The sequence below is a fragment of the Cytobacillus gottheilii genome (assembly GCF_001636345.1).
Taxonomy (GTDB): Bacteria; Bacillota; Bacilli; order Bacillales; family Cytobacillaceae; genus Cytobacillus; species Cytobacillus gottheilii.
This window is the reverse complement of sequence record NZ_KV440945.1, coordinates 2,121,659-2,179,013: the sequence shown is the minus strand read 5'-3', so window position 1 is coordinate 2,179,013 and position 57,355 is coordinate 2,121,659. Positions and strand designations below refer to the sequence as shown.

Here is a 57,355-nt window from a genome sequence, read left to right as displayed (position 1 = left end):
AATTATTCTAAAAAGTTTGACATAAGTTTACAATAGTACAGACTTCCTATTTTGTAAGCGCTTTTCCAATTCATCCTCTATTAAGTGCTATGTGATTCACATTATAGGATCATTTTGATGATGATTATTGGCAGAAAAAAAACAGAACAGCTCCATTTTGCATGGCGCTGTTCTGCTCTGATTAAAAATTGCTATTTTATAAGAGATACTCTCATTATTTATTATATTTAAATCGTTTTATCATGGTGATTATGTCTATTATTTAAGTAATGAACAACAAAGGTACATAAGAAGGCTAATATAATAATTGAGAAAAATACCATATGACCTATTTCAATCCCAAAAACGCTAAGAAGCATTTTTGCTGCAATAATCCCTATTAGGATAAAAGCTGTGTTTTCAAGCTCAGGAACTCTTTCTATTAAGTATAAGAACCCTTTTGCAACTGTTCTCATCATTAAAATACCAAGCATACCGCCAATCAGAAGGATCCAAACCTCTTCAGAAACAGCGAAGGCTGCTAAAATGCTATCAACTGAGAACGCTAAATCTAATAATTCTACTGAGATTACGGTTGCCCAAAAAACACCGAAGGTTCTAGTGAGCCAGCCTTTGTTCTTTTTCTCTGTAACCTCTTCATCATTCTCTCCCAGCCAAAAGTGCTTGACAACTAGCCACGCTAGGTAAGCCGCGCCAAGTACTTTAATCCACCAGAACTTAATAAGCAGCATGCCTAATCCTATAAATAAAAATCGGAAGAAATATGCACCGAAAAGTCCATATGTTAATGCTTTCTTTTGCTGATCTTTAGGCAGCGGACGAACCATTACAGCCAGGACAAGAGCATTATCTGCCGATAGAAGCCCTTCCAGCACAACCAACGTGCCAATGTATCCCCATGACACAGGATCGGTTAAAACTTCACCCCACATGTTCCAGTCAAAAAATGAGGCATATGTGTCCAATAATTGCTGCAATATCTCCATTACAAAGACTCCTTTTTTTAATGAATATGTTTATACTCTAGCTTTTATAGCTATTATTGGGATATTATACTCCTATTTTTTTGAAATTGCATATAAAATTTTTAAGCACACCTCATGAGCATAAACCATTTTGATTCACTCTTAATATAATGTATAAAATCCAAATTTATTATACAAAATAAGGAAAAATGTGAGGTGCATAGCAATGGGATTGTTTGGTTCCTTTCAAAAATGGAAAAATGCAAAGTATGAAGAACATATGTCTAGAATGAAAGAAAATAATAAATGCCCAGATTGCAATGGCAGGGGATTTCTAATTTTTCCGGCAAGTATGTATCTGTATAATAGTGAATCTATAAATTGTCATGGCTGCAATGGAACTGGTTTATATACAGACTGGGGGCAATCTGGCGAATTATAAAATGGGACAAAACTTTCATCACTATTGCAAAGACGAATATAATAGTATTGCTGTAGCTGAGAACAAGTCCTTTCCATTGAGCTGAGGATACTCGCATTCCGAGGAGGGGTAACTGAGCTTTCTCGGAATGCCTGCCAATTTCACATTCTATCACAGCCTTCATTCTAAGCATGACTTTGAATGGCCTTAATTTTAAAACGCTTCTGAATAAGAAGCAATCTCCCCATCAGAGCAATTCCTGCAGCCAGCAGCCCCACTGTTAATCCAATCCAATAGCCTGTTGCCCCCATCTCTGTAAAATGTGAAAGATAATAGCCAAGAGGCAGACAAATCCCCCAATAAGCAATTAAAGTAATGACAAATGCAATATTCACATCTTTGTACCCGCGTAAAGCTGCCAGTGCAGTAACCTGCAGCGCATCTGATACTTGAAAGAATAAAGCGTAGATTAAAAAACTGCCGGTTAATGCTATAACTGCTGGTTCATTTGAGTAAAACCCTGCTACCTGTTCCCGGAATAAAACGACTAATAATCCTGTAAAAAGAGCAACAAGCATGGCCATGCCAATTCCCAGCCAGCTATAAACTCTTGCATCTTTATAACGCTTAGCTCCCACTTCAAAGCCTACTAAGACCGTTAATGCCATTGATACGCTAATCGGAATCATATATAAAAAAGAGACAATATTTAATGCGGTCTGATAAGAAGCTATCGTTGTAATGCTAAACTTGCTGATTAAGATGGTTACAGCAGCAAACATGCTCGTTTCAAAAAAAGTTGATAATCCCATTGGCACACCTATTTTTAAAATCTCAGCACATCCTTTAGGATCGAAGCCGCGCATATTCTTCAAAATCCTAAACTGAGAAAAAGGTTCTTGTTTAATAATGATTAACAAGGTCATGGCAAGGATGAACCAATATGTAATGGCTGTTGCATATCCTCCTCCTGCTCCTCCCAGTTCTGGAAAACCGAATGCTCCAAAAATGAAAACATAGTTCAGAACTAAGTTGATTGGCAACGCCAATAATAAAACCACCATAATAACTCTAGTTTTACCAAGTGCATATATAAACGAACGCAATACATTAAAGAGAAAGAGCGGCAGAATCCCAAAGCTAAGTCCTATTAAATATTGGTAGGCCGTTTTATGAACATGCTGCTCCAGATTCATAAAAAGCAGTAATTCATTTAAGAATAAACTGCCAGCTGCAAGAACAATAAAAGCAATGATTATGGCTAAATACACACCATTTTTAACAATTGAGGCAACATCGTCTTTCTTTTTTTCACCAAATTTTTGTGCAGCAAGCGGTGACACGGCTATTAATATACCGCTTAAGCCTGTGAAGATGGGATTCCAAATAGATGTCCCAATGGCAACTCCAGCAAGATCAGCTGAGTTATACTTTCCAGACATAATGGTATTAAAAAACACCATTGAAAACATCCCAAGCTGAGTGATTAATATAGGAAGTAAAAGAACCGTGATTTGTTTGATTTTTTCCATAGTTGAATTTGTCTGATGCATGGTGTACTCCTTGTTTATAACTTATTTAGGATCTCGAAACAACCTTTATTATCTTATAAGCTATTCTCCTTTGGCAATAGAGAATGAAAAGCTTTTAAATAAACGAAATTCTAGAGTCCCCCCTTTTATCCAAAACGTTCTTATTGCGGGTTGCAATAAACTATCTTATGATAGTAATAATTTATATTTTATCTAGATGCGTTAGGCTGTTTTTACTAATTCTTTATGAGTTTTTAACAATCTCCTCATTTAATAGCGACCTGAATTATTCTGTAATAAATATGATGGTTCTTCATCATATCCCAACATAATTCAACTTCCGTTTTGACCTCATAAATAAAACAGTCTGACATTCAGTAAAGGAGTACATTCTTATGCCATCATATATTGATCAAGAAAATGGCGTCTTTCCATCTGTATGCTCTCTCGATTGTCCAGATCAGTGCGGACTGCTTGTTCATAAGAAAGACGGAAAAATCACGAAAATTGAAGGTGATCCCAATCACCCAGTAACACAGGGAAGTATTTGCAATAAAGTAAGACATATGACAAACCGCTTATATGATGAAAATCGCTTGCAATACCCTTTGAAACGAATTGGAAAAAAGGGGGAAGGCAAATTTGCCCGTATTTCATGGGAGGAAGCAATTTCCGAGATAACCTCCCGCTGGAAAAAGCTCATTAAGGATCATGGCCCTGAAAGTATTTTGCCTTATAGTTTTTATGGCAATATGGGTCTTATTACTTCTGAGGGAATGGACCGCCGATTTTTTAACGCACTAGGTTCTTCGCAGCTTGACCGCAAGATATGCCAATCAGCCGGGACAAAAGGCTATTCGTATACAATGGGAGGAAATATTGGCGTTGACCCAGAGGATACGATTCATGCAAAACTGATCATCTTCTGGGGAATTAATGCAGTGAGCACCAATATGCATCAGGTCATGCTTGCTCAGAAGGCCAGAAAAAACGGTGCAAAAATTGTGGTAATTGATGTGCACAAAAACCAAACCGGCAGGCTTGCTGATTGGTTTATTCCCATCAAACCAGGTACAGATGGAATGCTTGCTTTAGGACTTATGCATATTCTTTTTAAAGAAAATCTAGTTGACGAAGCATTTATGCAGGAGCATACAATTGGCCATGAACAGCTCAGAAAACATGTTAGACAATATACTCCTGAACAAACAGCTGAGATCACTGGTGTATCATTAGAAGACCTCTATGAGCTAGCCGAGTTGTACGCAACATCTGCTTCAGCATTTATTCGTATTGGAAACGGACTTCAGCATCATGATAATGGCGGAATGGCAACAAGGGCTATTTCCTGTCTGCCTGCGGTCACTGGCCAATGGGCTAAAAAAGGCGGAGGAGCCATTAAATCGAATTCAGGTTTTCTTTCCCACAATGAAGATCAGCTGCAGCGTCCGGATTTACTTACAAACAAAAATACACGCGTAATCAATATGAACCAGATTGGTGATGCCTTGCTTCAAACCGATGATCCAGTACGTTCCATGTTTGTTTATAACAGCAATCCGGCTGTTGTTGCTCCAAGTGCAAATAAAGTGCGGGAAGGTCTTCAGCGTGATGATTTATTTTTGGTAGTTCATGATTTGTTCCTGACTGAAACGGCGAAGATGGCAGATATTGTCCTGCCTGCGACTTCATCCTATGAAAATACTGATTTTTTAGCATCCTATTGGCATCATTATGTTCAGCTGCAACAGCCAGTAATTGAACCGTTCGGTGAGGCAAAATCCAATACAGACGTATTCAGGCTGCTGGCCGCAGAAATGGGCATAACTAATGAAGCTTTTTCAGCAACCGATGAAGAACTTATACAGATGTCTTTAAACTATGAGGAAAATCCTTATATCAGTCATATTACATTTGAAGGATTAAAGGAACATCAATTTATGAAAGCTGATCTAAATCTGTCATTATTGGAAAACCTTCCGACTGCGAGCGGCAAAATTGAACTTTACTCCGAAAAAATGATCGAAGATGGATATGATCCATTGCCAGTATACGTACCTATAAAGCCTGATGGTGACTATGAGTTTATGTTTATACCAGGACCAAACCATAACTTTTTAAACAGCACTTTCTCGAATAATGATAAACACCAGAAACTTGAGAAAGAGCCAAAGGTTCATTTAAATAGTGCAGATGCGGGCAGACTGCATATAGAAGACGGAGAAATGGTAAAGGTATGGAATGACAGGGGAATGTGTGAATTAAAAGCTGCCGTAGGAGAAACTGTTTTGCCAGGTGTCGCTGTTACACAAGGACTATGGTCAGATCAGGACGGAAAAATACAGCTCGTTAACGCATTAACACCTGATCGTCTCTCTGATATGGGCGACGGTGCAACTTTCTTCTCTGGACGAGTCAATGTAAGTAAAATTGTTTAAACCTAATGCAAGTTGATTTTCTTTTCTGAGATTTTTATTTCTTTCATTTTTATGGTACTATTTACAACAGAATAGGAAGTGATAATAATGATAAAAATTGAAATCCCAGAACCAAACCTTGTGATTACAAAAAAGCAGCCTGATCAATCTTCTTCAGTCATCAGCAATGACTACGGATTTGTTGATTATCATAAAATCCCAAGAGATAAAGGCGGTCTCATTTTATTTTTAGATGCCGATGAAAATTTAATGTTTGTAGGTAAAGCACGTAAATTAAGACAGCGTGTGAAGAAGCATTTTGAAGATAATGTTTCTCCAATTAAAAAGTACCGTGATGATGTCTATAAAATTGCGATCATCCTTGTAGAAGATGCAATGGAACGTGAAATTTATGAAACTTACATCATCAATACTTTACATGCTGAATACAACATTGATAAAGTTTTTTATAAGTAAAAGAGCGAATCGGTAGAATTTGAGACAAGTTTTAAACTGATTAAGCACAAAAAAAATGCCTTGCATCTATAAATTGCAAGGCATTTTCATTATTCTTCTTTTCTCTCTTTCCCCTTTTTAAACATATAAGCAATATAAGCAATATATAGAGGGGTTGCTATATAAATTAAATATGGATATGAATTGTATGTTCCTTTATATAAAACAAATAACAAGCATCCCAAAAAGATCGTTACAATTGTTCCGTATTTAGGCAGAGGTATTTCTTTAAAGCTTGGGATTCGGATTCTGCTTACCATAAGAAAGCACAGGGCGGTAAATACAACGGTTGTGACAATGTTAGGAAGGTTATGACCAAACAATGTGAGAATGGCCAGAATACCACCAGCAGCTGTTATGGGGACTCCAATAAAGTAATGCATATTGGTTTTACTCGTACTAATATTAAATCGAGCAAGTCTAAATGCCCCAAATAACGGAAATAGTCCTGAAATAGCCATACCCAGCATGCCAAATTGAGAAAAATATGTATAATAAACCAGAAATGAAGGTGCAACCCCAAAAGTCACGATATCTGCAAGAGAATCTAATTCTTTTCCTAATGTACTATCTGCCTTTAGCATTCGGGCAGCACGTCCATCCATACTATCAAGCATCATACCAATAATAATTAAGATTGCGGCATTGTTATATTGTCCATATGCAGCAAATCCTATAGATAAAAAACCGCAATATAAATTCCCGAGTGTCATCATATTCGGGATCATTTTAATAAATCTCACTCTGTATCAACTAACTCCCTTCACGTACTTATAAATGCAATACTCTTTATTCTTAACCAAAATACACTTTCTCACTCAGCAACTTTTTCCTTCAAATATTATACCATTTATATAGTCATTATTTTACTGAGATCATCCTGTTTCATGAAAATATTCAGAAATAGAGCATATGGCAAACGAAACATAGGTCTAATTACCCTTTTCTTTGTGATGAAAGACAGATTAAATGTTTGTATATTATTAATTTTTTGTAAAATATGAAAAAAATGAAACAAAACAAGTGCTTCAATCGTCATACATACAAACACTTCTGCTGCTCAATAAGCCTCAAGTCTTAGACTATATTAAATCTCTGGCTCCTTTTTTACATTAAGGTCTATTGATAGGATGTTATTATAATATGACAGGGTAATTTACCATCTAACTGCTAAGTGCGATTTTAATAGAAATCTTCTTTCCATTAAAGTATTCATTAAACTATCAGTAGTAATCTCAATACATACAGATTAAATTGCCTTATAAGGAGATATGATTATGGAACGCAAAATCTATTTGATTTTAACTGATACAGGAACCATTTTTACTAGATTAATAAAAATGTATACACGAAAGCCTTACAATCACGCTTCCCTATCCTTTGATTCGCATTTTCTGCAAGTTTACAGTTTCGGGCGAAAACGTCAAAGGAATCCATTTATCGGAGGATTTGTTAAGGAAAGTGTTTCCAAGGGTTTATTGCAAAATGCATCATGTGCAATATATTCCTGCCATGTTACGGAAGAACAATATCAGAAAATGCAGGAATTTATCTCTAAGATTGAAATGGAAAAGCACAGATATAGGTATAATCTGCTAGGGGTATTTGCGTTGCCTTTTCAAAAGAAAATTAATCGTTCTCATGCTTTTTTCTGTTCTCAGTTTGTCTCTACCGTTCTTTCTGAGGGAAATGTTGTCAATTTGAATAAACCTGCATGCTTTGTTACGCCGCATGATTTACAGCACAGTAATCCTTTTCAGCTTGTCTTCCAAGGAAGGATGTCTGATTTCATTAATGTGTCAGAACATCATTATCAGGCTGCACTTAGTGATAATCATGATTGGTTCGGTTTATTATGGAGAAAAATTTGGAGCATTTAATTTTTCTCCACTTTATTTGTTTTGCTTTTTTAGTTAACTATATGAGACATTTTTCTACTTAAGCACAACTTTCCATTTTATTTTGTCACTCTAAAAACTCTATAGCCCAGCACCTCGGCAAAATTTAAAGTAAGTTTTTGATGTACAGCCATCATTTCCTCTAGCTCTTTATTTAAGTGAATACTTGGAGGACTGCTGTCTTCCTCTCCGGGAATATACTCTTCAAGCTCCTGCAGTATGGTTTTCCCCTCTATGATTTCGACTGTATTAAATCCAGCCCCCGCTAATTTTTTCTTCCAATCATTTTCTGTGTACAGGTTTTTCATTCCATAAAATTGTGTGAGTTCATCCTTCTCTATATCTAGTAATTCCTCTTCTATTGTCATTTCATTCATCAATAAAATTCCTGTAGGCTTTAAGACTCGTTCATATTCTAATAACGTTTTTTTTACATTTGTAAAAGCTGTGATTGATTCAGCCAAAATATAGTCAAAAGATTTATCTTTAAATGGCATACTTTCTACATTCCCTATATGCAGATCAATTGAAACTGAATTCTCCTGAAAATTTTTCCGCGCTAGATCTGCCATCTGTTTATTTTGCTCAATAGCAGATACATGACAGTGAAAGTTTTCAGCTAAATAAATGGATGTCTCTCCCCTTCCGCAGCCAGGATCAAGTACGGATGAAGTGGATGTAATCGGTAAGCTTTTTATAAGTTCCTGTGTAAGTCTGCGGCCTCCTGGATGTGCATTTCCTATCTCATAAGCAGCTAACATATCATGATAAGTATAAGACACGTGACAACTTCCCTTCTCTGTTTAAGATCTGTAGTATAGTATGAGGTCCAAAATGTTTTTGATTATCGTTTTACGCCTAAAAACTTCCGCATATGCACCACAGCAAAAACCTAACCATTTTTATTTTTTGGACATAATCTAATCTTGTACTGGAAATATGAGCGTGGAGGTGTATTTTATGGGTCATTATGAAACTTGCAGAAGAGGAATTGGAAGGCCTGTGCAAATTAGAATGAGCAATGGAGCTGTTCACCGAGGAGTGATCGACCGCGTATCTCCTGGAAGTGTATTCCTTAGACCTTTAGGCGGCCGTAATTATGACGGTTATGGCTATGGATGGGGCTGGGGTGGATTCGGGACTGGACTTGCTATTGGAGCGATTGCTGCAATCGCCTTTCTTCCGTTTTTCTGGTAAAATTAAATCTCTTTTTTAAGGAATTAATTTTATTTATAGCAAAAAACGCAGGAATCATCTATATATGAGATGATCCTGCGTTTCTAAGTAATTTCTTTACAACTTATGATGCTGTATCCTGTTCGGCAAGCAGCTCTTTTAATTGTTTTCGCATACGATACAGTCTTGTTTTCACCGTATTTGGATTCATTTCTAAGATTTCTGCTATTTCTCTTTCTTTTAGACCATCTTTCATTTTTAAAAGAAACAATTGCTTTTGTTCTGGAGAAAGTGAATTAAGATATTGATATATTTTTGCTTGCAGCTCGTTTGCTTCAGCCTCTTTTTCAACATTCTGCGCCATAACTGCATATACATTTTCCAATTCAGTATATCCGTCTACTTTTTCTCTAGTTTTCTTTTCTTTCCGCAAAAAGTCAATAGCTGTTCGAGTCGTGATCGAAGCAAGCCAAGCACCCAGTTTATCAGGGTCGGCAACAGAATCCAAATGTTTATAGGCTTTAATTAGTGCCTCCTGAACAACATCTTGTGCTAAATAATAGTCTCTTGTAACACCGTAGGCAATTTGAAACAGACGCTTTTGATGCAGATCACAAATTTCTCTCATTTCAAGATGTTTTGACATTTCTGCTGCCTCCCCTCTACCAATCAAATTCAATTATGTTCAAAGTGTCTTACAATGCTTGCTGGTGCATCCTTGCCTGCCAGCTCTTTAACATCATATTTACCCTCAGCATATACATAACAAATGACATATTCATTTTGTGGTGAATATGAAGCGTTATTTAAGAGAAAGTCTATATCCTGTTTATCTGTCAATTTAAGTGCATTTTCATGCTTAGCCATTTCTTTAAAAATATCTGAATAGGTGTAGCCAAGCCATAATTCTTCAGGTATCATTTCTTTCTTTAAAATATAAGCATATTGAATATCTTCAGCTGTAATACGTGATTGTTCCAGTAAATCATGATCTTGAATCCAGTTCTTGAAATGCTGATCATATGTCTTCCATTCCATATAAATAGAATTGTCACTATCTTTTATGCGCAACTCAATGAAAGCAATTGGCTCTTTGCTGGATGTCATATTCTCATAGCTAGCTGATTGAATATCTTCTTTTAAAGCTCGCATCGCTTCCTGAATTTCATTGTTGTCAGTAATGGAAGTTCTTTTAGGAAGTGTTCCATTTGCATCAATTATTAGTTCACTGACGTTCTCTGGATCTGCTTGGAAAATTGAGTTCGTATTCGTTTTATACTCCTGCGATTCTTCAATTTTCTTAATGTAAGTTTCATATTGATTAAGGTCAACTTGATAACTTCGTACAACTTTTTCTCCATTTTTCAGCAGATATGTCATATAGACAGTTGGTTCATGGCCCACTCCTGTGTAATCTCTATTTTTAATAATATTTTCATGCAGTTCACGAACTGCTTCTATATTATCAGCTTCCTTTAAAAAGACGGGCATTTCATTTTCTAGAGAATCCTGGTAATAATAATAACTTTCACTTAAGTGGACACCTTGTATATCATCATAGGCAGGAATTCTTTTTTCAAATTGAGTTAAATCAAGCTTAAATAAAACCGCAGCCCCTACCATTACAATAGCAAATATGAGAAACCCTTTTACCTGAAATGTTATTCGCCAAGATTTCTGAAGCACCATCTCAGCAATTACATATCCGATGATAGCCCCAATTACATATCCTGCTACGATCCAGGAAGTCATTTGCTGTATTTCCCCACAATACAAACCGCCTAATAGCATCATGCAAAAGGTTACTCCATATTTAAACACCGGTTTTAAAAATGGGTAAACAAGTGCATGTGAAACAGCTTCAATTGGCCTTTTAACATAAGAAAAAAGAGCTAATATATATAAGCAAACTGCTGTGCTGCTATATAGGATTAATTCTAATGAATCGACCTCTATATAACTTATCTGAGCAAAAAGCACAAGCGGCGAAAATCTTTCCAGCTTGGTATCCAGTATGTAATCTGCTGAGAAACCAGTAAGAAAATAGGAAAGATTGGTGGTGATTAACATCAGCATGCCTAGAGGCAATAATAATCCGATATATGTGAGTGCCCCTTGAACGGCAGAGATACCGGATATGGTTCCAATAAATACCCCCATTAGAAAGAATAATATATGAAACAGCAGCATGATTAAAATCCAGCTGCCAACATCATTCAACGAGAATAGTTCTTCTAATTGAAAAGGCTCATACATTGCTAAAAGAATCAATGTTATAAAAACTAAGGGCAATATTAAATATAAAATACCTGTTATTGTATATTGGTGGAACAGAGCTTTTCTCGTAATAGGTAAACCGTGCACATAATCACTATATTGCCGGACCTGCAGGAAACGGAATAGAAAGATTGCCATAAGCACAGGAATTCCCATTGTAAAAACGATTTGCACACCCTGCTGAAAAGAAAATAAATTGTCGATAAAAAGATATTGGCGCTCTTCCTCAGTAAACGCCATTAACTGTAATGGCAGTGCAAAGAATAATCCAGCAAACTGCAATATTGAAATCCACCCTACACTTCTAAATATCAATTTCTGCAATTCTTTATTAATCAAGGATGTTTTGTACGGCATAGCCTGCATCCTCCATTTCATAAAGAAAAATCTCTTCCAGTGTTAATGGCAATATATCAAGTATAACTGGATGGTATGCCTGTATTTTCGTCAGCAGTTCTTCCTCTAACCCTTTAACAATACAGATGAAAATGCTGCCGCGCTTTTCTTGATGAACAATGTCTAATGATGAGATTAACTGCTGCGGAATTTCCCCTTTAAAAGCAAGCTGAATTTTGTGAGTATCTGATTTTAAGTCATCTAAATCTCTTTCTAAAATCATTTTCCCTTTATGCAATATACCTACATGATCACAAATATCTTCAACTTCCTTTAGATTATGAGAAGAAATTAATACGCTCATTTCTCTGTCTGCAACATCCTCGAAAATAAGACTTTTTACTTTTTTCCTCATAACTGGGTCTAAACCATCCATAGGCTCATCTAAAATCAGAACACTTGGCTGCGCAGATAATGCTAAAATAAATGCTGCCTGCCGCTGAATTCCTTTTGAAAATTTATGAATTTTCTTCGTGACGTCTAAGTTAAAGTCTGCGGCTAGCTGTTTAAACCTTTCCTCGGACCAGTTTGGATAAAAACTGCGATACACCTTTCCCATTTGTTTCAAGGTATACTGTGGAATAAAAAATGGTGTATCCTGTATGATAATGATTTCCTGTTTTAAAGATGGATTTTCATAAACTACTCTGCCGTCTATGAGAATACTTCCTTCACTTTGTTCATAAATGCCTGCAATCATTTTTAAAAGGGTCGTTTTTCCTGCCCCATTTGAACCGAGAAGCCCGTAGATCGATCCTTTGTTTACATGTATACTTACATTTTCAATTGCTTCAATTTCTTGAAATTCCTTACGCACATTACTGATTTTGATCATCTTCGAGCCCCCCTTTGGACGCGATTTCGATATTATTAACCATATTTATTAAGTCCCCGGCATTCATACCTAAATAAAGAGCCTCAGACATCAGTTTATTTAATTCACTTTTTACCTTTTCAAGTTTCTCTGATTGAATATGTAAACTCGGAGGGCTGACAAAGCTGCCTCTTCCTTTTATGGAATAAATATAGCCTTGTGTTTCCAGCTCTCGGTAAGCTTTTTGGATGGTGTTCGGATTGATGGTTAACTGCTGAGCAAGCGTGCGAACGGAAGGAAGCTGCTCGTCGGTTTTAAGTATCTCTGAAATAATTAGCTCCTTCAGCCGCTCAACTAATTGTTCATATATCGGTTTACGGCTTCTCACATCAAGCTCAAACATAAGCACCCTCCCAACTGTATGTAGTGTACTACGTTACATAATACAGTTAATACAGATTGATTATATTATAATATCCTGCAAATGGAAAGAGATTTTTTAAAAATATCTTAAGGGTTCGTTATTTAGTTATTTAAACACTAAAAAGATCCTTAATTTTTCAGCTAAGGATCTTGTCTCATTTTTTAATATTAAATCGGATTAGATTATTTAGGAGCGGGTATCTATATAATAGAAAAACCCGACTACTTTAAAGAAGTCAGGTTTTAATTCTATTATCGTACGCGCATAACACGTCCATTAAATGTGTCTGCCCAATATCCACTATTCATGTTAGCAATCGCTACACCAGTACTGCTTTGAGAACCAATGAACTTGCCGCCGCCAAGATAAATACCTACATGTCCGTCCGTTTTATAAGTATTAAAGAATACAAGATCGCCAGGCTGCATTTGGCTAGTTGGTACACGAGTACCAGTGTTCTTTAGTGAATCTGTACTTGCTCCTACACTAATTCCTGCTTGAGCAAAAGCCCAGGAAACAAATCCTGAACAGTCAAAACGGCCATTTGCGATGTCATATGCATTTCTGCCGCCTCCAAATACATAAACTGAGTTGCCAATATATTTGTATCCAGCATTAATAACCGTACTAATGTCGCCACTTGGCTTAGCAGTAGAAGTCCCGCCTGAATACGAAACATTGCTGCTCACAGCTGCGTTTGAAGATGAAGAAGAGCGTGTGATGCTTTCTTCAATTTGTCTTTGCATTGCTGCAAGTTTTTGATCTTCTGTATTTAATTCTGCTTTTTTAGCTTCTGCAGATTTTTTCTTCTGATTAAGCTGCTTTTTCAGCTCATCGTTTTGTTTACTCTGCTCCTCTAATTGCGCACGCATACCTTCAAGTTCAGCTTTCATGCCATTTAGATCTGCCAGTTTTTCATCCACAGTTACTTTTTTATCAGCGATTTCCTGTTTATCAGCATCATGCTCAGCAATTATGCTCTGATCTGCTTCTACAATTTTGCTTACAGCGCCAACACGATCAATGAAATCACCGAAACTTGTAGAACCTAATAATACTTCAATGTAACCTACATTGCTTCCGCCGCTTTCTTGAAATGCAAGAGCTCTTTCTTTTAAGATTTCATTACGTTTATCAATTCGTTCTTGTATTACTGCGATTTCAGATTCAAGTTTTTTAACTTGCTCTTGTGCTGTTTTTATGTCCGCTTGTGTCTTTATTATCATTTCATTATTATCGGCTACAGCCTGATCTACTCTTTTAACTTGATCATCTAACTTAGCAAGCTCTGTAAGGACAGCTGCAAGCTCTTTTTCAGCTGCTGAAAGATTGGATTGCAGTGTAGAACGCTGTTTCTGGATGCTATCAACTGTTTCTGCTTGTACTGAAGGTAGTGCTAATGAACCTAATCCGAGCATAATAGTAGTATTTAAGACAACTAGCTTTTTCTTCAACATATTCCCCTGCTTTCACTATGTATATAAGGATTATCTCTATATGTAAATAACTGACACTTTTTTATATTTTATGACAATTTAACTAGTACTAATTTCTATACAAATGGGATTATAACATCATTTTTTGACAACCGTGTAATAATAATATTACAAATATATTACTAAATACGACAGATTACGAGTTATCATCCTATTAATTTCCTATTTTTTCATCTATTACTTGTTTAATCATTAGCTAAAATGGTATTTTATTTGTAATTCATTCAATAAAGGAGCTTTTGTATGCCAAATATATCGCTTGCTGAAGCTGTAAAATTAAAAAGTGTCTTATCTAAAAGAATTCACGAATTAGAAGAAGAAATGGATCGAACTGCTTTTGTTGAAATAGAAAAAGGAACTCAACCGCCTAAGCAATCCCGTACATTAGCCCAAGTAGAAAGCGATCTTGCTGCCATTCGCAAGGATTTCCGCCTGCTTGATGTATTAATGTATAAGGCTAATAGCATAAACGAAATCGAATTCGAAGGCAATCATTATACGATCGTAGAAGCGATTGAACTAGCAGCTCAACTTAGAGCTCAAGCGAGAAAGTATAAAGTATATGGGTCGGTTCATAAAGAAGAATTTCTTTATGCAGTTGGAGATTCTTCAGCCATGCATAGAGTAGCAACTTTTGAACCTGAAGAATACCGACTAAAAGCTTTAGAAACCGAAAGACAGGCTAATCGTCTTTCGAATGCAATTAATGCAAAGAATTACAGCATTCTACTGGATTTTAATGGCGATCAATATTTTTAACCTTGGAGAGGTGAGACTCCTCTTCAAGGCGTAGAAGGAAAACCTAGTGTGCATATAAGTACAATTGAATAAATGCAAATGGCAAACCAATGACCATTTACCATTTACTCTTTTACCATTAACCCATTCCCAACCATGGCAATGGATGGCTGAATGCCAAAATCGTAATTTTATTTCCTTCTATGAATGTCTCGGCGTTTACGTCGAGGCATTTTAATATTCTTTTCCACTTTATACACAGAGGAACTTTAACAATTGAAATTTTTGTAATGTTTTTGTAATAAAAGTGAAACTTTTTTCCAGCTCTATCCGTCTAATAAGTAACTGAACTATTGGAGGGACATTATTAAAATGAAGAAAACGGTATTATCTATTTGCATTCTTTCCGGAAGCCTGTTCTTCTCACCAATACAATTATCTGAGGCACATGTTCAATCAAATAATGTGTATGCAGCAGAAACGAAGGTGTTATCGAAAACATCTTCATCTAACATGTCATTGAGTTTACATCCAGATATTAAGACGTTAAAGGAAATGAGCAACCCGACACATTCAAAAGATGAAATAATCAGCACTTTTGGTGAACCAGCCGATGTTTTAAGAGGCGCTATGGATAACAATCTATTATGGCGCTATGATTATAAAAATAATGAAAACTATGTATTTACACACGATCTTGATGCCATTGACGTTGATGCACTAAAATCAGGGGAACTTGAGTACGTTATCTATATCAGTTTTGAACAGGATGAACAAACAGTTAATAGTATTGCAATTTATTATATTGATCAGGATGGAAAGTTTCATGAGTATCGTGAATATGCTGATGGGTATGTGAAGGATTTGGTGGAATGAAGTTGAACCTAAAAAAGAAGCTGAATGTTCAGCTTCTTTTCTAATTTCTATTTTAATATAATGCAAATGGTGGATCAATTCCTAATACAGGCTCTCCATTTACAGTTAGCCAAATGTAAAAATGATCGATTTCTGTATCTAGTAATTTTTCAATTTTTGCAATAATAGCTTCTTGTACTTCAAATGAGATTCTTGCTGTTTCTTCACCTAGTTCAACATCTTTTAAACCGACTAGATCAGCAATAAATCTGGCTTGTTCAAATGTAACCTCAACATATTGATCATGTTCAGGTAAATAAGCCGCTTCTGCTGAACTTACACTGATTACAGCCGCAAGCAAAAATGCTGTAAACATAACAGTAATTTTTTTCATTAAGTTCTCCCCCTATATTTCTATTATTTTATTTTTTAATGCAAGAAAAACATCTACCACCTTAGGGTGATACATAGTACCCTTACACCTCAAAATCTCATCAAATGCTTCTTCCTTTGAACGTGCTGTTTGATAGACTCTATTAGTTGTCATAGCATCAAAAGAATCCACTACTGAAATAATGGCAGCTTCAATAAGGATTTCCTCACCGGATATACCATTAGGATAGCCTTTTCCATCAAACCTTTCATGGTGCTGCTCAACGATCTTCCCAGCCTCTTTTAAGAAAGTAAGCCCAAGCTCTTCTAGTATTTCTCTGCCATGCTTTGAATGTTGTTTCATTAGTTCCCATTCTTCTTGATTTAACTTTCCAGGCTTCTGCAATACTTCTAATGGAACTCTTAATTTACCTACATCATGAAGAAAAGAAGCAATATTTAAACCCTTTAATTGCTTTGTATTTAAATCCATAGCTTCTCCAACAATCATAGAAAGCTTATTAATCCTTTGACAATGGTCAACTGTATATCCATCTTTTTCTTCAATTGAGATTGAAAGTTCCATTAATTGTTTGGTAGCTTTGCTGTAATAGTGAAAAATAGGCTGAGAACTTACATATAGGAATTCAGTAATACCTATAGCTTGGAAGATATAATGTTGTTCTACAGGAATTTTGAAAAAAGAATCTCCTTCTTTAATAGTTCTTTCTTCATTTGAATATTTTATATTTAGCTGTCCGGAAAGCACATGCAAATATTCCATTGCATCCCAGCCCTCCTGCGGCTCTATACCCCACATTGCTTGATCTTCTAATTTATGATAGATAACCTCTGTCCCATCTCCAGATGCAATTAAAGATATTTGCAGACCTTTCATGTGGACGGTTTCAATGAAGCTATCCTCATTTATTTTGCCCACGCTAAACCCTTCTTTCTCTGTTTCCGCTTTGCGAGACTAAAATGTTACGTGTTTGTCATATAGTAGTTTAGACATAATGCCATTTTATTATATAAAATGTCAAATTTCCACATATTTTTTAATTCTAATAGAATTTGTCAGTACAACTAAATGACAACTATCTCGGAACTATTTCCATAGTAACTAAAGAAAAGCTGCCAACTTTTTATTGACAGCTTTTTTCTTCCTATTTAAATGGGTTTTTCCATTCCATTAGTACACCATAATTTAATGATTCATTATCCTCTAAATAGTTTTCACATACAGCAATCGGTTTTCTGCCGCATCGCAGCAAGAAAGAAATGACGGGATCTTTATAATTTCCCCTGACGACTTCAGCTATATATTCATCAGGTGTTAGTTTCTCGGCTAACAGATGATATCCCGGCATTCTTCCCCCTCCAAGAAGGCGCTTTAGATTTAATTGAATGACGACATGATACATTGCCTCCATTAGCATCTTACCTAATCCTAATTTACGGAACTTCGGCTTCACACTAATGTCAACAATGTAAAGGGTATCTCCATTAGGATCATGGCTCTTGATATAACCATGATCCGTCACTTCCTCCCATGTATGATAAGGATGGTCAGGGTCAAAATTATTCATTAGACCTGTTAAAGAACCAGCAAGCTCACCATCTACTTCAATACATAAGGCACCTTCAGGAAAATGATGAATATGGCTTTTTAGCTGCTCTTCACTCCACCATAAATCCGAAGGAAATGGCGGCGGGAAGCACTCAGCCTGGATTTGAATTAAATCATCAAAATCCTGATCTTTATAATTTCTAATGACAGCGGCTGCGGTTTTTCCGTTGGCATTTATATAAAAGTCGCTGAAATAGTGAATAGTATTATCCATCAATATTCTCTTTTTCCCAGTCTGTATATAAATCAGTCCGCCGATCTCGCCACGTTGTTACCGAACCTCTTTCCCTTACTTCATATAGAAGGTTTAGATCAAGGTCGGCTGTAATGATCATATCATCATTTAATTCGCCTTCTGCCATAATTCCTTTAGGCGGGAATGGTATATCATTCGGAGTGATAATGGCCGCCTGACCAAAGTTCGCTCTCATGAAATCCACGGTTGGCAGCGAGCCAATCGTTCCTGTCACCACAACATATACTTGGTTCTCAATGGCCCTTGCATGGGAAGTATAACGGACCCGATGGAATCCATGACGATCATCTGTGCAAGACGGACAAAAGATGACGTCTGCACCTTTCGCTTTAGCCATACGGACAATTTCAGGAAATTCAATATCATAACAAGTTAAGATCGCAATTCTGCCTTTCTGCGTATCAAATACTTGAAAATGATCTCCTGCCGACATATTCCATTCATCTACTTCAGTTGGAGTAATATGAAGTTTTGCTTGTTCTTCCACTCTTCCATCCGGATAAAATAAATGGGCAACATTATATAACTTCCCATTTCGCGAAATAACATGTGTACCTCCAATAATATGAAGGCTGTTATTGACCGCTAGGCTTATAAACAGATTTTTATATTGTTCTGTAAAGCCTGGAAGTTCATTTATCGTTAAGCTTCCTCCCGCTTCACTTCCTATGGAAAGCAGCTGTGTAGTAAAAAATTCAGGAAATAGGACGAATTCGGCTCCAAACTCCTGAGCTGTTTTCACATAATGTGTACACTGGGCAGCAAATTCCTCAAAAGACCTGATACTATGCAAATGGTATTGCACAGCTGATACTCTCATTTTCATTTATCGTCCTCCTTCTCCACCGTAATGGAACTCATGAATTATCAATGATTTTACAGGATAATAAACACTATGTGTACCCTTTTTCGTAAAAAAAACAATTAGAAGCAGTCCTTATTTCTCCTGAAAGTGCAAGTTATCCCTGAGTCATGAACTCTACTCACATAAAAAGCAGTGAATCGATGTGATTCACTGCTTTATCCTACGCTTTTTGGAATTGAATTTTGTGCAGATTAGCAAATATACCGCCTTTTTCAATTAGCTCATCGTGACTGCCTTCCTCTGCAATCCCATTTTCTGTTACAACGACAATCCGATCTGCATTTCGAATTGTTGCCAGTCTATGGGCAATTACCAATGTTGTTCGATTTTTTGCGAGGTCGGTTAATGCCGCCTGAATAATTCGCTCTGTCTCAGTGTCCAGTGCAGAAGTTGCTTCATCTAAAATTAAAATAGGAGGATTTTTCAAGAACATTCGAGCAATCGCTAAACGCTGCTTTTGCCCTCCGGAAAGTTTTAAGCCACGCTCACCAATTTGAGTCTCATAGCCAAAAGGTAGTGAAGCAATAAAATCCTCCAAATGCGCTTTGCGTGCAGCCTCATAAATTTCTTCATCAGAAGCATCGAGGTTGCCATATCCGATATTTTCCTTTATCGTTCCAGTAAATAAGAAGACATCCTGCTGCACAATTCCAATTTGCGAGCGAAGAGATTGCTTTGTCATGTCCCTCAGATCGATTCCATCAATTTTAATACTGCCGTTTGAAACATCATAAAAGCGTGGAATCAGAGAACAAATCGTTGTTTTCCCTGCACCGGATGGTCCAACAAATGCAACGGTTTCTCCTGCTCTTATTGAGAGGTCAATATCCTTAAGGACAGATTTGTGTTCATCATAGCTAAAGCTGACATCCTCAAAACGGATATCCCCTCTTAAGGTTGATACTTCGACCGCATCCTTTCGATCTTCAACTTCAGGGTCTGTATCAATTAATTCGGTAAATCGTTTAAATCCAGCCATGCCTTTTGGATAAAGTTCCATAAGCGCACTTATTTTATCAATCGGCTTTAACAATACATTTACATAAAGTATAAAGCTGACAAGCTCTCCATGAGTCAGCTCTCCTGTAAAACTTAACCAAGCACCGTATACTAATACAAGCAAGGTAATTAAGCGAGTCATCATATAAATACCAGAAGAACTATAGCTCATAATTTTATAAGCTCCAAGTTTAGCTTTGCGAAATGTCTGGTTATCCTTCATAAACCTAGCAATCTCAAACTTTTCATTAGTAAAAGATTGAACAACACGGACGCCGGAAACACTATCCTCAACACGGGCATTCACATTAGCAATTTCACCATACATTTTTTTCCATGCTTTATTCATGCGTACATTACAAAAAGCAATCAGCCAAACGAGGAATGGCATCACAACAACCGAAACAATGGCAAGCTTAACATTAATGGTCAGCATGATTCCAAAGGCCCCAAAGAAAGTCATGACAGCAATAAATAAATCTTCGGGTCCATGATGGGCAAGTTCACCAATATCCATCAAGTCATTTGTAACCCGGCTCATAATATGTCCGGTCTTCGTATTATCAAAAAAACGAAATGATTGGCGCTGAACGTGATTAAAAAGCTGCTGGCGCATATCTGTTTCTATATTAATGCCAAGCATGTGTCCCCAATAGTTAACGATATATTGGAGAAATGTACTTGTTACGTAAAAGGCAAGCAATCCTGCACTTACAGAAACAATCATAGCCCAATTCTCATCCGGCAGCAGGTCATCGATAAACCATTGCACTGCGAGAGGAAAGCCCAGTTCAAGGAGTGCTACGATAACCGCACTCGAAAAATCAATGATAAATAATTTCTTATGAGGTTTATAATAAGTAAAAAAACGACGGATCATCATGTTCTCCTATTCTTCTGAGATTTTTATGCTACTTGGATTATATGCCCAACAACAGGCTGTTACAAGCCTTTTACTAACTTTTCACCTTTTTAATGGTATTTTCCGAATCAGCTGATTAAGAACCTCTGAAACAACTAGGCCTACTGCAATTGAGCCAGAAATCATAAATGCTTTGGCTGCAAGCTGAATAGCCGTATTATAATCATTTTCAACAAAGTTCCGCATCGCATCATAAGCAAGTCCTCCTGGGACAAGCGGTATGATTCCTGACACACTAAAAATGATAATGGGCGTCCGGTAATACCTCGCAAACATTTGACTCAGCACTGCAATGGAAAAAGCGGCTATTAATGAAGAAACAACTGCATCAAAATAGCGATCGACTAGTATAATGTAAATCATCCAGCCAACCATTCCGACAAAACCGCATTGAAGCAATGATTTCTTTGGTGCATTAAATAAAATCCCAAATGCTGCGGAGGCAATAAAGCTAGTAACTAAATGTGTAAGCATGTATCTCCGCCTCCCTTATGAATAAAATGCAAAAATAACGGCAATTCCCGTTCCAATGGCGAAAGCTGTTAAAAAAGCCTCTGCTCCCTTTGATAGCCCTGAAACAAGATGCCCAGCCATCAAGTCACGGACTGCGTTCGTTATAAGCAGCCCAGGAACCAGAGGCATTACGGAGCCAATAATAATTTTGTCCAGCTGTGCTCCAAATCCGCTTTTTATAAATAAAAACGCAGCCAGCCCAATAATCAATGAAGCAAGAAATTCAGAAAAAAACTTTATTTGAACAACTCGATGCAGGTATATAAATGAAGTAAAGCCAATTCCTCCGCATATCACCGCTGGTATAAAGTCACTCCACTGTCCTAAAAACATCAACATGAAACAGCCGCTCGCAATAGCAGCCGCCACAATTTGCTGATAAATAGGAAAGGTGAAATCAGCCTCTTCTATTTCTTTTAATCGTATGTATGCCTGTTTGCTGGTTAATTCCCCGCTGGCGGCCTTTCGCGATACTCCATTCACTAACGTTACCTTATATAAGTCAGTAGTTCGTTCAGAAATACGAATCAGCTTCGCAGGTTCTGTTCCGTCAACAGAAAAAATAATGCCCGTTGGGGTAACGTAACTATGGGAATCAGGAATTCCAAATGTTGCAGCGATTCTTGACATGGTATCTTCTACCCGATAGGTTTCAGCTCCGCATTGAAGCATAATTTTACCTGCCAGTAAGCATATATCAATTACCTCCAAGCTGGTAGGAAATTTATGTTCCATTCTTCCGCCTCCTTCCGCGTCATGCATAATGCCTCATTCATCTTAATCCAAATATGCCCTTTAATAAAGTCCTTATTACATCATACAATATTTTCATTTTAGAGAACGTTTACACCCGGAGAAAAGTCACCAAAAAATTAAGTCTCCCCTTGAAAGATTGTTGTTCATGGGAATAACTGCAGAACAGATGGGTACTTATCTGACATCTTTTCTTGCCTTTATTGGAAGAAACCGGTGAATTAAGCGGAGATTCTACCCTTATTTTAAGAATTGAGCCATTTTTGGCCAAAATAAGCGGAGATTTTACGGTTATATTGAAAAAAATCGCCTATTTGACCGTTTTTTAGTTCCTTAGCCGGAATTTCTCCGTCTATTTCAGCACAATTTAAGTGATTTTACGATTTAAGCGGAATTCTTCCGCCTATTTATGAAATGTGTAACTCTTGCATTTTGGGGAGTATGGTATTATACCTGTTGGCTGAAGACGAAATAGCAAGAGCCATACGCGGTTAAGCTCAGGCACACCCGCATAGCCTGAATGTGTACTCTGAAGCGAAAACCTTTATACATCTAACTAATAAAGGTAAAAAAAGCATAAAAAAAGAAACTCACGCCATTGGGAGTTTCGCATTTCAAAAATGATCGCCATCACTTTTTGGGATAGCGGTTGGATTTGTTAAAACGGGCATTCAACTGCCCTTGTATCATTTTGTTTCTCGTCGCTGTATCTTCCTTCTTCTTCTTTTTCTTTAATTCCTGAAGTATTTCGTCTGTCCTCACACCTTCTTCTCTTTTATTTGCAATTTCAATGAGTCTTTCCACATCCATAAAAGAATATTTGCGATTTCCCCGATCAGACCTTTCTGGAGAAATTAGCTTTCTTTCTTCATAATACCTAATTTGCCTTTCGGTTAATCCCGTTAACTCGCTTACAGTTCCGATTGAAATGACCTTTCTATTTTTATATGATGCTTCATTTTCCATACCGAGCCCACCCCAAATGAAAAGGTTTTAATACTATTATACACGTTTGTTAGATTTTTTCACTATATATGTTATAAAATATAACATTAACAAAAAACATGTTAGGATATCTTACAATATAAATGAAAGTTCTCTTTTAATCATATAAACTGACAGAAATAATACGAAATGAGGAGATGGAATATGCAATACTTACGAAAAGCGGTTGAAAAGAAGCGCAACTATTTAATCCAGCTACTCGTAAAAGCTGGTGTTTCTAAAGAAATCGAACAATTGCAAAATCTAACATTAACAGAACTTGAACTACTTTCAAAAAAACATATGGTCGTTAAATAATCGTTACAGGGAGGAAATGAAAAGATGGAAAGTCATGATGCACTTGAACTCGCTAAAAAAATCATTGAACTTGACCTTTTACGGGATAGGATTTGGGAGAACTTAGCGGAAATGGCCGGAGACAATGCATATGAATTAATCAGGAGGGTGCAAAACAGCTAAACCTGTTCCTTAAAATAAAGAATAGAAATTTTTCAGAGGTAATTCAATATGAACACATATAAAACACTGAAGTAGATCGGTGTTTTTTTGTTGTTCATTTTTATCTGTCTCTTATCCTTAAATAGAACCTCCAGCAAAATCATTAAATTTATAAACGTTTTATGCCCTTATACGCCATGATTTTGTTTGATTTCAGTAGACGCCCAATATATACTTACATTATCGATTTCCAATATTGCTTTTCGATAACAGAAAGGAAGTGGTCTTATTGGAAGATCGTGTACTTAGAAAACTGTTTTTAGGCTTTATCCAAATTCACATTCTGCATCATGCTGATGAAGAGCCCATTTATGGTCTATGGATGTTAGATGAATTAAAGGAACACGGATATTCAATGAGTGCCGGTACCATTTATCCCATTCTGCATTCCATGACAAATGATGGCCTGCTTCTTCAGGAAAAGCAAAAAGTGGAGGGAAAGATTAGAAAGTATTATCGTACAACCGAAAAAGGAAAAGAGGTTTTACTGGAAGCAAGAAAGAAAGCTTTTGAACTATTTAAAGAAATAAAAGATTCTTAAGGAGTGGAGATGATTGAAAAACAAATTGGCAAGCTTATGGGAAATCCTGCTTGTGTCAACCAAATTAGGGCTAACTTCATTCGGAGGTCCAATTGCGCACCTTGGCTATTTTAGAGATGAATATGTCATTAAACGAAAATGGATGGATGAGGATAGCTATGCTCAGCTTGTGGCATTATGTCAGTTTATACCTGGGCCAGCAAGCAGCCAAGTAGGCATTGGAATCGGGATGGTACGGGCCGGTTGGCTTGGAGGTATTATATCGTTTATTGGGTTTACCTTTCCATCTGTTTTGGCACTTATACTATTTGCGCTAACATTGCAAAGCTTTAATCAGTTTGATTTAGGCTGGATTCAAGGATTGAAAATTGTTGCAGTTGCCGTTGTTGCTCAGGCTGTAATGGGGATGGCTAAAAATCTTGCGCCAGATTTCCCAAGAAAAACGATTACCCTGCTGGCAGTTGTCACAGCGGTTTTATGGCAAACTACAATGACACAAATTTTAATTATCATTATAGCTGGAATCATTGGCTTCTTCGTTTATAAAAACGTGACGGAGCATAAAGAAACAAGTCTTCATGTGCCTGTTTCTAAGAAATTCGCTTTGCTCTCTCTCGTCATGTTCTTTGCTATATTGGTTTTACTGCCAATCATAAATCAAATTTTCACAGCAGAATGGATCACCGTATTTGATCGATTTTATCGTTCTGGCGCCCTTGTTTTTGGGGGTGGACATGTGGTTCTTCCGCTTTTAGAAATGGAATTTGTTCCTAGCGGTTTTCTTTCTGAAGAAGCATTCCTTGCAGGTTATGGTGCCGCACAGGCTGTTCCGGGTCCGCTATTTACGTTCGCAGCTTACCTCGGAACAATCATTAATGGCTGGCAGGGTGGATTATTAGCGACTTTTGCTATCTTTTTGCCTGCTTTTTTGCTCATTGCAGGAACATTGCCTTTTTGGCAGCAGATCAGCAAAAACAAAAATATGAAAGCAGCCTTATATGGGGTGAATGCAGCAGTTGTCGGCATATTAATTGCAGCGTTATATGATCCAATTTGGACGAGCACCATTCATACTGCAGCCGATTTTTCATTAGCTGCCATTTTATTCTTTATGCTCAATTATTGGAAGCTCCCGCCTTGGATTGTCGTTGTTACTGGTGCTGCAGCTGGAGCATTGATGCACATGCTGTAGAACTTTCAGCAGTTCTCTTAATTAACAGATGTTTACTGTTTAATTTAAACACAAAAACTCTTGCCAGCTGTACGGCAGAGTTTTTGTGTTTTTTTATTTTATATGGGCATAACCAATACTACCCTTGTTCCGCGACCTTTTTCAGAAAGGATATCCAAAGAGCCGCCTTCCACTTTTGCTCTCTCCTCCATACTAAAAAGCCCGACACCCTTCTGAATTTCTTCGTAATCAAACCCAGCACCATAATCTTCAATTACTACTCTAATTTCATGATCATGTTCGCGGATGGTAACAAAGGCTTCGTTTGTCCCTGCATATTTACGGATATTCGTTAATGCTTCCTGGATGATTCTATAAATGGTCAATTCTTTATCTGTGCTGAGGCGCTCATTTAAATTACTCGTAAATTGCACATCTATTTGATGGTATTGGGAAAATCGATGCAAATAAGAACGGATGGCAGGCAATAAACCTAAATCATCCAGAACAGACGGCCGCAGCTCTCTTGAAATATCTCTCAGCTCTTCAATTATTTCTGCTGTTTCCGTGTAAAGCTGTTCTAGAAGCGGATGGTTCAATTCAGCTTGCAGGCGATTAATAGTTATCATATGGCTATATAAATTTTGCCCTACCCCATCATGAAGATCGCGTGAAATGATTTTTCGTTCGTCTTCCTGTAAGTTAATCATCCGCGTCATCATATTCTTGATTTCTTCTTCCGCTTTTTTGCGATTGGTGATTTCATGGCGAATGGCTAAAAATTGATATGGCCTTTCATCACCATCAAGGAAAGGAACGATCGTTGTATCCACCCAGTAATTGCTTCCATCTTTGGATTTATTCTTTATTTCGCCTTTCCAAACTTCCCCCTGATTAATCGTTTCCCATAATTGTTTAAAAAATGATTTCGGATGATAACCCGAATTGATAATCCGATGATCAGCACCTATTAATTCGCTTCTGTTATATTTAGAAATTCTGCAAAATTCATCGTTAACATATGTAATTTTCCCTTTCCGATCAGTTATAGCTACGATGGAAGAGGCATCTAGAGCAAATTTCATATCACTTAGCTCTTTATGATAGGAAGCTTCTTCTCTTAGCGGATCAACAGCAGCATTCCGATTACTCTGTAATCCTGCTTTATTATCATTTTTTGACGCATACTGCTGCTGAGGGTTATTTGTATTCTTCATCTGAACCTCTCCTAATCATGGCTGAATACCACCTTTTCGAGCTTGGTTGTGTAATCTCTTACAGCCTTTTGTTCATGAAGCTGGAACGGTTTTTTCACACGGCGTCCGACTAGCAGCACTCCTTTTGCACTGCCGTTTAAAAGAATCGGAACTGCGTAAGCGCTGATTAGCTTCTCAGCAAGCATAATTGGATACTCTAAGTCTCTGCCAATTATATTATCCGGAAAACGATCTAGGTGAATGGGAGTCCCAGTTGAAATGACTCTACCAGCAATCCCTTTTCCATAACGCAGGGTAATTCTTTTATACTTGTCGTTCAAATTTCCGGCAGCATGCTTCCATTTAACATCTGAACCCTTTGGAATCTGAATCGCAATGGCCCCAAATTCACATGGTACATCAACTAGCAGATCGTGTAACATTTGAAGAATCATCTGGTTTTCCATTACTAGGCCATCCTCCTATATACCATAGCCCAGCAGTCCTTTTTTTAATGCAAACTGAACAAGCTCTGGCCGTGTTTTCATCTTCAGCTTTTCCATTACATTACTTTTATGTGTTTCAACCGTTTTAACAGAAATAAAAAGCTGTTCGGCGATTTCTTTATTAGAGAATCCTTTGGCTATTAACGTTAAAACTTCCTTCTCCCGATCTGACAGCAGTTCAAAATGATCAGAATCTCCGCTTCTTACTGTATTTAGGTATTCTTCCATTAATCGTTTTGTTGCAGAAGGATGCAAATAAGCTTCACCCGAAGCAACACTTCTAATGGCTGATATTAGTTCATCATGCGGAGAACTTTTTAACAGACACCCAGATGCACCAGCCTGTATGGCTTTAAACAAGTATTCTTCGTCATCATGCATTGTTAGGATTAAAATTGAAATTTCCGGTTTTTTCTTTTTCAGCTCAATTGTTGCACTTAATCCATCTTTTCCGTGTGGCATACTTAAATCCATAACTACTACATTAGGTTCAAGCTGCAGCGATTTTTCAATCGCTTCATTGCCTTCAGATGCCTCCCCAATTACCTCAAGCTCCGGGTGATTATTTAATAGCATTTTTAACCCCATTCTCACTACTGCATGATCATCGCACAGCAAAATCTTAATCATTTCATTTCCCCCTTTGTCCATTTCCCCATATAAGGCTGCCTCTTTCTAGTATGGTAATGATAGCGTAATAAGTGTTCCATTCCCAATTGCTGAAGTGATTAAGCATGTACCCCCAATTAACTCCATTCTTTCACACATAGCTGCTAACCCTGATCTTTTAGCTAAACCTGTATGAATATCAAAGCCTTTGCCGAAGTCTTTTATTTCGATTATTACCTTCTCAGCTTCCCAATTCAATTTCATATGAACAAGATTTGCATCTGCATATTTAGCTATGTTTCCTAATGCTTCTTGACAAACACGGTATAACATAATGTTTTGTTTTTCAAGTAATCTTCTTTCATTGCCAGCAGATGTTAATTCTGTAATAATTCCATAGGTTGAAGTATATAACTTTAAATAACTTTTAAGAGCGGCTGTAATACCTGAAGAGGCTAATGACGGAGGATGCAGCTCAAGAGATAACAGCCGAATCTCCTGTATCGTTTTACTTAACTGCTCCCGTATTTCTGCAGTATAACTTTTCATTGCCGGTTCCTGCATACTGCCTTCCAGGTACTCCAGTCCCGTAAATACACTATATAGCGTCTGCCCTACTCCTTCGTGTAATTCATTTGAAATCCTTTTAATTTCATCTTCTTGTGAGTCTATAATATAATGGCTGATTACAGTATCCTTTTCCACTTAATACACTCCCTTCAATAAGTATAAAATATTTAACCAGTATGTTTATAGGGTTTTCATTGAAAATAAAATTTGCCGGCTGGCAAACTCCATACTACAAAGATCAAGCATCAGCACTCAGTCAGACCTTTAAGTCCAGCTATAATTGACATAAGGCCTGCCCGCAGAAAGTGCGAGGCAGGCCAAATCAGGTTATAAATCTAGTTAGCTTTCTTTAAAGGATAGGTTGTATTCAACTTAGCTTTACGCTGATAATAGAAGAAATTCAGTATAAATGATATGACATATATCACTATGAAAATATATAATGCATTGACAGGCGTTCCAGTTGACTTAGTAGACCAGCCGAATAATTGCGGGATAAAATATGAGCCGTAAGCCGCAAATGCAGCTGTAATACCTAATACTGGAGCAGCTTCTTTTACAGGGAAGATTCCAGGTATCATCTGGAATGTTGAGCCAGAACCAATTCCTGCAGCAATAAACAAGATTAGAAAAGCGGTTAAAAATCCTGCAAACGAAGCTTGTTTAGTAAAGTAGATCACTCCGCCTGCACCAGCACTCATGACAACGAATACCCAAGCAGTTACGGATGCTCCTCCAAATTTATCTGACAGCCAGCCTCCAACCGGTCGTGCAGCTGCCGCTAAAAATGCACCAAGGAATGCCAGCCCCATGTGTTCAGGGAATTGTGATTTTAATAATAATGGGAATGCAGCAGAATACCCAATAAATGAACCAAATGTTGCAACATAAAGGATTGTCATAATCCAAGTATGCTTTCGTTTCAATACAACAAACTGTGCACCAACTGATTGTTTTGTATTTGGAAGATTATCCATTCCAAAATAAGCAGCAATCGTTAAAACTGCAATTGGGATGACCCAGATAAATGCTGCATTTTGCAGCCATACCTTTTCACCACTGGCTAAAGTTTGGCTGTCTCCAAAGAAGGCAAATGCTCCGCTGGCAATGACAAGCGGTGTCACAAATTGTACGACTGAGACACCCATGTTTCCTAAGCCGCCATTAATTCCTAATGCTGTCCCTTTTTCTTTTTTAGGATAGAAAAAGCTTATATTTGCTGATGAAGAGGAGAAATTTCCTCCGCCAAGACCGCATAGTGCAGCCAGTAATAGCATCACTGAATATGGAGTTTCAGGATTTTGAACCGCCATACCAATACCGATCGCTGGAATAGCTAAGACTGCTGTAGAGATAATAGTCCAGTTTCTTCCTCCAAATGATCCGACAGCAAATGTGTAGAAGAAGCGTAATGTTGCTCCTACAAGTCCGGGTACAGCTGCTAAAGTAAATAATTGCTCATCTGTAAATGAGAAGCCTATTTCATTTAATTGTACAGCGACAACAGACCAAATTTGCCATACAATAAAAGCCATCATTAAAGAAGGAACTGAAATCCATAAGTTTCGTTTAGCATGCTTTTTTCCTTGTGTTTGCCAAAACTGTTCATTTTCAGGCATCCAGTCGTTTATTCTTTTCGTTTTCATTTCTTTTCACCTTCCTGTTACAATACTTTTCATTCGACTCGGCATTGCTGTGTGTTAAAGATTACTGATTCAATTCTTTAAAAACGATCTGTCACAGTTTTAAAATTGCCTTCTATTAAAAAGTCATCATTAAAGCATGTACAGATACCCTTATACGCTTATTGGCTTTACTTACTTCAATCAGCTGCCTGCAGCGGAATTTCCTATCACTCAGTTATTCGTTATTTTTCGAATGCAGTATTGCAGCTGACTGTTTTCATCAGTAGCGACCAGTCGGTCATTCTTCCATTCAAATCGTGCTTCCATGGGAATGGCCAAAAACTGAAGGTGGTTTACATACATTCTGAAATGAGTGTGATCAGGACAATTTTCTATCCGTTCAATTCTTTTTGTTAAGAGGGGTGCCTGATCCTCTCCATCTGTATCGATAATGGCTATTTCTACATCTTCATGTATGAACATGCTTAAGCTATTCTTTTTATCGGACTCCACAGCTTTTCCCTCCCTTACTTTGAGGATAGATAAAAGCTTTATATCCTTGCAGATACGTCCAGAAGTCTTCTTTTGCATTTGTCTCTATGAACTGTATCAGCTCAGCTTCGGACTGCCATTTGCTCATCCCTTTAATTTCCGCAACGATGATCTCAAGGCCATCTTTTTGTTTTACGTCTAAGTACCAGTTCAGCCGAATTTTAGCGAACAGTTCTCGTAGCAGCTGATCAATTTCCTCTTTGAAACTTCCACTGCTTTCTCTTATAAAACAAAAATCGATATATGTTTCACTATTCATAGCACTCACGCCTTTTTTGTTTTTTTATAGAGAAAGAAAGCTATAGGGAACATGACGATATTTAAGCCGCAAAAGATCAATGTGTTTACATAATTTTCATAAAAATATTGATGCACCATATATTGAGTGAAAATAATATTTAAAAACAAGACAGCACTGAGGAGAAGAACGCCAATATAACTACGCTTCATATCTCTTCACCCTTACTGCATATACAGCACCTTGATTTACTTCTACTTGTATTTCAGGAAGCGGCCGCCTTGGCGGTCCTGCTGTAGGTGCACCAGTTTCCACATCAAATTTGCCATGATGACAAGGACATACCATTTCTCCCTGCTCTTTGACCCAAAATACTGGACATCTTAAATGGGTACAGGCATTTTGATAAGCAACAAATTTTTCTTCACCTAGTCTGATGAGGATCGCGTCATCATGTTCTCCTGGAAATTTAAACTCTACCGCATCACCAATAGGCAGGTTGTTCAGATCAGCAATTTTTTTATGAGGATACTCTTTCTCTCCTAATCCCATCAGCTCTTTTGCTGCAACTGCTCCCCATGGCAGGGAAGATACAGCAAATACTCCTGCTGCACCTACTAGGGTTTTCATAAACCCACGGCGATCCAGCTTTCTTTCATTGTCCCGATTAATGTTATGAGTATAGTTATCTTCTGGAAAAGGAATCTTGTTATTTCGTTCTTTCATCACCGTCCACCTCCTAATAAAGCTTTGTGATTCCCTGGAGGATCCCAGGAAGATTTACTTTTACATTTGTTTCGCCTTCTAAATACGGCTGACTTGTTACCCATTTTCCGTTAGACATGTTGTATTGCTTTTGTTTTTGCTCAATTTCCTCTTCTGTTAGCCATTGCAGTGTGTTTGAAGGACAGACGCTTGCACACATTGGCGGTATTCCATCTTTCGTACGGTCAATACACAGGTCACATTTGTACATTAGGTTTTGCTCTTCGTCGAATTTCGGAATACCGTATGGACATGCAATCGTACAGTTTTGGCAGCCGATGCATTTTTCAACCAGCGCTGAAAGCACCGCTCCTGTTTCATGAATTTGAATGGCTTGTGCCGGACAGCTGCGGGCACAAGCAGGATTCACACAGTGCAGACACATTAAAGGCATTGTCTGACGGCTGACAAGCGGATTCACATCATAAACGTAGTTTCTGTTTCTTTCTTCATGCCCTCCGCACTGTGTACAGGCTGCTAAACAAGATCTGCAGCCTATACAATTTTCAAGCTCTATATAAAGTCTCTTTTTCATTGCTGTTACACCTTCTCTCGATCAAGCTTTTCGATTTGGGCTGCACAAACTTTAAATTCAGGCATTCTGCTCATAGGATCCAGTGCAGCAATCGTAAGTAGATTGATAGATTTTTCATGGCCGAAATGGTAAGGCACAAAGACCGTATCAGGACGAATTGCCTCTGTTATTTTAACCTTGTAAAAAGCTTCCCCTCTTCTTGTGTAAAGACGTACCTCTTCTTCATGGGAGATCTTATATTTTTCAGCTGTTTGCGGATGAACCTCTATAAATGGTTCCGGACACATGTCACGGAGGAAAGGGATTCTTCTCGTTTGATTACCAGATAGATAGTGATAGACTACGCGGCCATTTGTCATCCGCAGCGGATAGGTTTCATCTGGTTCCTCTGCTGACTTTCGATATGGCAATGCGCAAATTTTTGCTTTTCCATCTGGATGATAAAACTTTTTATCAAGGAACATATGCGGTGTTCCTTCATCGTTCTCATCTTTACATGGCCAAAAGACTCCATCTTGTTTTTCGATTTTTTCCCATGTTGCTCCGTAGTAGTCCGCATAGCCGCCTTTAGAAGCTGCCCTGAATTCATCCGCAACATCTCTGGCTGTTTTCAGATGGGAGAAATACTTCCCTCTTCCCAGACGTTCTGCTAGCTCAACCTGCATTTGCCAATCTGGTTTTGATTCTCCAACAGGCTCTTGCGCTTTATTAATTTTAATAATTCTGCCTTCCAGGTTGGTTGTCGTACCTTCATCTTCTGACCAGGTAACAGAAGGCAAGATTACATCAGCAAATTCAGCTGATTCAGATAGGTAGAAATCTGCACACACCATGAAATCTAAATTCTTCAGTGTTTCTCTGACAAAGTTTAAATTTGGCGCGGATACAGCTGGGTTTGAACAAAGCAGATATAAACCGCGAATTTCCTTTTTAGCCATCAGTTCGAAGAGTTCGTAGGCAGAAACACCAGCCTTTGGCATTTCATCTTCTGAGATTCCCCAGAATTGGCAAACTTCTCTTACATGTTCTGGGTTCGTGATTTTACGATACCCTGGCAGAAGGTCTGATTTTTGTCCATGTTCACGGCCGCCCTGGCCATTTCCCTGTCCAGTAAATGTCGCTACTCCTGATTTAGGTCTTCCGATCTTCCCTGTTACAAGCGCCATGTTTGTATATGCAGAAACATTGTCAACACCTTTATGCTGCTGTTCAATTCCTCTGGCAAACATAACAACCGCGTTAGGAGCTTTACCGTAGATTTCCGCTGCTCGGATAATCTTTTCCGGATCAACACCTGTAATTTCACTTGTATATTCAGGAGTAAATTCTTTAACAAGCTCTCTTGTTTCTTCAAAACCATTTGTGTGATTGTTCACAAATTGTTCATCAGTAAATCCATTTTCAATTAATAAATGAAGGATTCCATTTGCAAGCGCTAAATCAGTTCCAGGACGAATATCCAAATGCACATCCGCTCTTCTGGCAATAGGTGTCTCCCTTGGATCCACGACGATAATATAACCGCCTCTCTCCTGTACATTCCATAAGCGGAAGATAGAGGTCGGATGACATTCTGCTGTATTACTGCCAGCTATGAATAAGCAATCTGTTTCATGTATATCTGTCCAAGGCAAGGTAGATCCTCGGTCAACCCCAAGTGATCTTAGGAAACCGCCGGCAGCACTTGACATACAGAAGCGCCCATTATAATCGATATATTTTGTTCCTAGTGCAACTCGTGCAAATTTCCCTGTCAGATAACATTTTTCATTTGTCATTGATACTCCGCTAAAAACGGATAAACTGTCTTTCCCGTAATTCTCTTGAAGCTCTGTAAATTTTTTAGCGATCAGGTCGTATGCCTCATCCCAGCTGGCTTCTCTAAAACCCTTTGTTGTTCCTTTTAAAGATGCATCATCACGAATAAGCGGTTTTAATAGGCGATCATCATGATTCGTCTGCTGGTAAGCTGTAACCCCTTTGGGACACATTTTTCCTACTGTAACCGGCCAGTCATATCTTGGCTCAACCCCAATGATTTTGTTTGTAGATGTATTAACCCGCAGATTCATGCCGCACTGCATTCCACAATAACTGCAATGTGTTTTAATTAATTTTTCATTCGGGTGATACACATTTTCGATTTCTTTAAAAAACTTATCCCTTTGCATTCTGGTTTGCCTCCTTAACCTTTACTTCGTGAGTAGGAAACCCTGAAAACTGTGCCATCCGATATTTCCTTCTGCATGGCAGACAAAGCTCTGCAAGGTGATGCCCATCCTCTGTCTGAAATTGAATATGATTTGTCTGAAGTACATCTATAACGTCATTTGATTGTTCAACTGATACGAATTCATTGCCGCAAACCTTGCATTGCTTTGGTGCAGCTTCCATATAATGCTCTCGATAGTTTCTTGCAAAGACACTTAATGGTCTAAATGGAATATGTGCAAGCTTACCAAATGGCAAGTAAATCAACGTGATAATGACGGACCACTGATGAATGAGCGACATAACCGGGTGTCCAAATCCATGCAGGAATACATTGCTGAATGTAAGAGCTAATCCTGTTATGCTGATAAAGAGCAGCATATATAATGGAAGAAAGTCGTATAGAAATTTTTGTTCTGCTCTTGCCTGCATATTTTTCAAACGGCGGTAAAGCGCCATACAAACTCCGATAATAACCATTGTTGCGGAGATGTTTAGTGCATTATAAGAAAAGTTAGCGATTAATCCATCAGCTGGCACTGTCAAAATTTGAATGCCCATTAAAATGATGTTGTACATACCGTTCTCATCCATTGTGAAGTACATCCAGCCGAACACTAGCGGAAAAGTAACGAGACAGGACAAGATTACTCCCCAGCCCATCATAATGTGCTGTGTCCATCGGTAAATTCCCCTATTCCAGATAAAACGGTAGGTTGCCAGCTGTTCTACAGATGTTTTTGGTGTTGATTTTCTGAAAAGCAGCTTAATTCCCTTTTTAATGATGATTTTTGTTGGCGGGCGTTCTCCCCAAGCAATAAAGCGATAAAAGAAGCCTCCTAAAAATATGATCGTACCAACCATGTATCCGTATAAATTTAAGTCAACATGTGTAAACATTCTCGTTCCGATAAATGATAGTACTGCAAGTCCTATTACAGATAGAAACATTGATTTTGCGAACCTTGAAGCAAATGCCTGATTAATTGAAGTAACAGCTTTCTCAGTTTTGGCTGTTTCCATGTTTACTCCTCCTTGTTACAACCTTCACATACTTTATGATTTCATTGTATAGGAGAAAGAGCTGTCGCCATATCGGGGAACTTCCCTATCTCTTTAGGGAAAAACCCTTATTTTACTGTCACTTCATTATTTTTTGCTGAACTATGTAATTCGGTTTTAATTATGGTAAAATATGACTAACAAATTAAAGGAGTGTGGATTTAATGGCCAAATCAGCTGCTAAAAAGAAAAGAGAAAAGTTAGTTCGTGAAGGAAGACGGAACCCCGAGCAAAACCGCAGCCCGTTTGCTGGAGCAGATATGAGTACGAGAAAAACGAAGACAAAAAATGAAACGTTATTCCGAATAAAACATAAGAACCATTCATTAGATGAAAATCATGATGGTTCTTTTTTATTGCTTATTTATGTTTTGAGAACTTGACGATTGACTGGTAATCATACATAAAAACAACTTGTTTTCATTTACCTTTTCAACCTTCTAATAAGCTATGTCAGATCATCACTCCTCCCTGAAAGTAAAAAAACAGCCCCTATTAGGACTGCTTTTGCTCTTCGGATAGTATCCCCATTCGCTCAATATGCTCTTTTGCTTCTTCATCACCATATTGATAAATCATCGCATAAACTTTCTCTATTGCTTCATCATATTCATCGTTTTGCGGGTCATGATGATATTCTAAAAATGGAATATGAGATCTAACATATGTTTTCAAGTCGGCATTATAGTTTTTGCGTAATTCGTCACTTATTTTAGCGGCCTCTTCTTCTGAAGCGAATATTTTAAAATGCCATTCTGCTGCTTCTGGTGTTTGATGAATGACTCTGTTTTCAATATCGATATAATAGGTTTTCGTTAGTTCTGTCATGTCGATCCTCCTCATCAAGATCTTTATGTTTTTTTATTCCCTTCTATTAAATAACTAAACCTGAACTGTTTATGAAAGAATCGGATAGGGAAAATAGCAATAGAATGCTGCATAATATCCCTGTAATTCCAATAGGATGAAAGATAAGGAGGTATTGAGATGACATTTTGGCTTATGCTGATAGGAGGTCTCTTTCTGTTTCTCATTCTTTTGGAGGAAGCCATACATTTCTTTTTCTATCGGAAGCTATTAAAAACGGAGCGACGGACAGAGAGTGTTTTTATAAAACTGAAAAAGTTATGGAATAAATTCATGATTAAAGGCAGGCAGGTCCTTCCGAGGAAACACCATGAATGAGATGAGACCAGGAGAAAACTCCTGGTCTTTACTGATCTTCTGATTCATCTTTAACCGGATCTGACTGATCATTTTTTAACGCAAAGTACGTATCTAATACCCTCCGGCCAATATCATAATTAGCTGTATGACCTGATTCTCCTTCATATGCCCACGGCACGACAACCGACATGGCGATCTCTGGATTGTTATATGGTGCATATGCGACCAGACTTAAATTCATAACCGGAATCAGCGGATCTCCTTTTTTTCGATCCGGTCCATCGTAAAAGGCCTCAGCTGTTCCTGTTTTCCCCGCAGGTGCATAGGGTGCATCTGCAAACGCTCTATAAGCAGTGCCGTCCGGGTTGTTCATTACTTGTCTAAACCCTTCCTTCACAATCCCAATTTCATTTTCAGTCATCTCTAATTTGTTTAAGATAGTAGGCTGCATCTCCTGAATGATTGGTCCAAGCGTTTCCCCATCAATCGTCGACTCTCTTATCTCTTTTACCATTCTTGGCTGAATACGGTAACCCCCATTTGCAATAGTAGATACGTATTGAGCCAGCTGCATAGGTGTATAAGTATCAAACTGTCCGATCGCAAGGTCAAGCAGTTTTCCCGGCAGTCTATCTTGCCCAATATAGCCTGGAATCTCATTAGGCAAATCAATTCCTGTCCGTACACCAAGACCAAATTCACTAAAGCCATCCCGCATATCTTCAAAAGCACGCTTATTTCTTAATGTAAGCGGCTGGTCATAAACATAATTTCCTTCACCAATCGCCATCGCTGTCTTAAACATATAGACATTGGATGATTTTCGCAAAGCCCGTAAGACACTCATATTGCCTTGGAAACTGCCATTAAACCAAGAACTTTTTAAAGGAGTATCCCTAATTTTCACTGGCGAATCATAAAACACTGTATTTTGATTAATGGCCCCTGTTTTAAATCCTGTTAAGACAGTTGCTCCTTTAACTGCAGAGCCAACACCATATGCTGATGAGATGGTTCCAAGCGCATAATCCTGCATTTCCTGTTTTCCTGTTTCTTTATTTCTCACCAGCTGTTTGCCTGCCATTGTTAGGACTTCTCCTGTATAGGGATCCATTAACACGACAAATGCGCGGTCAAGCAGCCGAGTTCTTCCGCTATTTTTTGCCTTGATCATTTCCTCTTCAATTATTTTCTCAATTTTCTGCTGAAGCTCCATATCAACAGAAAGCACTAAATCTTTTCCTCTCGACCCTTCAGTAAGTGTTTCGGTTCCGAGAAGCTGTCCTCCTTTTGTTATGACTTTTTCCTTTGCCTTTTGCCCATGCAGTACTTCTTCATATTGGAGCTCCAAATAACTTTTGCCGACCCGGTCATTAAGGCTGTAATCTCTTGCTAAGTAATAGTCGAGTCTTTCTTTCGGCAGTCCTTCCGATGAATCTGTGATTCCGCCTAAAACTGATTTTAATGTATTGCCAAAGTTATAGGTTCGATCCCAGTCAGTAGTCGTATCGATACCAGGCAAATAAGCAAGGTTTTCACTTACTGCAGCATACTCCTCTGGTTTGACATCTTCATTTTTAACAATCTGCTTTGTAAAAGCATATCCGCTCGTCAACTCTCTAAAAATCGCCAGGACCTCTAAATCTTCCATTGACAGTCCCTTAAGATCTTCATCTGTAATTCTATCTATTTGAAGCTGATATAATTCCTTATCAGTTCGTTCATTGTTTTCGAATTCTTCCCATTCTTCCTCTGTAATTTTTTCTTTTGCTACATCGGGATTTCTCATAATCCAAAAATCTTTCTTTTCTCTTTCTCTAATTTTATCGACAGGCTGTTCTATTAAGAGTGACAGGTTCTCGGCAACTTCAAGCATATCCTGCTGTTTTTCATTTGAATTTGTATAGGTAATCGCACTCTTTGGAACATTATCGACGATGATATTAAAATGGCGGTCGAGCATTCTGCCGCGCGGCACAGGATCAGAAACTGTTACATCCTCGGTTTTTTCAACCTCTAGTTTATACGATTCTCCATTTACAATTTGCACAATTCCCAGACGGACGATTAAAATCGAAAATAGAAAAAAAACAGCAAAGAATAACAAATTGATACGAAATGGCATCTGACTTTTCTTTTCTTTTTTTGTTTCAGCCAAGAAAATACCCCCTTTAACACACCTAAATATACTATTTATTTTATAACTTTTACCAATTAACTGCCATACTTTTCCTAATTACACATCTGAAAAATAAAAAAAGCCAAGGGTATTCCCCTCAGCCATTCTCAGTTTACAATTTAATAAGGATCTGCTTCATGACCTTCATTTATTGCTTGTTCTGGTGCTTTATCTCCATCAATATTTCCTAATGGCTTATGTGTTGTGCCATCCTTTGGTTTGCTGGCAATCCCTTCACGCAATCTGCGGCCATATTCTTCGTCAGCTTCTTCAGCGAGCTGTATCATTTTTTCCTGAATGCGAGGATCACAGTCAGATAAATCATTGACAAGATTTGAAATTAGCTCATCTTTTTCCCATTCTTCAAAGCTTCTGTACGTATGGCCTGCTTGCTTCGTATTGCTCTGTCTATCGATCGATTCTCTTACAAGCTTTCCTTCCACTTTCGGTGTATATTCCTTGCCTGCCTGCTTGGCTTCTTTTAGGCCGCCAAGTGTTGAAGGTTCATAATTTATATGCGGATTTTGCCCGGGTGCTAAATCAACTTTATACTGCATTTGCCCGCCGCGCTGGTTTGTTGATACTCTTTTCTTCGGTGCATTGATTGGCAGCTGCAAATAATTGGCGCCGACACGATATCGCTGTGTATCTGAGTATGAGAATGTTCTGCCTTGAAGCATTTTATCATCAGAGAAATCAAGTCCATCAACTAATACACCAGTACCAAATGCAACCTGTTCAACCTCAGTAAAATAATCCTCTGGATTTTTGTTTAACACCATTTTTCCGACTGGCATCCACGGAAATTGATCCTCCGGCCAAAGCTTTGTATCGTCAAGCGGATCAAAATCCAGCTCAGGATGATCATCATCACTCATGATTTGAACAAGAAGCTCCCATTCAGGATAATCTTCCTTTTCAATCGCATCATATAAGTCTTGTGTAGCATGATTGAAATTCTTCGCCTGGATTTGCTCTGCTTCTTTTTGAGTTAAATTTTTTATGCCTTGCTTTGGTTCCCAGTGGTATTTCACCAGCACAGCTTTACCTTCTGCATTGACCCATTTATATGTATTGACACCAGAGCCTTGCATCATTCGATAGTTTGCAGGAATTCCCCATGGTGAATATACAAATGTTACCATATGAAAGGTTTCCGGTGAATTCGAACAGAAGTCAAAGAAGCGTTCACTGTCTTGAATATTTGTAATTGGATCAGGTTTAAAGGCATGAATCATATCAGGAAATTTCACGGCATCGCGGATAAAGAAAATCTTCAAATTATTCCCAACCAAATCCCAATTTCCATCCTCTGTATAAAACTTAACAGCAAATCCGCGTGGATCACGCAATGTCTCGGGCGAATGACCGCCATGTATAACGGATGAAAAACGTACGAAAACAGGAGTTTTCTTGCCTTTTTCCTGAAAAAGCTTTGCGCGTGTATATGTTGATACATGCTCGTTTCCACAAGTTCCATATGCTTCAAAATATCCATGTGCACCAGCACCGCGGGCATGAACGACCCTTTCAGGCACACGTTCGCGGTCAAAGTGGCTAATCTTTTCAATAAAATCGTAATTTTCAAGAGTGGCTGGTCCTCGATTTCCAACTGTCCGCATATTTTGGTTGTTTGTGATCGGGTGGCCCTGTCTGTTCGTTAATGTTTCAGCTGTTTCTTCATTTAGATTTTCAGCATTTTGATGATCCATGTTTATTCCTCCTTTAGTAACTAATAACAGGATTTCCAGTAAGATGAAATTTTATGTAATAGATTTCCTTTTTTAAATTTTGTTTAGGATTTCCTCTAAACAGCAAAGAGGCTAGACAAAACGAAAATACTCTTTCTAAAACAGTAATGTTCATTTTCAAGGTTTGCGTGTTTACACAAGCCCGCTCCATTTCACTCATGTTAATAAAATATATTTTATAATTATAAATAAAAAAAACGAATGATTAGAAAGATGACTTCCTAACCATTCGGTTCTATGGGCATGTTAAATACTTATGTCCCAGCCTCTATACAAACTACATTCAGCCAAATTCAAAAAATAACTAGTTGCGCACTGTATAAAGCTTGCCTTGTAAGGCAAATGATATTCGTCCTGTTTCTTCTGATACAACTATTGCAATTGCGTCAGTTACTTCAGAAATGCCAATAGCAGCTCGATGCCGCGTACCAATCTTTTTCCCCTGCTGCTCTGTTTTAGCAACAGGCAATATGTTACCAGCAGAAAGAATTTCATCTCTTCGAATGTGAACGGCACCATCATGTAAGGGATTACCATCATAAAAAATCGTCTCTAGCATTGTATAACTTACTTTCGCCCCCACTTCAATCCCATTGTGCATATATGCTGTTACATCTTCCGTTCTTTCAATAACATTTAAGCCGCCGTGCCTCCGCTCTGATAAATGCTGAGCAGCCAGACTTAATGTCGCAGCTTCGTCTGTATAAGGCAATAAATACGATTGTAAATAATAGGTGGAAGCAAGGTTATGTGCTTCCATAACTTGTTTTTGGAGCAGTTCAAAATCTTCCAATATACAGCAGCTTTGTATATTCCATGAACCAGATAATTTTTGCAGCTGATTTTTAATACTAACGATATAGCGATCGACGTCATTTTTATATTGTTCAGGGCCGTAAATCACAGCAGGACACCTCCGTGATTGTATCTTCTTTTATAAAATTTCCCTATTCATCTTTCTTATCCAAATTTGTTTGCATTAATGACGTCATTTTAAACTCATTCAGAGGATCAGCCTTTTTAGTTTTATTCTGTTATATTTACCTTCTTCACAGCTCCAATCAATGTTTCAATTTCCTCCTGCTTATTTTGTTCAAATAACTGAACAATTTTGCTGCCAACAATTACACCATCACAATAAGAACTGATGGATCTTACTTGTTCTGGAGTCGAAATACCAAACCCGGCTAATACAGGAATAGAAGAAACTTCTTTTATACTCTGCAAATAATCGCCGAGCTGAGAATGAAACTCTGAACGTGTACCAGTAATTCCGTTAACGGTAACAGCGTATAAAAAGCCTTTACCTCTTTGAGCAATTTCCTGAATACGCTCCACTGGACTCGTAAGTGTTACTAAGCGAATCAGCTCAATCCCCTCTCTATCCGCCTTTTCTAAAAGTAGTTCTTCCTCTTCAATCGGCAAATCAGGAATAATAAATCCATCTACTCCAGCATTTCTGCAATCCTCAAAGCATCGATCTCTTCCGTATGCTAAAACAGGATTCAGGTATGTCATTAATATAATAGGTATATGAATAATCGGGCGTATGCTGCGGATTGCTTGAATGACATCTCTTAATGAGATATTGTTCTTCAAAGCTCTGATCCCTGCCTCTTGTATAATGGGCCCATCAGCAACCGGGTCTGAAAATGGAATGCCTATCTCTACCGCTGTGGCCCCAGCCCTCTCCAGAAATGTTATTCGTTCTCCTAAGTTTTCTAAACCGCCGTCTCCTGCCATAATATAAGGAACAAATGCTTTTTCTTCCTTAAGATTTAGTGTTTTAAATACTTTTTCAATTCTATTCATTATGGTCACCTCCGAGTCGTTCTTGCACAGAAGATACATCTTTATCTCCTCTGCCTGATAAACAGATGACAATTGATTTTTCTTTTCCCAATTCTTTCGCAAGTTTAACACCATAGGATATGGCATGGGCGCTTTCAAGAGCAGGAATGATTCCTTCTGTTCTGCATAGTAATTGCAGTGCAGATAAAGCTTCTGTATCTGTAATGGACGTGTATTTCACTCTTCCTATATCCTTTAAGTAGCTGTGCTCTGGACCAACACCTGGATAATCCAAACCTGCAGAAATTGAGAAAGCTTCTTCGATTTGCCCGTTTGCATCCTGCAGCAAATACATATATGAACCATGAAGCACCCCTGGATTTCCTTTTGTTAAAGAAGCTGCATGTTTTCCGCTTTCAAGGCCGATGCCGGCAGCTTCTACCCCAAACAGCTCCACACTCTCGTCTTCAATAAAAGGATAAAACATGCCCATCGCATTACTGCCCCCGCCAATACACGCAACTGCCGCGTCTGGAAGCTTGCCCGTTATCTCAAGAAATTGCTTTTTTGTTTCCTCGCCAATTACACTTTGAAAATGCCGTACCATTTCCGGAAACGGGTGCGGTCCCATTACCGAACCAAGTATATAATGGGTATCTTCCACATTGGTTACCCAATAACGCAAGGCTTCGTTTACCGCATCTTTTAAAGTCGCGCTTCCAGATGTGACACTCACAACTTTTGCTCCCAGCAATTCCATTCGAAAGACATTCAGCTGCTGTCTGCGAATATCTTCTTCTCCCATAAAAATAATGCATTCAAGATTTAGAAGTGCACAGGCGGTGGCTGTTGCCACTCCATGCTGTCCTGCTCCAGTTTCGGCCACAACTTTCTTTTTGCCCATTCTGACAGTCAGCAAAGCTTGCCCGAGAGAATTATTTATTTTATGGGCACCTGTATGATTTAGGTCCTCTCGTTTTAAATAAATCTGTGCTCCACCTGCATATTTCGTTAAATTCTCAGCAAAATAAAGAGGTGTTTCCCTGCCTACATAGTTTTTAAGAAGATGATTAAGCTCTTCTGTAAAAGCTTTATCTTTTAATGCTTTCCTGTATTGTTCATCTAATTCTAAAACGGCCTGCATGAGTGTTTCCGGCACATATCTGCCGCCATAAGTTCCAAAGTGGCCGCGTTTGTCTGGCATTGTATAAGTCATTTGTTTACTTCCTCCTTCATTTCTTTTGCATGCAGCATAAAATCATTGATTTTATCTATATCTTTTACACCTTCCGTTTCTACTCCGCTGCTCACATCGACCATATAGGGATCAACGACGTTAATAGCTGCGGCCACATTTAATGCATTCAATCCTCCAGCAAGAATGATTTTTTTTCCATCTTTATTAAGTGTTTTAGTCATCTTCCAATTAAAAGAAGTGCCATTTCCTCCTCTGTATTTTCCTTTGGGACTATCAAGCAAATAAAAGTCACATTGATACAGTGCTAATGTTTTTAGATCACTGCTTGATCCAATACTAAACGATTTAATGACAGGGACCTCATAATGAAGACAGTCTTCTGGAGATTCATCTCCATGAAGCTGGATCACATTAATTCCCGTTTCTTGTATGACTGCCTCTATTTTTTCGCGTGTTTCATTAACAAAAACACCAACTTTAAGAACAGACTCCGGAAGATTTTTTATGATGGATAAAGCCTTTTCAGCCGTTATTTGCCTTTTACTTTCTGCAAATACAAAGCCAACCGCATCTGCTCCGCTATTTATTGCGGCTTGTGCTGTATTTAGATCTGTAATTCCGCATATTTTCACTTTCATGCTGAGCTATGCTCCTTTCCTGAACACTTTATTCTGTCAAACATTTCACTCACTCCATCTGCTGCCATAAATGCTTCGCCAACTAGAATTCCGTTTGCACCTGCATTTTTTACCCTTTCAATATCCTCACTTGTTTTCAAGCCGCTTTCACTAATTACATATGCACCACTTTTTTTGATCTTTGGTGCCAGTTCTTCTGTTTTTGCTATATCAACATGAAACGTAGTTAAATTTCGATTATTAATTCCAATAAGCTTCGCACCAATGTCAATGGCACGTTCTGCCTCAGCTTGATTATGAACTTCAACAAGGACATCGAAGCCAAGCTCTTGAGCAAATTGATGCAACTCCTGCAGTCTCTTTCTGTTAAGTGCAGCAGCGATTAATAAAATGATATCTGCTCCTGCGTGTTCTGCCCTGATGATTTGTGTTTCATCAATCATAAAGTCCTTACATAAAACCGGAATGTTCACTGCCTCTTTTACAAGAGTCAAATCTTTAAAATCTCCTTTAAAGAAAGATTGATCAGTGAGAACAGACACAGCAGCAGCACCGTTTTGTGCATATGATAATGCTTGTGAAACTGGATCTCTGTGCATATTAATATCTCCTTTTGATGGAGAAGCCCTTTTAAACTCTGCAATAACAGCCAGTTCAACTGTGTTGTGCAGATGAGAAATGAATGAACGCTTTTCACTGCCTATTGGTCGTAAAGCTGTACTTTTCAGGATTTCAATTTCTTTCTCTTTTTCAGCTAGTATTTTGTCTAATATGTTTGACATCCTAAATAACCTCCTGCTTATATTTTTTGCTGGCATCTTTTAATAGCAGAAGTTTCTGCAAAGCTTCTCCAGAATCAATGGATTCTTTGGCAAGCTTAATTCCTTCTTGAATGGTTGCTGCTCCCCCGCCAGTAAAGATTCCTAAACCTGCATTAAGCAAGACGGTATCACGAAAAGGACCATGTTCACCGCGTAACACTTTTTTCAATATTGCGGCATTTTCAGCTGCATTTCCGCCGATAATGCTCTCTGCTGAATAAGTCGGGAGTCCAACGTCAGCTGGATGTAAGGTCATTTCAGTAATGGAGCTGTCTTCAAGCATGACCAGTTTGTTCTCTCCTATTAGAGAAGCTTCATCCATACCTCCTGCTCCATGAAGTACAATCGCTCTTTTTCTTCCAAGTGATTTTAATACTTCAGCAAATGTTTTCAAATAATCCTCCCGATAAATTCCGATTAGTTGGTTTTCAAGAGGGACAGGGTTTGTTAAAGGCCCGATTAAATTAAAAATAGTCGGAATCCGCAAATCACTGCGCACCTTCATAATCTCCTTCATATTGGGATGTACATTTGGAGCAAACATAAAGCAAATCCCAGCCTCGTCCAGTAATTCCTCTGCAATATCAGGTGCATAATCAAGGGAGATGCCCAGCTCTTCAAGGACATCAGCACTGCCGGTTTTACTGGAAATACTGCGATTGCCATGCTTTGCGACAGGTATTCCTGCTCCGGCAATAACAAATGCAGAGGTTGTGCTGATGTTAAAACTCTTGGATCCATCTCCCCCTGTTCCGCAATTATCTAGAACATTCGGAAATTTTGTTGCAAAAGGCTTAGACCTTTTTCTAATTGCCTTAACTAATCCGGTAAGCTCTTCTGCGGTTTCTCCTTTTATCTTTAACGCCATTAGAAAAGCCGCGATTTCACTATTGGTAGCTTTTTTCTCGAAGATCGACTCCATGGCTTCGATCACACTTTCCTCTGATAATGATTGTTGATCAGCTAGTTGCTGCAGAATGGCTTTCATCTGTTTTTCTCCTCTCAATTTTATTCAGGAAACTGCTGAGAAGCTCTTTTCCAACTGGTGTTCCTATGGATTCAGGATGAAACTGGAAACCGTAAACAGGATATTGTTTATGTTTGACTGCCATAATTTCATGATCATCAAGCGAATAGCCTAATACCTCTAAACAGGCTGGAAGAGATTCTTTTTTAATAACGAGTGAATGATACCGCATTACTTCGATATGCGGCGAAATCTTTTCAAAAAGGGATGAGCTTTGATGCTGTAATTTCGATATTTTTCCATGCATGATTTTTTCCGCTTTTTCAACATCTGCACCAAAGGCATACCCAATGGCCTGATGTCCCAGGCAAACGCCTAACATCGGAATGCTGGCAAAGAATTCACGGATAAGGTCTATACAAACCCCTGCATGCTTTGGATGACCTGGACCTGGTGATAAGACAATGCCCTCAGGATTTAATTTACGAATTTCGTCCACAGTAATTTCATCATTCCGAACAACCAGCAGCTCTTCACCCAATTCGCCAAAATATTGATAGAGATTGTACGTAAACGAATCGTAATTATCGATTAATAGAATCATGTTCGTCCTCCATGAATGCTTTTAGTTTATGAATGGTTTCTTCATATTCTTTTTCAGGAATAGAGTCATGGACAATTCCAGCTCCTGCTTGTATATAGGCTTTATCTCCTTTTATAATCACCGTCCGGATCGCTAAGGCAAAGTCCATACTGCCTGTTACGGAAAAATAACCAACTGCCCCGGAATATAACCCTCTTTTCAATGTTTCAAGTTCATTGATAATTTCCATCGCTCTTACTTTTGGTGCTCCTGATACAGTTCCTGCAGGCAAACAGGCAATAAGGGCATCAAATGCTGTATAAGGCTCTTTCAATGTTCCAGATACCTCGGACACAATATGCATCACATGTTTAAATCTTTCTACTAGCATGTTTTTTTCGATTTTAACTGAGCCAAAGTGAGCTACTCTTCCAATATCATTTCTGCCGAGATCAAGAAGCATTCTATGTTCCGCAAGCTCTTTTTCGTCGGCGAGTAAATCCGCTTCAAGTTCCACATCTTCTTGAGCCGTTTTGCCGCGTGGCCGTGTACCTGCTATTGGATTTGTTAATACTTTGTTACCGCTCACCTTTACTAAACTCTCTGGCGATGCACCAGCAACCGAATAGGAACCGTAATCCAGATAATATAAATAGGGGGATGGATTGCTAATCCGCAATTCTCGATAAAAAGAAAATGGATCTCCTTTGAAATCTGCTGTGAACCTTTGCGAAAGCACGACTTGAAAGATATCTCCTTGCTCAATATATCTCTTTGCTTTTTTTACTATATCTTCGTATTCCTCCTTCTTCATTGACGGAGTAAAGTGTGAAAGCTTTGCCTCACTTTGCTGAAAACAGCCATCAATCTGTTGAATGTCATTTGTTAACTTTTCAAGACTGGCTCTTACCTTTTCTTGCCCACTTATAATTGGATAGCCTACAAGGTAGATCTTTTGCTCAAGATGATCAAAAACGACAACTTCCTCGTATACCATAAAGTGAACATCCGGCAGATTCAGCTCATCTGCTCCGGTCTTGCCGATTTTTTCATATTGACGAATGGCGTCATATCCTGCAAATCCAACAGCTCCTCCGCAAAATGGGAGATCAGATTGTTCGTCTATCATGGGAAGCAGTTCCCTTAAAGCTTCAATGGGTTTTTGCTTCTTGCTTATCACCTGACCAGAGAAGCTCAATTCGCATTGGTCATTTCTGCCTGTGAGCTCTAAAACAGGGTTTGTTCCAATAAATGAATAACGGCCAGACTTTTCATGCTTAAGTGAGCTTTCGAAAATAAATTTCCGGCTGCCCTGCAGTTTCATATAAATGGAAATAGGTGTTAGAGTATCTCCGGAGAGCTGTTGAATAATTAACTGATTTTTCGAGGCAATCATTTTGTATCCTCCATTCTTTTATTCATTACGTTTACTAAGTTTTGCTCTGACCTTTTAGAGAAATAAAAAAATCCCCTATACGCATCGCAATGCGCATAGAGGACGAATCTTTCGATCGTGGTGCCACCTCAGTTCGGAGTTTTTTAAACATACTCCCTCTGAACGGTACATCTGTATAACAGAAGTACCTTTTCCTAATAACGGAGGATCCCCGTGTCTTCCTACTGCCATTCAGAAGACCTCTCACAAGTCCATTCCATTGAAGAATCACACCGGTTCCCACCATTCCCGGCTCTCTGAAGTGCTTCTTTTCAATATACTACTCTTGATCATCAATTTAATTTTTTTTTGAAATACAAAAAGGGCCTCCCGTCATAAAAAGGACGAGAAATCCGTGGTGCCACCTTCATTAGCTGAAAAATTCAGCTCACTTAAACAGATATCTAAATGCTTAAAAGCATTCCAAATACCTGTCTCTTGTAACGATGAGACGCTTCGCCAAAGCCTAATAAGGAGTGTTCCTGTTCGGTTTGAAAGCTCTGAAGTCCATTCGCAACTGCAGCTACACTGGTTTGCACCAACCACCAGCTCTCTGAAGTATTTACAGAAGTTACTACTCTTCGTCATTGCCGTTTCATATTTGTCTACTATCATATTTGTCAATTCCAAAAATGTCAAGAGTATTTTACAAAAAAATTATTTTGCAGCTCTTATGTATTTTTCCAGCTTAATTTTCCACTCTTCGGCCAGATCTTGTAAAGTTAGAAGATCTCTCATTTTTTGCGGATCATTACGCTCAAACATAATTAAATTAGCATCTAAAACTGAAATACTTTCCTGCTTTCTCTCGATCAGTTCTAAAGAACTCTCTGAATAAACCGTACCCTCTTCAAGCACTTTAAAAAAATAGCCTGTATAGCCTGTTTCAAATGTTTTTGAAAGTAATGCATCGGTTTCATTGAATTTTGAAAGCGTCGAACATGGAATTCTTCCTTGCGTGATTTGTATGATAACATTTCCTGTTTGAAAAATGTCACCTATGTAGACATCCTTTTCTATCATATCCTTCACACAAATATTTTCTCCAAATGACGGTGGAGCAAATGGCTTTTGAAAGACTTTTTCCCAATATTCGTAGTGTTCAAAAGGGTATGCGCAAACAGCACGATCTGGTCCGCCGTGAAACTTCTCATTAGCAACCCCATCACCTTCAAAGCATTGCTTATTTAATTGGACTTCTTCGACAATTGTCTTCGCAATTCCTGATTGTTCAGGTTTTCTTTTCCATTGAAAAACTTTAGGTTTTCCGATACTTAAAGTTATAATTTTTCCTTTCAAAATAAAACACCCCATCTACACTTTATTCCTATTGATTACCAAAAAAATAAGTCAATTCAGCAATTATTTTTGTCATAAATCGTCCATATTAAGCTTAGTGACCTTAAACAGAAGGAAGGTTAGCCCACTCATGGACAATATTGAACAGATTGTTGCAAAAAAGAAAAAAGGGAACAACGAGCAAGAAGATAAGAATAATCAAAAATGGGCTATCTTATCCATTTCATCCATACCATTGGTTATGACCTTGGGAAATTCGATGCTCATTCCAGTGCTGCCTGAGATGGAAAAAAAACTAAACATTTCCTCTTTCCAAGTTAGTATGATTATAACAGTTTATTCAATTGTGGCCATCTTTTTAATACCCCTTGCCGGCTTGTTATCTGATCACATCGGCAGAAAAAGAGTTATCATTCCAAGCCTTTTTATAGCTGGAATTGGAGGCATTATCTCTGGCTGGGCTTCATGGAAAATGAATGATCCATACATGATTATCCTCTTAGGAAGAGCACTTCAGGGAGTGGGTGCAGCAGGTGCTGCACCTATTGTAATGCCGCTTGTTGGCGATATGTACAAAAATGATGATGAAATCAGCAGCTCCTTAGGCTTGATTGAAACGGCAAATACGTTCGGAAAAGTTCTCAGTCCTATCCTTGGAGCATTATTAGCTGGATTTATATGGTTTTTACCTTTTTTTTCATTTCCAGTGTTTTGCGGTATTTCTATATTACTAATGTTTTTTCTAGTTAAGACGCCGAAAAAAAAAGAAAAACCCTTGCCTATTAAAAAGTTTTTCAAAAAGATCAAGCAGATTTTCAAAGATAATGGCAAATGGTTATATGCCATCTTTCTGATTGGTGCTATTTTGATGTTTGTACTGTTTGGTGTGCTCTTTTATTTATCTGATGTTCTTGAGAATACTTTTGATATAAAAAATCTTAAAAAAGGATTTTTGCTCGCTGTACCTCTTGGGGCATTATGTTTAGGATCCTATATTACTGGAAAAAAGATTAAAGAAAATAAAATCATGATGAAATGGATTATTTTCATTGGCTGTTCATTATCTGCAGCTTCCGTTGTTCTGCTTAGTTTTTCTGAAAATCTAATCTATATGATTTGCTTGTTTTTACTTTGTGGAATTGGAATTGGCATAGCTCTTCCATGTCTCGATGCTTTAATTACAGAAGGAATTGAAAAAGAGGAAAGGGGAACGATTTCCTCGGTATACAGTTCAATGCGCTTTATTGGAGTTGCAGGGGGACCACCTGCCATTGCATTGCTATTAAAGCATGCTGAAAACTGGCTTTTCTATTTGTTATGCGCACTTACTGTCCTAGCAGCATTAGCAACACTGTGGGCAATAAAACCTGAAAAGGAAGCTGCCTAACGCAAGATCTGAGGAATTTCAAATAAATTGCCGTGACTTTGCATGGTTGATATGATATCCTTTAACTAAGTAAACTTAAATACTTAATAAAAACAGCTGTGAATGTTGCAGCATTCACAGCCATTTACAATAGTCCGTTTCCATCGGGGATCGGCCCAAATCACGTAGACCTCACCCTTCTTTTAGCTCAAGGGAGGTCTATTTTTTATCTTTAAAACTTAAGACAGCAATAATCAAGCTTGCAAAGGAAATCATAATCATCATTCCTTCATATACTGTCAAAGGCATCACCCCCTCTCGGAACGGGGTTAGCCGACCACCCTATATAGAAACTTTCCACTGCTATTTCATTATACCATAAACTCGTCCTAAAAATCGAACGTATGTTCTAAATATTGAAATTGAGTCTTCATTCCTATATCTATATAAAAGGCGCCTCCTGCTTTTATAAAGCCGGAAGCGCCTTTTCGGTATCTAAAATGAACTTTACATTATTTTACTGGTTTTTTCAGAAGTCCTATTAATAGAGCAGATACAATTGCTCCAGCTACAATTCCAATCAGGTAAACAAACCATGGACCTTCAACTAATGGAATAACAAATACTCCGCCATGCGGTGCTCTTAGACCAATATTGGCCATCATGGACACAGCACCGGCAATAGCTGAACCAACCATCATAGAAGGAATTACACGGAGCGGATCGGCTGCTGCATATGGTATGGCACCTTCAGTAATGAAGGAAGCACCCATAATGTAGTTCACTTTTCCTGCTTCTCTCTCTTGTTTCGTAAATTTATTTTTAAAGAAAGTAGTTGCTAAAGCAATTGCTAATGGCGGAACCATTCCTGCTGCCATAACAGCTGCCATTGGTCCAAATACATCACTTGCAAGGAGACCTGTTCCAAACACATATGCGGATTTATTGACTGGTCCTCCCATATCAAAGGCCATCATTAACCCTAAAACAGCACCAAGCAAAACAGCATTTCCTGTTCCTAAACCTGTTAACCAGCCTGTAATGGCATCATCTAATGCGGCTACTGGTTTATTAACAACATAAAGCATAATGAATCCAGTTAATCCAATACCAAGTAGAGGATATAATAAAATCGTTTTAATTCCCTCTAATGCTGCAGGCAATCCTGAAAGAACCTTTTTCAAGCCTACAACTAAATATCCAGCCAAGAACCCGGCAATAATACCGCCAAGGAAACCTGCTCCTCCAGTTGCAGCAAGCATACCGCCAACAGCACCAGCTGCAAACCCTGGACGATCAGCAATGCTCATTGCGATGAAGGCAGCCAGAATTGGAATAATAAGACCAAATGCACTGCCACCGCCAATTGTATTTAATGCTTCTGCAATAGGGTGATATGATGGGTCATCAGGATTTGAAGCATTATAACCAAACATAAAGGAAATCGCAATCAAAATACCTCCGCCGACAACAAATGGCAGCATGTTTGATACACCATTCATTAAATGCTTGTAAATCCCCGCTTTTTGTTCTTTTTGCCCTTCACCTGACTTTGAATTACTATCCGCTGTATAAACAGGTACATCCTGATTTAATGCCTTTTCAATTAACTCCTTCGGCTTGCGGATTCCATCAGCAACTGGCGTTTGCAGGACATGCTTGCCTCCAAAACGCGCCATTTCTACTTTTGTGTCAGCCGCTACAATAACTGCAGTTGCTTTCTCAATTTCTTCAGCTGTTAAGACGTTCTTCGCACCGCTAGAACCATTTGTTTCAACCTTAATCTGAACACCCATTTCAGCAGCTTTTGCTTTAAGAGAATCTGCCGCCATATACGTGTGGGCAATTCCAGTTGGACACGCAGTAACAGCAACAATAAATTGCTCAGTCTCATTAATTTCCTCTTGAGCTGGTTCTTCTTCCTCTTCTTGATCATATGAATTGATAATATCGATAACATCTTGCTCTACTTTAACGTTTTGCAGTTTTTGACGTGCTTCTTCATTCATAAGAATGGAGGAAAGACGTGACAATGCTTCTAAATGTGTATTGTTTGCACCCTCAGGAGCAGCAATCATAAAGAAAAGAAATGCCGGCTGTCCGTCCAGTGATTGATAATCAACACCATTTTCAGACTTACCAAAAGCAATGGCAGGAGTTTTGACTGCGGCAGTTTTAGCATGCGGAATCGCAATTCCCTCTCCGATTCCTGTTGTACTTTGCTCTTCTCTTTTAAGAATAGCTTTCTTAAATTCATCTCGGTTATTTAATTTGCCTGCTGAGTCTAATTTATTGACTAATGCTTCGATTGCTTCAGCTTTTTCGCTGCCATTAATCGAAAGCAAAATGGTCTCCTTTGTCAGCAATTCTGTAATTTTCATCTTAGTTCGCTCCATTTCCTTTTCTTATGTTCACTTCATCTAAGAGCTGCTGAATTTTTTCCTCGGTCGCAAGCCCAATAGAAAATGCGGTTGCACTGCCGCTAGCCACACTATATTGAAATGCCTTTTCAATATTTTTTGTTTTTTCATATTGAGCTAAAAAGCCAGCTACCATCGAATCACCAGCACCAACCGAGCTTTGTACCTCTCCCTTTGGAACATTTGAAGTATAGACTTCATTCTCACTGATAAAAATGGCACCGTCCCCTGCCATTGAAACAATGACATGTTGAGCACCCATCTCCAGCAGACGTCTTCCATATAAAATGGCCTGCTCTGCTGATGTAATCTCAGTCTCAAAAAGCTGTCCAAGCTCATGATGGTTTGGCTTAATCAGGAACGGACGATACGGAAGCACCTTTTTTAATAACTCACCTTCAGCATCCACTACAAATGATGTTCCGTTTTCTCCTAGTGTTTTTACGATTTCTTCATATGTTGAAGCAGGCAAACTAGCTGGAATGCTCCCGGCAATAACAAGCAGATCTTCTTCCGTTAAAGCAGAAATTTTCCTTTTCAGCAGATCCATTTCTTCAGCTGTTATATTTGGTCCCTTTCCATTCAGTTCTGTTTCTTCAGCTGCCTTAATTTTTACATTAATTCTTGTATCATCGTTAACGTGTACAAAATCTGTATTTATTTGCTCACCCTGTAAATACGTCTCGATATACTTGCCAGTAAATCCTCCGACATAACCAAGTGCAACACTAGTAACTCCCATTCTTTTTAAAAGACGGGAAACGTTGATTCCCTTGCCGCCTGGCAGCTTAGTTCCCTCTTCAACCCGATTTAAATGACCCACATTAAATTGATTAAGGGATGTGATATAGTCTACAGAAGGGTTTAGCGTTAGTGTATATATCATGAATTCACTACCTTTACCATAGTTTTACTCTTTATTTCGATTAGACTCTCTTCATCATGTTCATTTGTAATAATTAATGCTTCGTGCAAATCTCCTATTTTAGCGAATCCAATTTCAAACAACTTAGAATCATCAGCCAGCACATATGCTTCACGGGCTAAACCAATGGCCGTCTGCTTAATCAATGCCTCTTCCTGATCTGGCGTTGTAAAGCCAAATTCGGGATGAATCCCATTGACCCCCATGAAACATTTATCGAAACGGTATTGTTTCAAGCTTTCAAGTGCTCCGCGGCCAATTACTGCATTTGTTTTTGGCTTCGCAAAGCCGCCAATAATGTAAGTCGTAATGTTTCGATCTATTAATTGATTTACATGTGTAAGTCCATTCGTAACAACAACTATATTATGAACAGGCAGGAAAGGGATTATTTCAGCTACTGTAGAACCTGCATCTAAGTAAATGGAATCTCCTTCTTCAACCAGCGATGCTGCATGCTTGGCTATTTGTTTTTTTTCTTGAAGGTTTTTGGCTGATTTTTCAATCATACTTGGCTCTTGAAGCTTTCCTTGTAATCTTGAAGCCCCTCCATGTACTCTTTTCAGGTATTTCCCTTTTTCCAATTGAGTTAAATCACGTCTGATCGTCGATTCTGAACTATTTGTAGCCTCTACGATATCTTGTATTTTCACCGTTGACTGCTGCTTTAATAGTTTTAATATAAGCTGGTGCCTGTCTGGCGTAAGCATTATAAAAATCTCCTTTTTACTGAAGCTTTATCATGTTCTTATTGTACTGAAACCGATTGCAGATTTCAATCATTTTCTTTCAAAAACAATCAACTAGTGATTGTTTTTGAATGGAAATTGAATTTACTATTATTTTTAGAATTATCTCAAAATAATAGTTTGATCTATATTATGTATTATGCTAAAATCTAAAATAACAACATATAGTTTTAATCTCCATAATAAATACTATATGTTGTTTTATCTTTGTTTTTTCTAATGATTCCATAGTCTCTTTTTTATCCGTCTCCTTGTGGAGCGGATCTTTTTATGTTCCTATATTTTTTGCCTGCTGTTCTGAAATTATTTCTTTCTAAGCGGATAAATGAGATGGGAATTTGAAATTCCTGTAAAAAATCTGAATCATATCCGCAGCTTTGTCCGTTGGGTTTACTTTCCTTTTAATTTTTATAACACAGTAGCACAAAACAAAAAACCTGAATGATTATATAAAGTTAATCATCCAGGTTCTTCATGTCTAGTACCCTTTAAGGTAATTATTCAAATATCTTAATACGCTCTTCCAGCGGTTTAAAATCTTTTTCTCCAGGAGCTATAGTTGGTTTTCCGAATGGCATTTGTGCAATTAACTTCCATGATGACGGAATTGACCACTCCTGCTGGATTGACTCATCGATTAACGGATTATAATGCTGTAAAGAGGCCCCAAAACCAAGTTCCTCTAAAGCAGTCCATATTACAAATTGATGCATAGCAGATGTATGCTCTGACCATACAGGGAAATTGTCTGCATATAACGCAAAATCTTCCTGAAGTCCTTTTACTACTTGCTGATCTTCATAAAATAAAACGGTGCCATATCCAGCTTTAAAAGAATTGATTTTTTCATCTGTAGGCGAAAAATTTTCAGCTGGTACAACTTTTCTTAAAGCATCCTTTGTTAATTCCCAAACTTTATCATGATTCTCACCCAGCAATAAGACCACTCGCGTGCTTTGCGAGTTGAATGATGATGGTGTATGGAGAACTGCTTCGTGAATAATTTCTTTTATAGCTTCATTCGAAGCAACATGCTCCTTACTAATACCGTAAATGGAGCGGCGGTTTTTAATAGCATTAAAAAAAGCTGAACTCATATTATTTCCTCCTAAATTAAATTCGATCAGATACACAGTTATTATTGACCACTTAACAAGCAGATTAGACATAAGATGTAATTTTCTTGAATTAAAGCATTTAAAAGTGTCAAAAGTAACTTTCTTGTCAATTTAATTCAGAAAGGTGTGACAGAAAAACACCCTTCAAGAACATATAATAAAATTAATCCCTTTTGAAAGGCGGTATTTAAAAATGGACACCCTCACAAAAAGTTATGTTGATTTTTTTCAAAAATCAATTATCCCCCTGCCAGCTTTTAAAATGAAAAATAACTCTATTTCCTGCAGTCACTGGCTCATTGCCATAGAAGGCAAATTAGAGAAAAAGAAAAATTACAGCTGGCGAGTTGCGGTTTACCCATCAAGTGAAATAGGAAACTTTGAATGGAATGACCTTGTCTACCAATCAGAGCGGTTTGATTCTTTCAATTCTGCCTGTGCACATGCAAGAGAAACAGAAGAACTATATAAAAAAGTAAACTAATCTTTCCTATATCCTTCATCCACTCCCCCTTACCTGGCTTCACCCTCTTTTTTTAATTCAATTGTGAAATCCATCACATAATCTTAATGTTTAACAACAGCTTGAATCGTGAATATAATCAGTAAATAAAATAAATGGAGGTCATTATGTTGCTGGATATAAATTTAGAAGGAATTGTTCACACGGACATTCAGACAAACGAAGAAAAATCGCTGAACTTATCAATTGGCGGTGAAGATTTGCTTCAATTATTAAAAGACATTCATGGAGAAAAAGTAAGGATTACGATCGAGGAATTAAAATAAAAGCACCACTCCTATAGCGGAGCGGTGCTAAAGTCATTAAATGTATGAAATAAAATATAATCAAAGAAATGTTCTTCCTCAGAAGCGATCGATTTTTCAAGCTCGATAACATGGTTCCACATACGTTCTGCAACTTGCTCTTCTCCAATTAACAATAAGTAATCATACGTAAAAGCATAAACAGCCAATGATTCATACAAAACAAGGGGCTTTCCGCTGTTTCTATCATAACGGCCAAACACTTTTCCTTCTTCCTCCAATTGTGTGAGCAGCCAATTGTTGAATAAGGGAAGTTCTTGTCCACGCTTCACTTTGTTGGCAGCGATTAACAGCTGATCGACCATATGAACCTCATCACTATATTGATATGCTTGCTTGCTTATATTGTAGTATTCTGGAAAAAATGGTCCTTCGATAGTTAATGCATTTAAAAGCAGCTCTTCTGTTTCATCTGTATCTGTTAGTGTTCGAAAAAAGTCATCTGTTAAATAGCTTAATGTTATTCTTCCTGCTGGTTCACCTGTAGTCCAATCTGAGAAATCACGATACAGTCCATCTTCATACTGCAAACTTACTAAAGAGTCCCTTAGTTCATCTGCTAATTTTTGATATTCTTGTTCCTTAAATGATAATGAACCTTTGATAAGCGCCTGAATAATCCTTACATCATCTATTAGTGCATTAGCTGCTGCATGCTCGTCAAGAGACCAGCGTATATAGATACCCTTTTCATTTGAAAGAAGGAAATGTTTTTTAAGAACATCTACTTGCTCACGAAACGCTTCATCATACCCGCCAAGCAGCAAATATTTCATATACAAACCTATACTTTCTGATAAA

At 38.0% G+C, this 57,355-nt stretch carries 61 protein-coding genes and 2 other annotated features (1 of these 63 only partly in view); of the genes, 15 read left to right on the top strand and 46 right to left on the bottom strand.

Going from position 1 to position 57,355, the window contains the following annotated elements:
• Positions 1-227: 227 nt before the first annotated feature.
• Positions 228-986: a TerC family protein gene (locus A6754_RS10580; protein WP_066444920.1), complete on the bottom strand. Its 759-nt coding sequence runs from the start codon at positions 984-986 to the stop codon at positions 228-230.
• Between the two features lie 205 nt (positions 987-1,191).
• Between A6754_RS10580 and A6754_RS10575 the strand changes: the two genes are divergently transcribed.
• Positions 1,192-1,407 (top strand): methionine aminopeptidase, encoded by a 216-nt coding sequence (locus tag A6754_RS10575; protein WP_066444917.1) that lies wholly within the window; start codon positions 1,192-1,194, stop codon positions 1,405-1,407.
• Positions 1,408-1,571: 164 nt separating this feature from the next.
• Here the strand turns inward: A6754_RS10575 and A6754_RS10570 are convergent, their stop codons facing one another.
• Positions 1,572-2,939 carry an MATE family efflux transporter gene (locus A6754_RS10570; RefSeq protein WP_066444914.1) on the bottom strand — a complete coding sequence of 456 codons (1,368 nt, stop codon included), beginning with the start codon at positions 2,937-2,939 and terminating at the stop codon, positions 1,572-1,574.
• Between the two features lie 374 nt (positions 2,940-3,313).
• Between A6754_RS10570 and A6754_RS10565 the strand changes: the two genes are divergently transcribed.
• Positions 3,314-5,356 (top strand): molybdopterin-containing oxidoreductase family protein, encoded by a 2,043-nt coding sequence (locus A6754_RS10565; protein ID WP_066444912.1) that lies wholly within the window; start codon positions 3,314-3,316, stop codon positions 5,354-5,356.
• An 87-nt stretch (positions 5,357-5,443) separates the two neighbouring features.
• Entirely contained in the window at positions 5,444-5,812 is a 369-nt protein-coding gene (locus tag A6754_RS10560) for a nucleotide excision repair endonuclease (RefSeq protein ID WP_066444909.1), read from the top strand.
• An 89-nt stretch (positions 5,813-5,901) separates the two neighbouring features.
• Here A6754_RS10560 and pssA read toward each other — a convergent pair whose 3' ends face one another.
• Positions 5,902-6,594 (bottom strand): CDP-diacylglycerol--serine O-phosphatidyltransferase, encoded by a 693-nt coding sequence (gene pssA, locus A6754_RS10555; RefSeq protein ID WP_066444906.1) that lies wholly within the window; start codon positions 6,592-6,594, stop codon positions 5,902-5,904.
• A gap of 534 nt (positions 6,595-7,128) precedes the next feature.
• Between pssA and A6754_RS10545 the strand changes: the two genes are divergently transcribed.
• The gene (locus A6754_RS10545; protein ID WP_246586476.1) at positions 7,129-7,731 is read left to right on the top strand and encodes a hypothetical protein; all 603 of its coding nucleotides are present in this window, start codon (positions 7,129-7,131) and stop codon (positions 7,729-7,731) included.
• Between the two features lie 77 nt (positions 7,732-7,808).
• Here A6754_RS10545 and A6754_RS10540 read toward each other — a convergent pair whose 3' ends face one another.
• Positions 7,809-8,531: a class I SAM-dependent methyltransferase gene (locus A6754_RS10540; RefSeq protein ID WP_066444900.1), complete on the bottom strand. Its 723-nt coding sequence runs from the start codon at positions 8,529-8,531 to the stop codon at positions 7,809-7,811.
• 178 nt (positions 8,532-8,709) lie between these two features.
• Here A6754_RS10540 and A6754_RS10535 point away from each other — a divergent pair, with 178 nt between their 5' ends.
• Positions 8,710-8,946, top strand: a complete 237-nt coding sequence (locus tag A6754_RS10535; RefSeq protein WP_156495758.1) for a hypothetical protein — start codon at positions 8,710-8,712, stop codon at positions 8,944-8,946.
• A 103-nt stretch (positions 8,947-9,049) separates the two neighbouring features.
• Here the strand turns inward: A6754_RS10535 and A6754_RS10530 are convergent, their stop codons facing one another.
• From A6754_RS10530 to A6754_RS10510, 5 genes are all read right to left on the bottom strand, one after another.
• On the bottom strand, positions 9,050-9,571 hold the full coding sequence (locus A6754_RS10530; RefSeq protein ID WP_066444896.1) for an RNA polymerase sigma factor: 522 nt from the start codon (positions 9,569-9,571) through the stop codon (positions 9,050-9,052).
• A 29-nt stretch (positions 9,572-9,600) separates the two neighbouring features.
• Complete coding sequence (locus tag A6754_RS10525) at positions 9,601-11,559, bottom strand: DUF6449 domain-containing protein (protein WP_082851659.1); 1,959 nt, start codon at positions 11,557-11,559, stop codon at positions 9,601-9,603.
• Positions 11,534-12,433 (bottom strand): ABC transporter ATP-binding protein, encoded by a 900-nt coding sequence (locus tag A6754_RS10520; protein WP_066444891.1) that lies wholly within the window; start codon positions 12,431-12,433, stop codon positions 11,534-11,536. Before A6754_RS10520 ends, A6754_RS10525 begins: the two co-directional genes overlap by 26 nt.
• The gene (locus A6754_RS10515; protein WP_066444888.1) at positions 12,417-12,815 is read right to left on the bottom strand and encodes a GntR family transcriptional regulator; all 399 of its coding nucleotides are present in this window, start codon (positions 12,813-12,815) and stop codon (positions 12,417-12,419) included. The genes A6754_RS10520 and A6754_RS10515 overlap by 17 nt, the downstream gene beginning before the upstream one ends.
• A gap of 272 nt (positions 12,816-13,087) precedes the next feature.
• Positions 13,088-14,293, bottom strand: a complete 1,206-nt coding sequence (locus A6754_RS10510) for a coiled-coil domain-containing protein (protein ID WP_066444886.1) — start codon at positions 14,291-14,293, stop codon at positions 13,088-13,090.
• 282 nt (positions 14,294-14,575) lie between these two features.
• Between A6754_RS10510 and A6754_RS10505 the strand changes: the two genes are divergently transcribed.
• Both A6754_RS10505 and A6754_RS10500 read left to right on the top strand, forming a co-directional pair.
• Positions 14,576-15,091: a hypothetical protein gene (locus A6754_RS10505; RefSeq protein ID WP_066444884.1), complete on the top strand. Its 516-nt coding sequence runs from the start codon at positions 14,576-14,578 to the stop codon at positions 15,089-15,091.
• A gap of 351 nt (positions 15,092-15,442) precedes the next feature.
• Entirely contained in the window at positions 15,443-15,946 is a 504-nt protein-coding gene (locus A6754_RS10500; protein ID WP_066444875.1) for a hypothetical protein, read from the top strand.
• A 52-nt stretch (positions 15,947-15,998) separates the two neighbouring features.
• Here the strand turns inward: A6754_RS10500 and A6754_RS10495 are convergent, their stop codons facing one another.
• The 8 genes from A6754_RS10495 to A6754_RS10460 form a co-directional block, all read right to left on the bottom strand.
• Entirely contained in the window at positions 15,999-16,319 is a 321-nt protein-coding gene (locus tag A6754_RS10495) for an 8-amino-7-oxononanoate synthase (RefSeq protein ID WP_066444867.1), read from the bottom strand.
• Positions 16,320-16,331: 12 nt separating this feature from the next.
• A complete protein-coding gene (locus A6754_RS10490; RefSeq protein WP_257297440.1) occupies positions 16,332-17,081 on the bottom strand; it encodes an HD-GYP domain-containing protein in 750 nt (249 codons plus the stop codon).
• Between the two features lie 382 nt (positions 17,082-17,463).
• Positions 17,464-18,141, bottom strand: coding sequence for a GNAT family N-acetyltransferase (locus tag A6754_RS10485; protein ID WP_066444862.1), 678 nt, complete (start codon positions 18,139-18,141; stop codon positions 17,464-17,466).
• Positions 18,134-19,009 carry a carbon-nitrogen hydrolase family protein gene (locus tag A6754_RS10480; protein WP_066444859.1) on the bottom strand — a complete coding sequence of 292 codons (876 nt, stop codon included), beginning with the start codon at positions 19,007-19,009 and terminating at the stop codon, positions 18,134-18,136. The genes A6754_RS10485 and A6754_RS10480 overlap by 8 nt, the downstream gene beginning before the upstream one ends.
• A 199-nt stretch (positions 19,010-19,208) precedes the next feature.
• Complete coding sequence (locus A6754_RS10475) at positions 19,209-20,927, bottom strand: ABC transporter ATP-binding protein (protein ID WP_066444857.1); 1,719 nt, start codon at positions 20,925-20,927, stop codon at positions 19,209-19,211.
• Positions 20,928-21,011: 84 nt separating this feature from the next.
• Positions 21,012-21,443, bottom strand: a complete 432-nt coding sequence (locus tag A6754_RS10470) for a threonine/serine exporter family protein (protein WP_066444848.1) — start codon at positions 21,441-21,443, stop codon at positions 21,012-21,014.
• 15 nt (positions 21,444-21,458) lie between these two features.
• The gene (locus A6754_RS10465) at positions 21,459-22,217 is read right to left on the bottom strand and encodes a threonine/serine exporter family protein (protein ID WP_066444845.1); all 759 of its coding nucleotides are present in this window, start codon (positions 22,215-22,217) and stop codon (positions 21,459-21,461) included.
• A gap of 648 nt (positions 22,218-22,865) precedes the next feature.
• Complete coding sequence (locus A6754_RS10460) at positions 22,866-23,201, bottom strand: MerR family transcriptional regulator (RefSeq protein WP_066444843.1); 336 nt, start codon at positions 23,199-23,201, stop codon at positions 22,866-22,868.
• Between the two features lie 183 nt (positions 23,202-23,384).
• Here A6754_RS10460 and fbpA point away from each other — a divergent pair, with 183 nt between their 5' ends.
• The 4 genes from fbpA to chrA all read left to right on the top strand — a co-directional run bounded on the left by fbpA (position 23,385) and on the right by chrA (position 25,471).
• A complete protein-coding gene (fbpA, locus tag A6754_RS22965) occupies positions 23,385-23,537 on the top strand; it encodes a Fur-regulated basic protein FbpA (RefSeq protein ID WP_180320178.1) in 153 nt (50 codons plus the stop codon).
• A 24-nt stretch (positions 23,538-23,561) separates the two neighbouring features.
• Positions 23,562-23,699, top strand: coding sequence for a protein YkzB (gene ykzB, locus A6754_RS22960; protein WP_180320210.1), 138 nt, complete (start codon positions 23,562-23,564; stop codon positions 23,697-23,699).
• Between the two features lie 268 nt (positions 23,700-23,967).
• Positions 23,968-24,279 carry a PadR family transcriptional regulator gene (locus tag A6754_RS10455; RefSeq protein WP_066444842.1) on the top strand — a complete coding sequence of 104 codons (312 nt, stop codon included), beginning with the start codon at positions 23,968-23,970 and terminating at the stop codon, positions 24,277-24,279.
• A 13-nt stretch (positions 24,280-24,292) separates the two neighbouring features.
• Positions 24,293-25,471 (top strand): chromate efflux transporter, encoded by a 1,179-nt coding sequence (gene chrA / locus A6754_RS10450; RefSeq protein ID WP_066444839.1) that lies wholly within the window; start codon positions 24,293-24,295, stop codon positions 25,469-25,471.
• 98 nt (positions 25,472-25,569) lie between these two features.
• Here the strand turns inward: chrA and A6754_RS10445 are convergent, their stop codons facing one another.
• The 11 genes from A6754_RS10445 to A6754_RS10390 all read right to left on the bottom strand — a co-directional run bounded on the left by A6754_RS10445 (position 25,570) and on the right by A6754_RS10390 (position 35,280).
• Entirely contained in the window at positions 25,570-26,667 is a 1,098-nt protein-coding gene (locus tag A6754_RS10445) for a PAS domain-containing sensor histidine kinase (RefSeq protein WP_082851658.1), read from the bottom strand.
• An 11-nt stretch (positions 26,668-26,678) separates the two neighbouring features.
• Positions 26,679-27,113: a GAF domain-containing protein gene (locus tag A6754_RS10440; RefSeq protein ID WP_066444831.1), complete on the bottom strand. Its 435-nt coding sequence runs from the start codon at positions 27,111-27,113 to the stop codon at positions 26,679-26,681.
• Between the two features lie 15 nt (positions 27,114-27,128).
• Positions 27,129-27,782, bottom strand: a complete 654-nt coding sequence (locus tag A6754_RS10435; RefSeq protein WP_066444829.1) for a response regulator — start codon at positions 27,780-27,782, stop codon at positions 27,129-27,131.
• Positions 27,783-27,827: 45 nt separating this feature from the next.
• Positions 27,828-28,466 (bottom strand): sensor histidine kinase, encoded by a 639-nt coding sequence (locus tag A6754_RS10430; RefSeq protein WP_066444827.1) that lies wholly within the window; start codon positions 28,464-28,466, stop codon positions 27,828-27,830.
• Positions 28,467-28,666: 200 nt separating this feature from the next.
• Positions 28,667-29,977 carry a NarK family nitrate/nitrite MFS transporter gene (locus tag A6754_RS10425; RefSeq protein WP_066444825.1) on the bottom strand — a complete coding sequence of 437 codons (1,311 nt, stop codon included), beginning with the start codon at positions 29,975-29,977 and terminating at the stop codon, positions 28,667-28,669.
• 210 nt (positions 29,978-30,187) lie between these two features.
• Positions 30,188-30,469, bottom strand: a complete 282-nt coding sequence (locus tag A6754_RS10420) for a hypothetical protein (protein WP_066444823.1) — start codon at positions 30,467-30,469, stop codon at positions 30,188-30,190.
• Complete coding sequence (locus A6754_RS10415) at positions 30,456-30,767, bottom strand: hypothetical protein (protein WP_066444822.1); 312 nt, start codon at positions 30,765-30,767, stop codon at positions 30,456-30,458. The genes A6754_RS10420 and A6754_RS10415 overlap by 14 nt, the downstream gene beginning before the upstream one ends.
• Positions 30,768-30,947: 180 nt before the next feature.
• Entirely contained in the window at positions 30,948-31,472 is a 525-nt protein-coding gene (locus A6754_RS10405; protein WP_066444818.1) for a Rieske (2Fe-2S) protein, read from the bottom strand.
• A 13-nt stretch (positions 31,473-31,485) separates the two neighbouring features.
• The gene (locus A6754_RS10400) at positions 31,486-32,046 is read right to left on the bottom strand and encodes a 4Fe-4S dicluster domain-containing protein (RefSeq protein ID WP_066444816.1); all 561 of its coding nucleotides are present in this window, start codon (positions 32,044-32,046) and stop codon (positions 31,486-31,488) included.
• Between the two features lie 5 nt (positions 32,047-32,051).
• Positions 32,052-34,217: a molybdopterin oxidoreductase family protein gene (locus A6754_RS10395; protein ID WP_066444814.1), complete on the bottom strand. Its 2,166-nt coding sequence runs from the start codon at positions 34,215-34,217 to the stop codon at positions 32,052-32,054.
• Positions 34,204-35,280 (bottom strand): hypothetical protein, encoded by a 1,077-nt coding sequence (locus A6754_RS10390; RefSeq protein WP_082851657.1) that lies wholly within the window; start codon positions 35,278-35,280, stop codon positions 34,204-34,206. Before A6754_RS10390 ends, A6754_RS10395 begins: the two co-directional genes overlap by 14 nt.
• A 203-nt stretch (positions 35,281-35,483) precedes the next feature.
• Between A6754_RS10390 and brfA the strand changes: the two genes are divergently transcribed.
• Positions 35,484-35,702: a ribosome rescue factor BrfA gene (gene brfA, locus A6754_RS10385; RefSeq protein ID WP_066444812.1), complete on the top strand. Its 219-nt coding sequence runs from the start codon at positions 35,484-35,486 to the stop codon at positions 35,700-35,702.
• 112 nt (positions 35,703-35,814) lie between these two features.
• Here brfA and A6754_RS10380 read toward each other — a convergent pair whose 3' ends face one another.
• The 12 genes from A6754_RS10380 to A6754_RS10315 all read right to left on the bottom strand — a co-directional run bounded on the left by A6754_RS10380 (position 35,815) and on the right by A6754_RS10315 (position 49,148).
• Positions 35,815-36,147 carry a hydrolase gene (locus A6754_RS10380; RefSeq protein ID WP_066444810.1) on the bottom strand — a complete coding sequence of 111 codons (333 nt, stop codon included), beginning with the start codon at positions 36,145-36,147 and terminating at the stop codon, positions 35,815-35,817.
• 385 nt (positions 36,148-36,532) lie between these two features.
• Positions 36,533-38,611 carry a penicillin-binding transpeptidase domain-containing protein gene (locus A6754_RS10370; protein WP_066451557.1) on the bottom strand — a complete coding sequence of 693 codons (2,079 nt, stop codon included), beginning with the start codon at positions 38,609-38,611 and terminating at the stop codon, positions 36,533-36,535.
• 173 nt (positions 38,612-38,784) lie between these two features.
• Positions 38,785-40,377: a catalase gene (locus A6754_RS10365; RefSeq protein WP_066444802.1), complete on the bottom strand. Its 1,593-nt coding sequence runs from the start codon at positions 40,375-40,377 to the stop codon at positions 38,785-38,787.
• A 343-nt stretch (positions 40,378-40,720) separates the two neighbouring features.
• Positions 40,721-41,320 carry a sporulation-specific diadenylate cyclase CdaS gene (gene cdaS, locus A6754_RS10360; protein ID WP_066444798.1) on the bottom strand — a complete coding sequence of 200 codons (600 nt, stop codon included), beginning with the start codon at positions 41,318-41,320 and terminating at the stop codon, positions 40,721-40,723.
• 122 nt (positions 41,321-41,442) lie between these two features.
• Positions 41,443-42,228, bottom strand: a complete 786-nt coding sequence (trpA, locus tag A6754_RS10355; RefSeq protein WP_066444794.1) for a tryptophan synthase subunit alpha — start codon at positions 42,226-42,228, stop codon at positions 41,443-41,445.
• Positions 42,221-43,423 carry a tryptophan synthase subunit beta gene (gene trpB, locus A6754_RS10350; RefSeq protein ID WP_066444791.1) on the bottom strand — a complete coding sequence of 401 codons (1,203 nt, stop codon included), beginning with the start codon at positions 43,421-43,423 and terminating at the stop codon, positions 42,221-42,223. Before trpB ends, trpA begins: the two co-directional genes overlap by 8 nt.
• A complete protein-coding gene (locus A6754_RS10345) occupies positions 43,420-44,043 on the bottom strand; it encodes a phosphoribosylanthranilate isomerase (RefSeq protein WP_066444788.1) in 624 nt (207 codons plus the stop codon). Before A6754_RS10345 ends, trpB begins: the two co-directional genes overlap by 4 nt.
• Positions 44,040-44,825 (bottom strand): indole-3-glycerol phosphate synthase TrpC, encoded by a 786-nt coding sequence (trpC, locus tag A6754_RS10340; protein WP_066444785.1) that lies wholly within the window; start codon positions 44,823-44,825, stop codon positions 44,040-44,042. The genes A6754_RS10345 and trpC overlap by 4 nt, the downstream gene beginning before the upstream one ends.
• 1 nt (position 44,826) lies before the next feature.
• Positions 44,827-45,852: an anthranilate phosphoribosyltransferase gene (gene trpD, locus A6754_RS10335; protein WP_066444781.1), complete on the bottom strand. Its 1,026-nt coding sequence runs from the start codon at positions 45,850-45,852 to the stop codon at positions 44,827-44,829.
• The gene (locus A6754_RS10330; protein ID WP_066444771.1) at positions 45,824-46,435 is read right to left on the bottom strand and encodes an anthranilate synthase component II; all 612 of its coding nucleotides are present in this window, start codon (positions 46,433-46,435) and stop codon (positions 45,824-45,826) included. The genes trpD and A6754_RS10330 overlap by 29 nt, the downstream gene beginning before the upstream one ends.
• Positions 46,416-47,810 carry an anthranilate synthase component I gene (gene trpE, locus A6754_RS10325; RefSeq protein ID WP_066444768.1) on the bottom strand — a complete coding sequence of 465 codons (1,395 nt, stop codon included), beginning with the start codon at positions 47,808-47,810 and terminating at the stop codon, positions 46,416-46,418. The genes A6754_RS10330 and trpE overlap by 20 nt, the downstream gene beginning before the upstream one ends.
• Positions 47,811-47,905: 95 nt before the next feature.
• Positions 47,906-48,152: a binding site (T-box leader), on the bottom strand.
• A gap of 34 nt (positions 48,153-48,186) precedes the next feature.
• Positions 48,187-48,446 (bottom strand) — a binding site (T-box leader).
• Positions 48,447-48,506: 60 nt separating this feature from the next.
• Complete coding sequence (locus tag A6754_RS10315; protein ID WP_257297439.1) at positions 48,507-49,148, bottom strand: MOSC domain-containing protein; 642 nt, start codon at positions 49,146-49,148, stop codon at positions 48,507-48,509.
• A gap of 130 nt (positions 49,149-49,278) precedes the next feature.
• On the opposite strand from A6754_RS10315, the gene bcbE reads away from it, so the two are divergent.
• Positions 49,279-50,535, top strand: a complete 1,257-nt coding sequence (gene bcbE / locus A6754_RS10310; protein ID WP_066444761.1) for a bacillibactin exporter BcbE — start codon at positions 49,279-49,281, stop codon at positions 50,533-50,535.
• A gap of 198 nt (positions 50,536-50,733) precedes the next feature.
• On the opposite strand, the gene A6754_RS23390 is transcribed toward bcbE, so the two are convergent.
• The 5 genes from A6754_RS23390 to A6754_RS10290 form a co-directional block, all read right to left on the bottom strand.
• Entirely contained in the window at positions 50,734-50,823 is a 90-nt protein-coding gene (locus A6754_RS23390) for a putative holin-like toxin (protein WP_367659892.1), read from the bottom strand.
• 203 nt (positions 50,824-51,026) lie between these two features.
• Complete coding sequence (locus tag A6754_RS10305) at positions 51,027-52,895, bottom strand: PTS fructose transporter subunit IIABC (RefSeq protein WP_066444758.1); 1,869 nt, start codon at positions 52,893-52,895, stop codon at positions 51,027-51,029.
• A gap of 1 nt (position 52,896) precedes the next feature.
• Entirely contained in the window at positions 52,897-53,820 is a 924-nt protein-coding gene (pfkB, locus tag A6754_RS10300) for a 1-phosphofructokinase (RefSeq protein ID WP_066444755.1), read from the bottom strand.
• Positions 53,817-54,569: a DeoR/GlpR family DNA-binding transcription regulator gene (locus A6754_RS10295; RefSeq protein ID WP_066444751.1), complete on the bottom strand. Its 753-nt coding sequence runs from the start codon at positions 54,567-54,569 to the stop codon at positions 53,817-53,819. Before A6754_RS10295 ends, pfkB begins: the two co-directional genes overlap by 4 nt.
• A 536-nt stretch (positions 54,570-55,105) precedes the next feature.
• Complete coding sequence (locus tag A6754_RS10290; RefSeq protein ID WP_066444749.1) at positions 55,106-55,705, bottom strand: nitroreductase family protein; 600 nt, start codon at positions 55,703-55,705, stop codon at positions 55,106-55,108.
• 214 nt (positions 55,706-55,919) lie between these two features.
• Between A6754_RS10290 and A6754_RS10285 the strand changes: the two genes are divergently transcribed.
• A complete protein-coding gene (locus tag A6754_RS10285; RefSeq protein WP_066444746.1) occupies positions 55,920-56,210 on the top strand; it encodes a hypothetical protein in 291 nt (96 codons plus the stop codon).
• Between the two features lie 146 nt (positions 56,211-56,356).
• Positions 56,357-56,515: a hypothetical protein gene (locus tag A6754_RS22755; RefSeq protein WP_156495756.1), complete on the top strand. Its 159-nt coding sequence runs from the start codon at positions 56,357-56,359 to the stop codon at positions 56,513-56,515.
• A gap of 11 nt (positions 56,516-56,526) precedes the next feature.
• Here the strand turns inward: A6754_RS22755 and A6754_RS10280 are convergent, their stop codons facing one another.
• Positions 56,527-57,355 carry the 3' portion of a hypothetical protein gene (locus A6754_RS10280; protein ID WP_066444738.1) on the bottom strand. 164 nt of this gene lie beyond the right edge of the window, so only the last 829 of its 993 coding nucleotides appear in the window; the start codon falls outside the window, past its right edge — the gene reads right to left on this strand; the stop codon is at positions 56,527-56,529.

What these genes read in the sequence shown, in the direction of transcription:
- A6754_RS10580 (WP_066444920.1), bottom strand. Translation starts at nt 986, where the DNA reads ATGGAGATATTGCAGCAATTATTGGACACATATGCCTCATTTTTTGAC.
- A6754_RS10575 (WP_066444917.1), top strand. Translation starts at nt 1,192, where the DNA reads ATGGGATTGTTTGGTTCCTTTCAAAAATGGAAAAATGCAAAGTATGAA.
- A6754_RS10570 (WP_066444914.1), bottom strand. Translation starts at nt 2,939, where the DNA reads ATGCATCAGACAAATTCAACTATGGAAAAAATCAAACAAATCACGGTT.
- A6754_RS10565 (WP_066444912.1), top strand. Translation starts at nt 3,314, where the DNA reads ATGCCATCATATATTGATCAAGAAAATGGCGTCTTTCCATCTGTATGC.
- A6754_RS10560 (WP_066444909.1), top strand. Translation starts at nt 5,444, where the DNA reads ATGATAAAAATTGAAATCCCAGAACCAAACCTTGTGATTACAAAAAAG.
- A6754_RS10545 (WP_246586476.1), top strand. Translation starts at nt 7,129, where the DNA reads ATGGAACGCAAAATCTATTTGATTTTAACTGATACAGGAACCATTTTT.
- A6754_RS10535 (WP_156495758.1), top strand. Translation starts at nt 8,710, where the DNA reads ATGGGTCATTATGAAACTTGCAGAAGAGGAATTGGAAGGCCTGTGCAA.
- A6754_RS10530 (WP_066444896.1), bottom strand. Translation starts at nt 9,571, where the DNA reads ATGTCAAAACATCTTGAAATGAGAGAAATTTGTGATCTGCATCAAAAG.
- A6754_RS10525 (WP_082851659.1), bottom strand. Translation starts at nt 11,559, where the DNA reads ATGCCGTACAAAACATCCTTGATTAATAAAGAATTGCAGAAATTGATA.
- A6754_RS10520 (WP_066444891.1), bottom strand. Translation starts at nt 12,433, where the DNA reads ATGATCAAAATCAGTAATGTGCGTAAGGAATTTCAAGAAATTGAAGCA.
- A6754_RS10515 (WP_066444888.1), bottom strand. Translation starts at nt 12,815, where the DNA reads ATGTTTGAGCTTGATGTGAGAAGCCGTAAACCGATATATGAACAATTA.
- A6754_RS10510 (WP_066444886.1), bottom strand. Translation starts at nt 14,293, where the DNA reads ATGTTGAAGAAAAAGCTAGTTGTCTTAAATACTACTATTATGCTCGGA.
- A6754_RS10505 (WP_066444884.1), top strand. Translation starts at nt 14,576, where the DNA reads ATGCCAAATATATCGCTTGCTGAAGCTGTAAAATTAAAAAGTGTCTTA.
- A6754_RS10500 (WP_066444875.1), top strand. Translation starts at nt 15,443, where the DNA reads ATGAAGAAAACGGTATTATCTATTTGCATTCTTTCCGGAAGCCTGTTC.
- A6754_RS10495 (WP_066444867.1), bottom strand. Translation starts at nt 16,319, where the DNA reads ATGAAAAAAATTACTGTTATGTTTACAGCATTTTTGCTTGCGGCTGTA.
- A6754_RS10490 (WP_257297440.1), bottom strand. Translation starts at nt 17,081, where the DNA reads ATGGAATATTTGCATGTGCTTTCCGGACAGCTAAATATAAAATATTCA.
- A6754_RS10485 (WP_066444862.1), bottom strand. Translation starts at nt 18,141, where the DNA reads ATGGATAATACTATTCACTATTTCAGCGACTTTTATATAAATGCCAAC.
- A6754_RS10480 (WP_066444859.1), bottom strand. Translation starts at nt 19,009, where the DNA reads ATGAAAATGAGAGTATCAGCTGTGCAATACCATTTGCATAGTATCAGG.
- A6754_RS10475 (WP_066444857.1), bottom strand. Translation starts at nt 20,927, where the DNA reads ATGATCCGTCGTTTTTTTACTTATTATAAACCTCATAAGAAATTATTT.
- A6754_RS10470 (WP_066444848.1), bottom strand. Translation starts at nt 21,443, where the DNA reads ATGCTTACACATTTAGTTACTAGCTTTATTGCCTCCGCAGCATTTGGG.
- A6754_RS10465 (WP_066444845.1), bottom strand. Translation starts at nt 22,217, where the DNA reads ATGGAACATAAATTTCCTACCAGCTTGGAGGTAATTGATATATGCTTA.
- A6754_RS10460 (WP_066444843.1), bottom strand. Translation starts at nt 23,201, where the DNA reads ATGGAAAATGAAGCATCATATAAAAATAGAAAGGTCATTTCAATCGGA.
- fbpA (WP_180320178.1), top strand. Translation starts at nt 23,385, where the DNA reads ATGCAATACTTACGAAAAGCGGTTGAAAAGAAGCGCAACTATTTAATC.
- ykzB (WP_180320210.1), top strand. Translation starts at nt 23,562, where the DNA reads ATGGAAAGTCATGATGCACTTGAACTCGCTAAAAAAATCATTGAACTT.
- A6754_RS10445 (WP_082851658.1), bottom strand. Translation starts at nt 26,667, where the DNA reads ATGAAGAATACAAATAACCCTCAGCAGCAGTATGCGTCAAAAAATGAT.
- A6754_RS10440 (WP_066444831.1), bottom strand. Translation starts at nt 27,113, where the DNA reads ATGGAAAACCAGATGATTCTTCAAATGTTACACGATCTGCTAGTTGAT.
- A6754_RS10435 (WP_066444829.1), bottom strand. Translation starts at nt 27,782, where the DNA reads ATGATTAAGATTTTGCTGTGCGATGATCATGCAGTAGTGAGAATGGGG.
- A6754_RS10425 (WP_066444825.1), bottom strand. Translation starts at nt 29,977, where the DNA reads ATGAAAACGAAAAGAATAAACGACTGGATGCCTGAAAATGAACAGTTT.
- A6754_RS10415 (WP_066444822.1), bottom strand. Translation starts at nt 30,767, where the DNA reads ATGAATAGTGAAACATATATCGATTTTTGTTTTATAAGAGAAAGCAGT.
- A6754_RS10405 (WP_066444818.1), bottom strand. Translation starts at nt 31,472, where the DNA reads ATGAAAGAACGAAATAACAAGATTCCTTTTCCAGAAGATAACTATACT.
- A6754_RS10400 (WP_066444816.1), bottom strand. Translation starts at nt 32,046, where the DNA reads ATGAAAAAGAGACTTTATATAGAGCTTGAAAATTGTATAGGCTGCAGA.
- A6754_RS10395 (WP_066444814.1), bottom strand. Translation starts at nt 34,217, where the DNA reads ATGCAAAGGGATAAGTTTTTTAAAGAAATCGAAAATGTGTATCACCCG.
- A6754_RS10390 (WP_082851657.1), bottom strand. Translation starts at nt 35,280, where the DNA reads ATGGAAACAGCCAAAACTGAGAAAGCTGTTACTTCAATTAATCAGGCA.
- brfA (WP_066444812.1), top strand. Translation starts at nt 35,484, where the DNA reads ATGGCCAAATCAGCTGCTAAAAAGAAAAGAGAAAAGTTAGTTCGTGAA.
- A6754_RS10380 (WP_066444810.1), bottom strand. Translation starts at nt 36,147, where the DNA reads ATGACAGAACTAACGAAAACCTATTATATCGATATTGAAAACAGAGTC.
- A6754_RS10370 (WP_066451557.1), bottom strand. Translation starts at nt 38,611, where the DNA reads ATGCCATTTCGTATCAATTTGTTATTCTTTGCTGTTTTTTTTCTATTT.
- A6754_RS10365 (WP_066444802.1), bottom strand. Translation starts at nt 40,377, where the DNA reads ATGGATCATCAAAATGCTGAAAATCTAAATGAAGAAACAGCTGAAACA.
- trpA (WP_066444794.1), bottom strand. Translation starts at nt 42,228, where the DNA reads ATGAATAGAATTGAAAAAGTATTTAAAACACTAAATCTTAAGGAAGAA.
- trpB (WP_066444791.1), bottom strand. Translation starts at nt 43,423, where the DNA reads ATGACTTATACAATGCCAGACAAACGCGGCCACTTTGGAACTTATGGC.
- A6754_RS10345 (WP_066444788.1), bottom strand. Translation starts at nt 44,043, where the DNA reads ATGAAAGTGAAAATATGCGGAATTACAGATCTAAATACAGCACAAGCC.
- trpC (WP_066444785.1), bottom strand. Translation starts at nt 44,825, where the DNA reads ATGTCAAACATATTAGACAAAATACTAGCTGAAAAAGAGAAAGAAATT.
- trpD (WP_066444781.1), bottom strand. Translation starts at nt 45,852, where the DNA reads ATGAAAGCCATTCTGCAGCAACTAGCTGATCAACAATCATTATCAGAG.
- A6754_RS10330 (WP_066444771.1), bottom strand. Translation starts at nt 46,435, where the DNA reads ATGATTCTATTAATCGATAATTACGATTCGTTTACGTACAATCTCTAT.
- trpE (WP_066444768.1), bottom strand. Translation starts at nt 47,810, where the DNA reads ATGATTGCCTCGAAAAATCAGTTAATTATTCAACAGCTCTCCGGAGAT.
- bcbE (WP_066444761.1), top strand. Translation starts at nt 49,279, where the DNA reads ATGGACAATATTGAACAGATTGTTGCAAAAAAGAAAAAAGGGAACAAC.
- A6754_RS23390 (WP_367659892.1), bottom strand. Translation starts at nt 50,823, where the DNA reads ATGCCTTTGACAGTATATGAAGGAATGATGATTATGATTTCCTTTGCA.
- A6754_RS10305 (WP_066444758.1), bottom strand. Translation starts at nt 52,895, where the DNA reads ATGAAAATTACAGAATTGCTGACAAAGGAGACCATTTTGCTTTCGATT.
- pfkB (WP_066444755.1), bottom strand. Translation starts at nt 53,820, where the DNA reads ATGATATATACACTAACGCTAAACCCTTCTGTAGACTATATCACATCC.
- A6754_RS10295 (WP_066444751.1), bottom strand. Translation starts at nt 54,569, where the DNA reads ATGCTTACGCCAGACAGGCACCAGCTTATATTAAAACTATTAAAGCAG.
- A6754_RS10290 (WP_066444749.1), bottom strand. Translation starts at nt 55,705, where the DNA reads ATGAGTTCAGCTTTTTTTAATGCTATTAAAAACCGCCGCTCCATTTAC.
- A6754_RS10285 (WP_066444746.1), top strand. Translation starts at nt 55,920, where the DNA reads ATGGACACCCTCACAAAAAGTTATGTTGATTTTTTTCAAAAATCAATT.
- A6754_RS22755 (WP_156495756.1), top strand. Translation starts at nt 56,357, where the DNA reads ATGTTGCTGGATATAAATTTAGAAGGAATTGTTCACACGGACATTCAG.